The organism is Caldicellulosiruptor naganoensis (genome assembly GCF_026914285.1).
GTDB classification, from domain to species: domain Bacteria; phylum Bacillota; class Thermoanaerobacteria; order Caldicellulosiruptorales; family Caldicellulosiruptoraceae; genus Caldicellulosiruptor; species Caldicellulosiruptor naganoensis.
Genome location: NZ_CP113864.1, coordinates 1,431,030 through 1,488,700, shown reverse-complemented (window position 1 = coordinate 1,488,700; position 57,671 = coordinate 1,431,030). Strand labels below are relative to the sequence as shown.

Sequence of the window (57,671 nt, the reverse complement as noted above, 5' to 3'; positions counted from 1 at the left end):
CACCTGTGATATTGAATACAAGAGAAAAGGGAATTGTTGTACATAACAACCCCAAGTTTCCATCTCGCCCTATCGTGAGAGTTCTCTATGACAGTGAAGGTAGAAAACTTCCATACAAAAAGGATATAGATTTGGCATTGAATTTTCACTATTATATAGTTGATGTTTTAGAAGATATAGAACTTTGAAGACAAGAAAGGTGTAATAAAAGATGAGTTTTGTACATCTTCATGTGCATACAGAATATAGTTTGCTTGACGGAGCTGTTCGGATAGGAAGCTTATTTGAAAGAGTAAAACAGCTTAATATGCAAAGCATTGCGATAACAGACCATGGAGCTATGTATGGGGTTGTTGAATTTTACAAGGCAGCAAAAGAACATGGAATAAAGCCAATTATAGGATGTGAAGTATATATTGCTCCTCGTTCACGGTTTGACAAAGAACCAAATATTGACAATGATATTCATCATTTGGTACTTCTTGCAATGGACAATGACGGGTACAAAAACCTTTCAAAGATTGTCTCACTGGGATTTATTGAGGGATTTTATTATAAGCCAAGAATTGACAGGGAAATCCTTTCTAAGTATTCAAAAGGTTTAATTGCGCTGACAAGCTGTCTTGCTGGAGAGATACCTAAATTAATTCTCAGAGACCAAAAGGAAAAATTAGTTGATGCGATTAGTTTTTACAAAGATACTTTTGGGAGCAACTTTTATTTAGAACTTCAATATCACGGAATTGAAGAGCAAAGATTTGTAAATAGTGAACTCATAAGACTTTCTAAAAAATACCAGATTCCTCTTGTAGCTACAAATGATGTACATTATCTAAGAAAAGAAGATAGAGAAATTCACGAAATATTGCTTTGTATTCAGACAGGTAAAACAATACATGATAGCAATAAAATGGAGTTTCCTACAAATGAGTTTTATCTCAAATCTCCTGAAGAGATGGAAGAAATATTTGGGTATGTTCCTGAGGCGCTTAAGAATACGTTGGAGATTGCTGAAAAATGTAACGTTGAATTTGAATTTGGAAAGATTAACCTTCCAAAATTTCAACTACCAGAAGGAAAATCTGATGCGTTTGAGTATCTCAAAGAGTTAGCACTGTCTGGTTTTGAAAAAAGATATTCAAAAGAAGACAAAGCAGCATATGACAGACTTTTAATGGAATTAAGTGTGATAAGAGACATGGGTTTTACAGAATACTTTTTGATTGTCCACGATTTTATAAACTTTGCAAAACAGAACAATATAATGGTCGGGCCTGGTAGAGGATCTGCGGCAGGAAGCATAGTTGCATATTGTCTTGGAATTACAAACGTCGATCCAATCAAGTATAATCTTCTTTTTGAGAGATTTTTGAACCCTGAAAGGGTTTCTATGCCTGATATTGATATTGATTTTTGCTATCAACGAAGGCAAGAAGTAATTGATTACGTTACTAACAAGTACGGTAAAGATAGAGTAAGCCAAATAATAACATTTGGTACAATGGCAGCAAGAGCCTCAATAAGAGATGTGGGAAGAGCACTTGGTATACCATATGCGCAAGTTGATGAGATTGCAAAGATGATACCTTTTTCACCTGGCATGACAATTGATAAGGCGCTTGAGATAAATTATGACCTTAAAAAATTGTATGATCAAAACGACACTGTCAGAAGAATAATTGACACTGCAAAAAGTCTGGAGGGAATGCCACGCCACACTTCAGTTCACGCAGCAGGAGTTGTTATTTCAAACTGTCCGATTACCGAACTGGTTCCTTTAGCAAAAACAGAGGATGCTATAGTTACTCAATTCCCAATGACCAATTTAGAAGAGCTTGGACTTTTGAAGATGGACTTTTTAGGATTGAGGACTCTCACTGTCATTCAGAATACCTTAGAACTTATAAAAAAACATCGCAACATTGAAATTGACCTTGACAAAATTGACTACAATGACAAGAATGTTTACCAGTTCATTTCCGAAGGAAATACAAATGGAGTGTTCCAGCTTGAAAGCAGTGGTATGAAACAGTTCATGAAAGAATTAAAACCAGAAAATTTAGAGGACGTAATAGCAGGAATATCTCTTTTCAGACCAGGTCCTATGGACCAGATTCCAGTATATATTCAAAACAAAAACAATAAAGGGAAAATTGAGTACTTGCATCCAAAACTTGAGCCAATTTTAAATGTTACGTACGGATGTATAGTTTATCAAGAGCAAGTTATGCAGATTTTTAGAGAACTTGCAGGCTATTCACTTGGGAGAGCGGACCTTGTCAGACGCGCAATGGCAAAGAAAAAAGCAGACATTTTGATGGAAGAGAGAGATAGATTTATTGAAGGAGCTGTTGCCAACGGTGTTGATAGGCAGGTAGCAGAAAAGATATTTGCAATAATTGAGGACTTTGCAAGCTATGCATTTAACAAGTCTCATGCAGCAGCTTATGCTATTTTGGCGTATCAGACAGCTTATTTGAAGAGATACTTTACCATTGAATTTATGACAAGCTTAATTACAAGTGTAATGAACTCAAATGAAAAGGTTGGAATGTATATTGAGGAGTGTAGAAGATTTGGAATTTCGGTCCTGCCACCTGATATAAACAAAAGTAGCTATGACTTTACAATCGAGGGGAATAGTATTAGATTTGGTTTGAGAGCAATAAAGAGCTTAGGCGAAAATGTCATTTCTCATATTTTAAAAGAACGCGAACAGAATGGAGAGTTCAAGGACTTATATGATTTTATAATGAGAGTAGATACTAATACGGTGAACAAGAGAATTATTGAGAACTTAATAAAAAGTGGAGCTTTTGATTTTACGAAGGTAAACAGAAATTCACTCTTAGCTTCTGTGGAAGATATTCTTACAATTAAGCAATTGCAAAAGAAAAGTGCAAATCAAGTGACGTTTTTTGAAATATCTAACAGTGACATAGAGCTTTTTTCATACAAAAACCTTCCTCAACCGAGTCCTGAGGAACTTTTGCAAATGGAAAAAGATGCAATAGGAATCTATATAACTGGTCATCCATTGGAAAAGTACGCAGATTTGATTTCAAAATACAATGTTGTGAATTTAGCTGAACTTTCTAATATGACAGAAGAAGATGAGTACAAATACCAGCAAATACTTGTATGTGGAGTCTTGAAAGAGGTAAAAATAAAACTTACCAAGAACAACCAAACAATGGCATTTGCAAAATTGGAAGATTTGACCGATTCTTTAGAAGTTTTGTTTTTTCCAAGCGTTTACGAAAAGTATTCACATTTAATGAAAGAAGATTCAATTTTATTGATTGAAGCAAAAGCCACATACAGAGAAGATGAAGGTGTGAAAATTATTGCACAAAAAATAGATAGACTTGGTGAGAAAGAAGATAGTTTATCTTCTCCAAAAAAATCTAATAAAGCAGTTGCAATAAAGACAGACGACGACTCTATTTTGAAGTCCAAAAAGTTTACCTCTTTTGTTAAATTTTTTACAGGTAGTTCTAAAATTATTGTGTATTACAAGCAAAAAAGGCTTGTTTCAAAAGCAAATATGTGCATAGATATAAATGACGTTGTGATTGAGCAACTAAAAGAGTGGTTCGGTGAGGAAAATGTGTGGCTTGAAGATTTAGATTCTTGATTTTTAGGCTTTTTTGTTATAATATTTGAAAAGAGGTGAGAAAGGATAATGGAAAATGTATACGAGTACAAAAATGGAGACTATATAGTAGTGAAAGCGTTGGAGAATGGTGTAAATGTAATAGGGCTGACAAGAGGCAAGGACACAAAGCTTCATCACACTGAAAAGCTCGACAGTGGTGAGGTGTTACTTGCCCAGTTTACTGAAGTGACATCTGCAATAAAGGTAAGAGGCAAGGCAGAAATTTATACAAAGTTTGGGGTTGTGATTGCAGAATCCCAAAATAAATAAATTTAGAAGGTGTTTTTATGTGGGAAGTTGTATATATAACATCTAATAGTGAAGTAGCTAATAAAATAAGAGAAGAGTTAGAAAAAGCAGGAATACATGCAAAAATTAAGGCAATTTCTCAAGAGGGGCAGGAAGGCTATTTTGAAATTATTGTGCCAGAAACTGATGTCAATGAAGCACACAATATAATTATTGAAAAAGGATTCTAAAATTTACAGAAAGGGGTACCGTGTATGCCAGAAGTGAAGACAATAGGAGTGCTTACAAGTGGTGGAGACGCACCGGGAATGAATGCAGCTATAAGAGCTGTTGTGAGAACAGGAATTTACTATGGTTTTAGAGTAATGGGAATAAGACGTGGGTACAATGGTCTGATAGAAGGCGATATATTTGAAATGAATTTAAGGTCAGTGTCTGATATAATTCAGCGTGGAGGAACAATTCTGCTGACAGCAAGGTCTCCAGAATTTATGACAGAAAATGGATTAAAAAAGGCAGCATCCATGTGTAAGATATTCAAGATTGATGCTCTTGTTGTAATTGGAGGAGACGGTTCTTTTAGAGGGGCAAGAGATTTGAGTAAATTTGGAATAAATGTAGTTGGTATTCCTGGAACAATTGACAATGACATTGCATGCACAGATTATACAATTGGATTTGACACTGCTTTAAATACTGTCCAAGATGCAATCAATAAGATTAGAGACACAGCAACTTCCCATGAAAGAGTTAGCATTCTGGAAGTGATGGGAAGACATGCAGGTTATATAGCGCTTTACAGCGGTATAGCTGGTGGTGCTGAGTCAATTGTGATACCCGAAAAGGGCTTGGACAAAGACGAGATAATAAGAAGGATTATAGATGGTAAAAACAAAGGGAAGCTCCACAATTTAATCATCTTAGCAGAAGGAATTGGTGGGGCAACAGAACTTGCAAGAGAGATAGAAGAGGCAACAGGTATTGAAACAAGAGCAACCATCCTTGGGTATATCCAAAGAGGAGGCTCACCAACTGCATATGATAGAGTGATGGCAAGTCTTATGGGGGCAAAAGCAGTTGAAGTAATCAGAGAAGGAAAGAGAAATAGGATAATTGCCCTAAAAGATGGTAAGATTGTTGACTATGACATTGATGAGGCTTTATCTATGCAAAAGAGCATTGACGAGTATATGTATAACTTGGCTACGATCTTATCTTTATAAGAAATTTTGGAGGTTTTAAAATTGAGAAAGACAAAGATAGTCTGTACATTGGGGCCAGCAAGTGACTCTGAAGAGATAGTAAGAAAACTTATTGAACATGGAATGGATGTTGCAAGGCTTAATTTTTCTCACGGAACTCACGAAGAACATAAGAGAAAAATTGATTTGATAAAAAAAATTCGTGAAGAGCTTGATAAGCCTATTCCTATTTTGCTTGATACAAAAGGTCCAGAAATTAGGATTGGTTTTTTCAAAGATGGTAAGGTTGAATTGAAAGAAGGACAGAGATTTATACTCACAACAGAGGAGATATTAGGAAATGAAGAAGTTGTAAGTATAACCTACAAAGAACTTGTTGAGGATGTAAAACCAGGTGACAAGATATTGATTGATGATGGATTGATTGAGCTTATTGTTGAAGACAAGACAGACAAGAATATAATTTGTAAAGTAAAAAACGGAGGAGTTTTAACAAATCAAAAAGGAGTAAATGTTCCAGGTATACCCATAAGGCTTCCAGCACTGACTCAAAAGGACAAGGAAGACATTCTTTTTGGTATTGAAAACGATGTTGACTTCATAGCAGCTTCTTTTATAAGAAAGGCAAGTGATGTTCTGGAGATAAGAGAGTTTTTAAATAAACACGGCGGTAGAGACATTTTGATAATAGCTAAAATAGAGACTCAAGAAGGTGTTGCAAACTGTGATGAGATTATAAGAGTTGCTGATGGAATTATGGTTGCCAGAGGAGATTTAGGTGTTGAGCTTCCATTTGAGGAAGTACCACTTGTCCAAAAAATGCTTATTGAAAAATGTTATAAAGCAGGCAAGCCAGTAATTACAGCAACCCAAATGTTAGAATCAATGATAAGAAATCCGCGTCCAACAAGAGCAGAAGTAAGCGACATAGCAAATGCAATCTTTGATGGAACATCTGCTATAATGCTTTCTGGCGAGACGGCTATGGGTAAATACCCTGTTGAAAGTGTTGCTACAATGGCAAAGATTGCTGAAAGAGTAGAAAGCCAGATTGACTATATCAAAAGATTCCAATCTCAGGTGTTTGACATGCCAGTTAATGTTACAAATGCTATATCTCATGCTACGTGTACAACTGCCCATGACCTTGGGGCAAAGGCAATCATTACTGTTACAAAATCAGGCAACACAGCAAGAATGGTTTCAAAATTCAGACCTGCTTGTCCAATTATAGCAACTACTCCATGCGAGAAGGTAAGAAGACAACTCAATCTTTCATGGGGTGTTTATCCTTTTTTAGCTGAGTATAAAGATTCTACCGATGATATCTTCGACCACTCAGTAGAAATTGCTGTTAAATCAAAGATTGTCAAAAATGGCGATTTGGTTGTAATCACGGCAGGTGTGCCAGTTGGTGTAAGTGGAACAACAAATATTCTCAAAGTTCATGTTGTTGGTCATGTACTGGTTGAAGGAAGAGGTTGGGGAAGTGGCAAAGTTACAGCAAGAGTATGTGTTGCAAAAAATCTTAATGAGCTAAAGCAAAACTTTGAAGATGGAGATATAATTGTCACAACGCAGACAAACAATGATTTTATTCCTTATATGAAAAGAGCATCAGGTATTATAACAGAAGAAGGCGGCCAAAACTCACATGCAGTAATTGTCGGTGCTGCGTTGGATATTCCTGTCATAACCGATGCTAAAAATGCTGTAGAGATACTCAAAAATGGAATTGTTGTTACAATGGATGCACAAAAAGGACTTGTCTTTAGTGGAGAACTCAAGAGCTAAAATTACTTATTTGGGGTAATCAGAAATGATAGAGACAGATCTTGTTGTAAGATATGCTGAGACAGATAAAATGGGGATTGTCCATCATTCAAACTATTTTATATGGTTTGAAGTTGGAAGGACAGAGCTTATTAAAAAGGCAGGGATTTCATATTCTGAGATAGAAAATAACTTGGGTGTGTATTTACCATTAATAAGTTGCGGCTGTGATTTCAAAAAGCCTTGTTTTTATGAAGATAGGCTAAAAATTAGAACAAAGATTTATAATTTGACACGTAGTAGAATAAAATTCTATTATGAAGTTTTAAAAGAGGGTATTGTTTGTGCAACTGGATATACCGAACATGCGTTTGTTGACAGAAGTTTCAAGCCGATAAATTTAGAGAAAAAGAACAAAGAACTTTTTGGTTTGTTTCAAAAATTATTTGAAGAAGATATTAGTAAATAATTTGACATCCTTGAGATAAGTGAGTTATAATAGTACCATAAATCCCGTGCTTGTGTTTTTGAGCTTGGTTTGAGAGGAGGGAATTTGATGTCAGAAGTAAGAGTGGGCGAAAATGAATCGCTCGATAGTGCCCTCAGGAGATTTAAGAAGAAATTAGCAGAGGCTGGGATTTTAGCAGAGCTTAGAAAAAGAGAGCACTATGAAAGCCCAAGCGTACGAAGGAAAAAGAAATCAGAAGCGGCACGTAGGAGAAAGCGCAGATAAGTTGTAGGGGGCGTGGATTTTGAGCCTTAAAGAAAAGCTTTTAGGAGATTACAAATCTGCTATGAAAGAAAAGGATGTTGTGAAAAAGAATGTCGTTGGCATGGTAAGAGCTGCAATATTGCAGTTTGAAAAGGACAATAAAGTTGTGCTTGACGACAGTGGGGTTTTGAATGTAATTGCAAAAGAGATCAAAAAGAGGAAAGATAGCCTGCCAGAGTATATAAAAAGTGGAAGACAGGAATTGATTGATGAGCTAAATAGAGAAATTGAGATATTGCAATCATACCTTCCGCCTATGCTGACCGATGAAGAAATAGAAAAAATAGTTCTTGAGGTGATAGAAAAGTTAAAACCTTCAGGAATGAAAGACATGGGCAAGGTTATGCAAGAAGTAATGCAAAAGGTAAGTGGCAGGGCAGAAGGTAAGGTTGTGAGTGAGGTTGTGAAAAAGCATCTCTCAAGATTATAATGAAGAGTATAACAAGTGGTTCTCCCAAAAAGGAGGGCCACTTTTTTGTTATAAAAGTATGAGAGTATAAATAAAATAGAGGTGGAACAGTTTGTTTTAAGGTGTGTGAACTATATCAATGAAAAAACACAAGGTTTTAAAAGAGATGATACAAGTTTCTCAACTTCCCATAGAAGCAATTACAAATGAACCGAGAATTACAGTTGTTGGAGAAGATGAGGTGGTAGTAGAGAATCATAAGGGGCTTATTATGTATGAAGAAAACGTAGTTAAATTAAGTACAATAAAACGTCCACTTTACATTAAAGGTAATAAACTTATAATCAAAAAAGTGAACGAAGAAGTTATAGTGATTGGTTGAAAGATAAAATGTATTGAGTATATAAGCCTAAGTGAGGAGAAAGAAAAATAAGATGCTTACGAATTACGTAGTCTTGAAAGTAGAAGGTGGGAATCTAAATAAGTTTTTGAATATGCTTGTATTTAACAAAGTTTTACTGGCAGTAAAGAAAAGAGAACCAGATTCGTTAATTATTATGATAAGGTTGTCTAATTTTAGGAAAGTAGTAAACATTACTAAAAAGTCAAAATCAAGGTTTCATGTTTTAGAAAAGAGGGGAATTTATTTTTTATTGAGAGAAGTTACAATTTTTAAGCTTATCTCCATTGTGTTTTCCGTCTTTTTACTCTTTCTGTTCAATCTTTTTATATTTGATATAAAAATAAACCCTCAAAATGACGATAGCTTAGTGCGCAAAAAATAGAACAAAAGTTGAGGAACTACAACATAAAACCATTTACATTAAAGTCCTGCATTGATGGAGAAAAACTATCAAAAGTGCTTCTTTCCGAATTAGAAGAGCTGATGTGGGTAAAGGTGAAGAAAGAAGGGGGATTATTAATAGTAGAATACGTAAAAAGAGAAGGAGACAATCCACAAAACAAACATGGGAAAATTTTTGCAAGAAGCAGTGGAGTTGTACAAAAGCTTTTACTAAAATCAGGAAATGCTCTTGTGAAAGAAGGAGATACTGTAATTGCAGGTCAGCTTCTTGTTGATAACAAGGTTGTTACGAAAGATGGAAATGAGTACTATGAAGATGCCATAGCAGATATAATTGCGGCAACATTTTATACAGTCTCTAAAGACTTTTCTTTGCCTACATCTCAGAAGGTTTATACCTTTCAAAAAAAGGTGCCATTTATTGCAATAGGTCAACATGAGGTTATACCAAAAATTGTGGTTACTAATAATGAAAATTGTGATAAAATTAAAATAAGGGAGTATAAAATTTTTATTGTTCCATTTAGAGTAGGTGTATATGAGATAAGAAAATATGAGTTAAGAAAATATATCCTTGATTTAGAGAAGGTAAAAGAAGAGCTAATAAAAAGTTGCGATAAGGATTTTAAAAGAAAAACGACAGATAAAAAAATTCTTGCTATTTCAAAAGTAAGGACATATTTTAAGGTCATAAAAATGAGGAACGAAATAAAGAGGATAGAATGTATTAGATATTATGAATGTTTGGAAGATATAGCATTGAAAAAATAAAACGGACTTTAGGAGGGTAAGCTTTTGTTGGAAGAAAGATTAATATCAACTGTAAGTATTGAAGATACAAGAGATCTGTGGAACATCTTTGGTGAGTTTGATTCTAAGGTAAAAACCTTGGAGGAATTGTTGCATGTTAATATAGTTTTCCGTGATAATGCAATTAAAATTATTGGAAACAGTCCTGAAAACATCAGAAAAGCTGAGAAAACAATAAAGATTTTACATGATATGGAGAAGAAGAAACTGGACATTGATGAGCACACAATAAGATATGTTATCGAAACATTGGAAGACGAAGAGGTAAGGAAATTAGAAGATGAAGTCATATTTATAACCCACAGGGGAAAACAAGTAAAACCAAAGACGCTGGGGCAAAAGAGATATATTGAAGCAATAATGAACAACACAATTGTGTTTGGGATTGGGCCAGCAGGTACAGGAAAGACATATTTAGCAATGGCTATGGCTGTTTATTACCTTAAGAAGAAGGAAATAAGTAAGATTATTCTGACAAGACCAGCTGTTGAAGCGGGGGAAAAATTAGGATTTTTACCAGGTGATCTGCAGACAAAGGTTGATCCGTACTTAAGACCAATCTATGATGCACTGCATGATTTGATTGGCACAGAAACCTATCAAAGATATATGGAAAGAGGGATCATAGAGGTTGCCCCACTTGCATACATGCGTGGTAGAACCTTAGATGATGCTTTTATTATCTTAGATGAGGCTCAAAATACAACATCTGAACAGATGAAAATGTTTTTGACACGACTTGGATTTGGGTCAAAGGTGGTAGTAACGGGGGATATAACCCAGATTGACCTTCCGAGTGGTGTTGAGTCAGGACTTGTTCAAGTGACAAAGATACTCAGAGACATTGAAGGAATTGAGTTTGTGTTTTTGACATATCAAGATGTTGTAAGACATCAGCTTGTCCAGAAAATCATAAATGCATACAATAGGTATGAAGAAAAACGAAGGGAGAAACAAGAAAATTAAGATGTTACAAAACTATCAAAAATGGCATGAAAAGCAAAAAGTGTATTTTTGCCGTGTATTGTCACTCTTTACTTTTTTTATTATATCTATGATTTTAATATTGACATCTAACCAAAAAAATCAGGATTTTTTAATTAGAAGAATTTTGTCGGTATTAAATATCAACCCAAATCATTATGGTAATATACAAACTACCAAAGATTTCATAGGGATATTGTTACTTCTTCTGATCTTGCTTCTATTTATGTGTGTATACTTCTATCTTGTTGAAAGAGAGTTTATAAACAACTGCAAAGATATGACTGCTGTGAGTTCAATTTTGATTTTGAACTTACTTTTAATAAAATTTCTTCTTCCAATTTCTGCATTTGCAATACCTGCTTTTATGGGAATTGTGTTGGTTTCTCTTTTGATTGACGTAAGGATTGCAATTATTTTTAATATTGTTATATCAATCATTACATTGTTGATAGTAGGGGACAAAAACCTTAATTTTGCCTTGTATCTTTTTATAGGTGGAAGTTTAAGTTCAATTGTTTCACACAAGATTCAAAACAGAATGCAGTTTGTAAGTCATGGTTTTTTAGCAAGCATGATTTCATCTCTCTTTGTTTTGACAATGGAACTTGTTTACCAAACTCAAGGCGAAATGGTTTTATATAATGCAGTGAACTCCTTTGTTGGAACAGCGCTGTCATTTGTGCTTGCATATGGTACACTCCCAATATGGGAGTATATCCTTGACTATGCCACGCCAATTAGACTAATGGAGCTTTCAAACCCGAACCACCCACTACTGAAAAGACTTCTGTTAGAAGCACCTGGTACTTACCATCACAGCTTGATAGTAGGTAATTTAGCAGAGGTTGCTTGTGAAGCAGTGGGTGGGAATTACCTATTGGCACGAGTAGGAGCTTATTATCATGATATTGGAAAATTGAAAAGGCCATTCTATTTTAAGGAAAATCAAATTATAGAAGAAGACCCACACAATAAGATAACTCCAACACTTTCTGCGCTAATTATAACATCTCACACCAAGGATGGTGTAGAGATAGGCAAAGAGTATAGGCTTCCTAAACAGGTATTAGATATTATAAAGCAGCATCATGGGACAACAAAGGTGGCTTTTTTCTATGGCAAGGCTTTGGTACAAAATCAGCAGGTAAGCGAACAAAGGTTTAGGTATGAAGGCCCAATTCCTCAAAGCAAAGAAGCAGCAATAGTGATGCTTGCAGACTCTGTCGAGGCTGCGGTAAGAGCACTCTCGTCACCAACTCCACAGCTTATAGAAAGTACTATAAGGAATATAATTCATGAAAAACTTATGGATGGGCAGCTCAATTCCAGCAATTTGACCTTTAAAGAGTTGGAAGCTATTTGTGAGAGTTTTATTAAAGTTTTAACAGGTGTTTTTCATAAAAGAGTGAGCTATAATTTGATTGATGATGGTATAGACAAAGAAGAGGTGGTAGAAAGAAGTGAAAATTTACATTCAAAATCAGCAGGATAAATATCAAATAGATGAAAATATTTATAGGATAATAGAGGATTCGGTGCTAAATACGTTAAAGATTTTTATGGATGATGACAACTATGAGATTAGCGTAATGATTGTGGACAATCAGTTCATAAAAGAGCTAAACAAAAACTACAGGAATATAGACGAAGAAACTGATGTGTTGTCATTTCCTATTTTTGAGTTCAAAAATGGTGTGCTGCAGGAAGATATAACTATTGTGGAAGAGGAAATCCCACTTGGAGATATTGTTATTTCAATTGAAAAGGTATATGAACAAGCAAAGGAATTTGGACACTCGGTGAAAAGAGAGATAGCATATTTGACTGTTCACTCAGTTTTACACTTATTGGGTTTTGATCACATAGAAGAAAATGATAGAAAACTTATGAGAAAGTATGAAGAGATGGTCTTAGAAGGTATGGGATTGACAAGATGAAGAGAAAAAGGACACTTATTGAGAGTTTCGATAATGCAATAAATGGAATAATTGTTGCATTCAAGACACAAAGGAATATGAGGATACACTTTCTGATAGCTTTTTTAGTATTGTTATTTACTATAGTCTTCAAATTAAACAAAATTGAAACAATAATAATTTTAATTTGCATTGGGCTTGTTATTACGGCAGAACTTATAAACACTGCGATAGAAAATACCATTGATCTTATAGCCAAAGACTTTGAGACAAAAGCAAAGATTGCAAAGGATGTAGCAGCAGGTGCTGTTTTAGTAACTGCTCTTTTAGTATTAACAATTGGATACTTTTTGTTTTATGACAAGATGAAGTTGCCTTTAGAAATAACGTTAAAACACATAAGGGGAATTTCTTTTCATGTAGTTTTTTTATCACTTATTATAGTATCAATGGTAATAATTGTTGTAAAGGCTATTAACAATAGAACAAAGTTCATGCAAGGTGGTATGCCAAGCGGACATACAGCTTTAGCTTTTGCAGCAGCGACTGCCATAATTATGCTGACAAACAATTTGATAGTAGTAACCTTAGCTATTTTTATGGCGTTTTTAGTTTTGGAGAGTAGAATTGAAGCAAAGATTCACACCATTTGGGAAACAATTGTAGGGGCGGTTATTGGTATACTGGTGACACTTTTGATATTTAAGATTAAATAAAGAGAGGGACAAGTATGAGATGGATTTGTTCAAGAAATTTTTTATATAAAGCTTTTACAATTGCAATTGTAATAATTTTGCTTGTAGTTTTGTTAATAGGCTGTGGAAAGAAAAAGGCTTCTGTTTCTACAGGTTCCGAAGTCACAAAAGTCACACAGCCCAAAAAACAGGAACAAGTGGTTTCAGACGGTAGCAGAGCTGATACTTACACATGCAAGCTTACAGGTGAGGCAATACATCGAGGGGATGAACATCAGGTAATTGCAGTGATGATAAACAACGAACCAGGTGCAATTCCTCAGTCGTCGTTAAACCAGGCAGAATATTTGTATGAAGCACTAATAGAAGGTGGAGCGACACGTATAATGGCAATCTACCATCATACATATCCTAAAAAAGTGGGACCAATCAGAAGTGCAAGGCCTTACTTTATGCAGATAGCAAAGTCACTAAACGCGTATTATGTTCACTGTGGTGGAAGCCCCCAAGCTTATAGACTCTTTAAACAAAATTATATTCCTCATATTGATGCGATTTACACAGGTGGAGGAATTTTTTATAGAACATCTGATAGAAAAGCTCCCCATAATTTGTACTCGACTATGGAAAACCTGATAAGGTATTTTGATAAGAAAGGCTACAAGAAGCAGCAAAGTTATAAATTTTATCCTTTAACAGATAGGGTAGCAAATAAACATACATTGAGCAACTCAAAAGTAAAAATACGATTTTCAGGTTGGTATTATGTCAAGTATGAATATGACCCTGTCAAAAGAGTTTATATGAGGTTTGTGAAAGAAAAACCACATATTGACAAAGAAACAGGTTCTCAGCTTTTTGCAAAAAATTTGATAATATTAGTTGCTAAATATGACACAATAAAAAATGATGATAAGGGGAGGCAAGAAGTAGATTTTTCTAAAGGAAAAGGATACTTGCTTCAAGAAGGAAGAACTATTCCAGTAACTTATACATTTGATATGAAAAACTCATTTACAATTAAAGATAATGACGGTAAAGAGATTCAGCTTTTAAAAGGCAATACATGGTTTGAGATAGTGCCTCAATATGGAAAAGTTGAGATTAAATGAGAGGAGAGAGAATTTTGAAGGTAACCTTTTTAGGTGCTGCTCAAACTGTAACAGGTTCGTGTTACTATTTTGAATGTGACGGTAAAAAATTTTTGATTGACTGTGGTATGTTTCAAGGTGGACATGCTGAAGATGAACTGAATTTTGAGACATTTCCTTTCAATCCGCCAGATATTGACTTTATAATTTTATCTCATGCTCACATTGACCACAGTGGAAGAATTCCCAAGCTTTACAAAGATGGCTTTAGGGGGACAATCTATGCAACTGATGCAACTGCTGATTTATGTAGCATTATGCTTCCGGACAGTGCTCATATTCAGGAAAGTGAAGTAGAGTGGAAGAATAAAAAAAGAAAAAGAGAGGGAAAAGAAGGGCTAAAACCTCTTTACACTATTGATGATGCCTATTCCTGTTTGGAATTGTTCAAGGGTGTAAAATATGAGCAGGTGATTGAAATAAGCAATAATCTTCGGTTTGTATTAAAAGACGCAGGTCATATGCTTGGCTCAGCAATAGTTGAACTTTACATAACTGAAGGTGGGAAAGAGTATAAATTAGTGTTTTCTGGTGACTTAGGAAACAGAAATGTTCCTATCTTAAAAGACCCATCAACAATAGATGGGTGTGACTACCTTTTTATTGAAAGCACCTACGGCGATAGACTCCATGAAGATGTGGAAAACAAATCTAAAAAACTGATAAAGATAATTTGTGATACTATTTCAAAAGGTGGAAAGGTTATAATTCCCTCATTTGCTGTTGGGAGGACTCAAGAGATTTTGTATGAAATAGCAAAGGAGATAAGTAGTGGTTCTGATGAAGCAAAACTAATTCAGAGTGTTGAGATTTTTGTTGACAGTCCATTGGCTACCTCGGCAAGTAGTGTGTATAAAAAACATATAGATTATTTTGATGAAGAAGCTGCGGAGTTTGTAAAAAAAGGAATTTACCCGCTTGAACCTAAGAATTTAAAGTTTGTCCGCACAGCTGATGAATCAAGGATGCTAAATAACTATGAAAAAAGCTGTATAATAATCTCTTCAAGCGGGATGTGTGAAGCTGGGAGAATAAAACATCATCTCAAACATAATCTTTGGAAGGAAAACAACACAATACTCTTTGTTGGTTATCAAGCACCAAACACCCTGGGAAGAAAACTCTTAGATGGTCAGAAAAAGGTCAAAATCTTTGGTGAAGAAATTGAGGTTAGAGCAAAGATAGAGTATATTGAAGCATATTCTGGCCATGCGGATAAAAATGGACTTATTAACTGGATTGATAAGATGAAAAGTAAGCCAAAACAAATCTTTGTAGTGCATGGGGAGAAGGAGTCACAAATTGAGTTTGCACAGGAACTTGGAAAAATCTTTGGTGTTGATGTTCATATTCCTGCACGAGGCGAATTTTACGTAATAGATCCAGAGCAGGTTGTGACAAAAGATAGGCTATTTTCTCCTTCGCCTTCGTTTATCAATCTTTCAATTTTGGCTCAGATTGAGGATATTGAAGATGAGCTATACAGGTTAAAAGAACATATAAAGAGTGCTTCTATTTCACCAGAGAGATTAGATCTTCTGAACAACAATCTCGAAGAACTGAGATACCTTATTAGCTTAGCACTCAACGATTATTGAGGTTTTCATCTTATGTCCACATTATTTAGTACAAAAAGTTTGTCAGAAAATTTGAAGTAGATATCTATGGATGAGGTTTGGTAAGGTAGAGGCAGAAATTTAGCATAGAATTTTGCTTTGTATGCAAGAGGTTTATCTATTGGAAAGTTTTCAATTTCATAGTACGGAATGGGGTAAAACTTCTTTAATGTTTTTGTATCTTGAATGTAGATATATTCAAATGCTGATTTGTCAATATTTTTTTTATTAAGTCTTCAATAATAAGTGTTAAGCCAAAATAGCTTTGATTTCCTGTAATCTGAGAATAGATTATAAAAAATTTCTCTTTTGTTACCTTCTCAAGGCTTACTTTGAACTGTCCTATGATTGAAAAATACTTAGACTGTCCAAAATTTGTTTTTAACATGGAAGGTTCGTGGTACACATATATATACTGATTTGAACTTTTCATAATGAAGATGGTGAGAATAATGTATATAATTAAGATAACTAAAGCTAAACTTACAAGTTTTGTTTTCATTGTTAAAGTTACTTTGACTTAAAGACCATGCTCACTTAATATTATATTTTCTGCAACTTCCTTCTTTGCAGTGAAATAAAATTATTTTTTTTGCTCGAGGTGAAAAAATGAGATTCTTAGATGCAGGCGAAACCCATGGAAAGTGTTTAATAGGAATTCTTGAAGGATTCCCAGCAAATGTAAAAATCAATATTGAAAATATTAATAGGCTATTAGAACTTAGGCAACGAGGATATGGTAGAGGAAAAAGAATGGAGATTGAAAAAGACAAAGCTATAATTTTGTCAGGTGTGAGAAACTCCTACACAACAGGTGCACCCATTACAATAATGATTGAGAACAAAGACTATGTAAATTGGCAAAAATACATGGATCCAATTTCATGTGACACAGTGACTAAAAAGGTTACTATACCTCGGCCTGGTCATGCTGACTTGCCGGGGTGTCTTAAATATGGGTTTGTTGATGCAAGGCCGGTGTTAGAAAGGGCAAGTGCGCGTGAGACGGCTATGCGTGTTGCGATAGGAGCTTTGTGTGAGGAGCTTTTGAGGGTTTTTGGAATAAAGCTCTACAATCATGTTGTGGAAATAGGCGGGGTTAGAATTAAAAGAAAGTACAGTCTTGATGATGTAAGTTTGTTTGAAGAAGCACAGGATTCCGAACTTTTCTGTATTGACAAAGAGGCTGAGAGTGATATGAAAAAGGTAATAGATACAGCAAAAGAGTCGGGAGATAGTGTCGGTGGGGTTGCTGAAGTGATTTGTAAAAATGTGCCTTTTGGGCTTGGAAGTCATACACACTGGGATAGAAAACTTGACGGCCTTCTTGCTCAAGCCGTTATGAGCATCCAGTCTGTTAAAGGTGTTGAAATTGGACTGGGATTTGAAGCAGCAAGAAGGCTTGGTAGTGAGGTGCATGATGAGATCTTTTACGATGATCAAAAAGGCTTTTATAGAAAGACAAACAATGCAGGTGGCATTGAAGGTGGAATCTCGAATGGTATGGATATTGTAATAAGGGCTGCTTTCAAGCCAATTCCTACATTGTACAAGCCACTTAGAAGTGTAGATTTACAAGATTTAAAGGAAAAAGAAGCGGCAATTGAAAGGTCAGATACTTGTGCTGTACCAGCAGGAAGTGTCGTGATGAGGGCGGCTGTGGCTTATGTATTAGCAAATAGTTTGATTGAGCGCCTGTCAGGTGATTCCTTAGATATCATGATAGATAATTACAAAAGATTATACCAGAAGTAAAAGATGGATACATACCTCCCTACACGAAAAACTCAAAATAAAAGTGTAGGGGGTGTTTTTGTATATGGCCAAGATAATCAAGTTCTTCGTTCTATTGGTTATAGTAAGTTTATGGTCTCTAAATTACTGTAAAGAATGTTATGCAGGTTTAAAGTGTGACACTCAAATCACTGCAAAATCGGCAATAGCGATAGAATGGACCACAGGCAAAATTTTATTTTAGAAGAGTAAAGATTTAAAGCTCCCTATGGCAAGTACTACTAAAATAATGACAGCAATACTGACAATAGAAAATTGTGACCTCAACAAGGAGATTGAAATTCCTGCTCAAGCAGTTGGTGTTCCTGGCTCATCAATTTATTTAGAAAAGGGTGAAAGACTAAAAATAATTGAACTTTTGTATGGACTTATGCTTGCTTCTGGCAACGATGCTGCAGTGGCTTTGGCAATTAGCGTTTGTGGAGATGTTAAGAAATTTGTCCATTTGATGAATAAAAAGGCAAAAGAACTTGGACTTGAGAATACTGTATTTTCATCACCACATGGACTTGAAGAAGGACAGCATTACACCACAGCCCATGATTTAGCACGTCTTACTGCTTATGCTATGAAGAATCAGACATTTAGAGAGATTGTGAGGACGACTCAGAAAGAAATAAGATGGACAACCCGATCATATAACAGAATTTTGAAAAACAAAAATAAAATGCTCAAATCATATAAAGGAGCTGAAGGTGTTAAGACAGGTTTTACTAAAAGAGCTGGTAGGTGCCTTGTTACTTCTGCCTGCCGAGATGATTTTAGGGTTATTTGTTTTGTGCTCAACGCACCTGATATGTGGAATGATACCAAGAAAATTCTTGACTTTGCATATCAAAATTACAAACTTCTAAAAATTGAGAGAGGAGAGATGGGCTATTTGAAAGTCAAAGATTCAAGAGAAAAATGGGTAAAGTTAGGGATAAAACAACAAAAAAGCTTTATTTTTACAAAAGATCAAAGTCCAAAAATCAATGTGATTATTTCAAGCAAAATTTTGGCTCCAGTTAAAAAGTACACCAAGGTGGGAAAGATAGAAATAAAATTTGACCATCAATCCTACTCACTTCCTATTGTAACTCTTCAAGAATGTCAGAGGAAAACATTTTGGGATATCTTAAAAGAGAAGCTTTTCAAACAAAAAAGGTCCTAAAAGTAAATTTAGCGTGGGCTTGAGGCCACGCTAAATTTATTTTTTACTTTTCCATAAACGGTTCAAGCTCTTTTAAAAGGTCTTCGCAGTTGTCTGAATGAATTTCTACCTTAATAGGTTTGCTGAGGTCAAGGCTAAAAATACCCATGATCGACTTTGCATCAACTACATACCTGCCAGATGTCAAGTCAATGTCGAATGGATACTTGCTTACAATGTTGACAAAGTTCTTAACGGCATCGATTGTGTTTAGTCTTACTGTTACTGTTTTCATTTTAAATTCCTCCCTTCAAAACTAAAATAATACTCACACTTATTATCATACATATTTTTATGGCTCAAATCAATTAACCTCTTACACATTTTCTATACCCATTTTTCATTAAAAAATAACAATCTATTTTAATTTTTGTAATAAGGGCTGAAAAGCAATTGAGACTCTTTATTTATTGTAAGCTAAATATTATAATATAACTTAAACATGGAGGTGAATGTTATACATTGAAAGTTGCTTTTTATACACTTGGGTGCAAGGTAAACCAATATGAAACACAAGCAATTGCTGAAGCTTTTGAAAAACTTGGCTATGAGATAGTAGACTTTGATAAGCCAGCAGATATATATGTTATAAACACGTGCACAGTTACAAATATCAGCGACAGAAAATCAAGACAGGCAATAAAACGAGCAAAGAGAATCTCACCAGATAGCATAGTAGTGGTTATGGGTTGCTATCCACAAGTTTACCCGCAAGAGGTTCAAAAGATTGAGGGAGTTGATATAGTTGTTGGTACGAGAAATAGGGAAAAGATTTTAGAATATGTAACTGAATATTTGAAACAAAAAAAGAAGATTATTGATGTAAATAACGAATATAAAAGAGATGTTTTTGAAGAATTAAAAGTATCTAGTTTTAATGAAAGGACAAGAGCATTTATAAAGATAGAAGAGGGTTGCGAACAGTTTTGTTCTTACTGTATAATTCCATATGCAAGAGGTTCTGTTGTGAGCAGAAGTCTAAGTTCCATTTTGGAGGAAGTAGAAAGGCTTGCCTCAAATGGCTACAAGGAATTTGTAATCACAGGTATAAATATCTCTGCATATGGTAAAGATTTGGATTATAAGGTTACACTTCTTGATGTAGTAGAAGAGATTAGCAAACTTGAAAAAGTAAAGAGAATTCGACTTAGTTCGCTTGAACCAATTGTCATGAAAGAAGACTTTATAAAAAGATTAGTAAAGATTGACAAATTATGCCATCATTTACATTTATCACTCCAAAGCGGAAGTGACAAGATTTTAAAACTTATGAACAGGCATTATACAACTGAGGAGTACAGACAAATTGTAAAGATGGTGAGAGGTTATTGGGACGATGTTGCTTTTACAACAGATATTATCGTTGGTTTTCCAGGGGAGAGTGATGAGGATTTTGAGAGTACAGTAAAGTTTGTAGAAGAGATAGGGTTTTCAAGGATTCATGTTTTTAGATTTTCACCTAAAAAAGGTACCAGGGCATATGACATGCCAAATCAAGTGAGCAGTGCAGAGAAAGAAAAGAGAAGTGAGATTTTGAAAGGTGTAGCAAAACAACTTTCATTTAATTTTCACAAAAGGTTTGAGGGCAAGATATTAGAGGTCTTAATAGAAGAAAACTCGAGTTTTAAAGGGTATATTGAAGGATACTCAGGGAACTACATTCGCACACTTGTTCCCAAAATGGAGTCAATTAGGCTAAATGAGATTTACAAGGTCAAAGTAAGACAGGTTTTTGATGAGTATGTCATAGGGGATATAATAATTTGAAAAAGGTGGTGTTTGATTTGAACTTTGACATTTCGAGTTTAAAAGCTCAATGTGTAAGTGAAATAGCAAATGTTAAGAGTTTAAAGGAACTTGAAGAGTTTCAAATAAAGTATTTAGGAAAAAAAGGTATTATTAAAAACATGCTAAAAGAACTTTCCAGTCTTCCTCCAGACAAAAGAGCGCAAACTGGAAAAGAATTAAATGAATTGAAAGATTTTATTGAGGAGCAGATAGAACAGCTGAGAAAAAAATTTGAGGGAGAGGAAAAGCAAAGAAGAATACAAAAGGAGAGAATTGATGTAACAATTCCCGGAAAAAGAGTAGAAATAGGAGCAATCCATATACTATCTCAAGTACAAAAAGAGATTAGCGAGATATTTTTGAACATGGGATATGAGATTGCTGAAGGACCTGAGGTAGAGCTTGACTATTATAACTTTGAAGCTTTAAATATTCCTGCTGACCATCCAGCACGTGACACTCAGGATACTTTTTATATCTCAGATGATGTTTTACTGAGAACACATACCTCACCTGTTCAGATTCGAGTTATGAAAAGTAAAAGACCTCCAATTAAGATAATTTCCCCTGGAAGGGTTTACAGATCTGATGAGGTTGACGCAACGCACTCACCTATATTCCATCAAATAGAAGGACTTTTTGTAGACAAAGGGGTTACAATGGCTGATTTGAAGGGAACGCTTGAGGTTTTTGCAAAGAGATTTTTTGGTGAAGAGACAAGAATAAGATTTAGACCTCATTATTTTCCATTTACAGAACCTTCGGCTGAAGTTGATATCTCTTGTATTTTTTGTAGTGGAAAAGGTTGCAGGACATGCAAAGGAGAAGGATGGATTGAGATCTTAGGAGCAGGGATGGTACACAGAAAGGTTTTAGCAAATTGTGGGATTGACCCGGATGAATACACAGGGTTTGCATTTGGTATGGGGGTTGAAAGAATAGCACTTTTGAAGTACGAGATTGAGGATATTAGACTTTTTTACGAAAACGACCTTAGATTTTTGAGACAATTTAGATAAGAGTATAATAAGTTACCAAAGGAGTGAAGAGTTTTGAAGGTATCTCTTGAGTGGCTAAAAAGCCTTGTGGATATAAACTGTGGAGTAGATAAACTTGTCGAGAAACTTACAATGACTGGTACAAAAGTTGAAGGGTATGAGAGAAGACTTTATTTTGTCAAAAATGTGGTTGTAGGCAAAGTATTAGAAATATCTTTGCACCCTGAGAATCCTAACTTGTCTATTTGCAAGGTTGATGTTAAAGATGAGATTTTGACAATTATCACAGCTGCTAAAAATGTCTACAGAGGTGCTTTTGTTCCTGTTGCAAAAGTTGGTGCAACTCTCGCAAATGGCAAAGTAATTAACAAATTAGAATTTAAGGGTGTTGTTTCAGAAGGCATGCTTTGTTCCCTAGATGAACTTGGGCTAACAAGTGCCGAGTTTCCCTATGCCGATGAAAATGGTATTTTTATTCTTGAAGGCATGGATGATGGAAAACTTGGTACTGATATTAAAGAAGCTTTAGGAATAGACGATATAATCATAGACTTTGAAATAACCTCTAATAGACCTGATTGTTTGAGCGTTGTGGGTTTGGCAAGGGAGATTGCTGCAGTTTTGAAGACAAATTTGAAATTCCCAAACTTGGTCTATAAAGAATCTGAAGACAGGATTGAGAATTATCTTGATAAAATTGAGATTCAAGATAAAAATATTTGCAGAAGGTATATTGGCAAAGTGATAAAAAATGTCAAAATTGAACCATCTCCGCAGTGGCTTAGAAAAAGACTTATAGCCTGTGGTATTCGTCCAATAAACAATATTGTAGACGTTACAAATTATGTTATGCTTGAGATAGGACAGCCTCTTCACGCATTTGACCTTAACAAAATTCATGGAAGGAATGTATTTGTAAGACTTGCAAATGATGGTGAAGAGATTATTACACTTGACGGTGTAAAAAGAACTTTAAGACCTGTAGACATAGTTATTGCGGATGAGGACAGAGCGATTGCGGTAGCTGGGGTGATGGGTGGTTTGGAAACAGAGGTTGACGAAAATACCAAGACAGTGCTTCTTGAGGCTGCTACATTCAATCCTGCAATGGTGCGAAGGACCTCAAGATATTTAGGGCTTAGGACAGAAGCTTCAAATAGGTTTGAAAAGGGTCTGAGTCCTTACTTTGCAGAGATTGCAATGCAGAGGGCGTGTGCACTTATTGAAGAAATAGGTGCAGGTGAGGTTGTAAGAGGAAGCATAGACACTTATTTAGATGTTCAGCAACAAGTCACAGTCAAAGCTGACTTTTCGTATATAGAGAAGTTACTTGGAGTAAGTATCCCGCAGGATGAGATTATTGAAATCTTAGATAGACTTGAGATTTCTTATGACAGGGAAAAAGAAGTTTTTATAATTCCACCATTTAGAGTTGACGTCACTGATATGGCAGACATATCTGAAGAGGTAATAAGAATCTATGGCTATGACAAGATTCCTTCAAGGGTTTATATGGGGAATGCTGTCTCTTCAGGGCTTACTAAAAAACAAAAAATGGTCAATGAGATCAGAAGTTTTCTTGCAAATAGTGGTTATTATGAGATTTACTCATATTCCTTTGAATCACCGAAAGTATATGAGATTTTAAAAGGGTACAGATTGGATGATGCTGTGAAGATTTTGAATCCGCTTGGAGAAGATTTTTCAATTATGAGGATGCAGCTTCTGAGTTCGATCCTCAAAACTCTTTATTTAAATCTTTCACGAAATATCAAAGATATTAAAATATTTGAGCTTGCGACTGTGTTCAAAAAGTCAAATAATAAACTCCCAGATGAAAGACTTGTATTAGCATTGGGAAATGTTGGACAGGACTTCTACTTTGTAAAAGGAATCTTAGAAAACCTTTTTGATATGCTAAGAATTAAAGATATAGATTTTTCCTCTGATCACACAAATTTGAATTTGCATCCAACAAGGTCTGCTAAGATTGTATCAAAAGATACCTTAGTAGGATATATTGGTGAAATTCATCCTGATATTTTGAGCAGCTTTGACATTCAAGCAAGAGCGATATATGCTGAGGTGTACATTGACGCGCTTTTAGAAGTTGAAAAGAAGGAGAAGAAATATGTGCCTCTTCCCAAGTATCCTGCTATTGAAAGAGACTATGCGTTTTTGGTACCTGATGAGATTGAAAGCAGGGTGATTGAAGGAGTATTTAAAAAGTATGCATCAGAGATTTTAGAAGATTTTTATCTGTTTGATGTATATAAAGGTCAACAAATTAAGGAAGGATTCAAGAGCTATGCATACAAAGCAGTGTTCAGGTCAAAAGAAAAGACGTTGTCGGATGACGACATCCTACCACTTCAAGAAAAAATCTTAAATGAGCTAAAAAATTACAATATTGGTCTGAGGGAGTAGTAGATAAAATGGAGTGGTTGAAAGAGTTAAATCAACAGCAATTAGAGGCGGTTCTTTCGACAGAAGGACCGCTTTTAGTATTGGCTGGGGCAGGTTCCGGAAAAACAAGGGTGATCACATACAGAATTGCATATATATTGAATATGGGATTGGCAAAACCAAGCAATATACTGGCTATAACATTTACTAACAAAGCAGCTGATGAGATGAAAGAACGTATAAAGAGACTTGTGAGTGTAGAGTCTTTCTCAGAGATGTGGGTGTCCACCTTTCACTCTGCATGTGCGAGGATACTTAGAATGGAAGCACATAATATAGGATTTTCCAATAACTTTATCATATTCGATATGCAGGATAGACATCAGCTATTAAAAGAGTGTTTTGAGAGGCTAAATATAGACGAAGATAGACTTGAACTTAGGTATGTCTCTAGACAGATTAGTAATTTCAAGAATATGCTAATATCTCCATCAGATATTTACAAAGAAGGAAAGACTGATCCCAGAGTTGCTGAAATTTACAAACTCTATAATAAACTATTGAAGGAGTATAATGCATTTGATTTTGATGACCTTTTGTACTACACAATAATGCTTTTTAGAACAAACCCAGACATCTTGGAAAAGTATCAGCAAAAGTTTAGGTATATCTTAGTTGATGAATATCAAGATACAAACTATGCACAGTTTTATTTAATTTATTTGCTTGCACAAAAACACAGAAATATCTGTGTTGTAGGTGATGATGACCAGAGCATTTACAGTTTCAGAGGGGCAAATGTAAGAAATATTTTAGAGTTTGAGAAGGTATTCAACGATGCAAAAGTGATAAAACTTGAGAAAAATTATCGTTCTACCAAGACAATCTTGTCTGCCGCAAATGAAGTTATAAAAAACAATATTCACCGAAAACCAAAAAGACTCTGGACAGAGAACAGTGAAGGCGAAAAAATTTATCTTTACCCGGCATTTGATGAAGTTGACGAGGCAAATTTTGTCTCAATGTCCATAAAAAATCTTATACAGAGCGGGATAAAACCGTCTGAGATAGGGGTTCTTTATAGAACAAATGCTCAGTCATTAAACTTTGAAAATGCTCTTTCAGCTCATGCTATACCTTACAAGGTTGTTGGAAGTTTGCGGTTTTTCGAAAGGAAAGAGGTAAAGGATATACTGGCATATTTGAGACTTATAGTCAATCCGCATGACAATTTAAGTTTGTTTAGAGTTATAAATGTTCCAAAAAGGGGAATAGGTCCCAGTACAGTTGAGAAGATAAAGGTTTTAAGTGACGAGTATGGAATTTCTGCTTATAGCTTATTAAAAGAAAGAGGAGTTTTGGAATTTGACAGACGAACGTATTTCAAATTAAACGAATTTGTTTCACTTTTAGAGGATATTAGAACTGAGGCTGAGACAAAGTCAGTGGTTGAGGTCATAAAGCTTGTACTTGATAAAACAAAGTATATGGAGACCTTGCTTTCAAGCAAGAATGAAGAAGATTTCCAAAGAGCAAAGAATTTAGAGCAGCTAATCAGTGCAGCTGCTATGTTTGAGGAAGAAAATGAAGATAAGAGCTTGCAGAACTTTTTAAACTCTATTGCTCTGAGCTTTGAAGAAGATGATGCTCAAAAAGAAGATAAAGTCATGTTAATGACAGTCCATGCAGCAAAAGGTCTTGAGTTTGATGTGGTCTTCTTAACTGGTCTTGAAGAAGGATTATTTCCTCTTTTGAGAGCAGAAGATACAATTGAGATGGAAGAAGAACTTGAAGAAGAAAGAAGGCTTTGTTACGTTGCAATAACAAGAGCAAAAAAGTTTTTGGTGTTAACTTATGCAAACAACAGAAGGGTTTTTGGCCGATTTTCGTCAAGGCAAAGGTCATGTTTTGTTGACGAGATTCCAGCCAAGTATATTCAGCAGATTTATACACCGTTAAGAAATGTAAATTCTTTTGATACACAGCTCAATAAAAGTCAACAAAATAGCACAAAAACTACTTTAGCTGTTGGCGACATAATCCAGCATAATAAATTTGGGATTGGGAAGATATTATCTTTGTCAGAAGACTTGAATGAGGTACTAGTAGACTTTGAAAAGTATGGACAGAAAAGATTACTTTTATCGTATGCAAATCTTAAGAAAATTGGTTGAGGGGGAAGATGAAACAGGTTGTATATGAGATAATTACAAACAAGGCTTTGCAGGTAGGTGTGATGAGTTGGTTTGTGGCTCAGTTTTTAAAAATAATAATAACCTTTGTCATGACACAAAAGATTGATTTTAAAAAGTTTATTAGCTCAGGTGGAATGCCAAGCTCACATTCAGCATTTGCATGTGGTCTTTCAACTGCAGTGGGGCTTATTGATGGTTTTAACTCGACAAATTTTGCTATTTCGCTGACATTTACATTGATTGTTATGTATGACGCAGCAGGCGTGAGAAGAGAGGCTGGTAAACAAGCACAGACATTGAACGAACTGATTGAGATGTACTTTTCTCCACATTACAAGCCACAGCATAAATTGAAAGAGTTAATAGGCCACAAACCAACAGAAGTGTTTGTAGGAGCGCTTCTTGGAATTGTACTTGCTACATTGTTGGTTTGAAACCCAAAAGAAGCTGTGGTATAATATTATTCTGAAAATTGAATAAAAAAGGCTATAAGATGGGATAGGGTGATGCAGTATCCTAGTCAGAGTGGCTGCTTTCGAAGGCGGGCCTAAAAATCCGCCAAAGGGCACACCGATGAAGTTCCTGGTTTCGGCTTCTGACGCCCAGTCAGGGGTTGAAGCTGGGAGTAAGGGATAAGGGAGTCCTGCAATGGCATGCAGGATGGAACCCTTTTCCCGCGGAGGCTAACGCACAAAAAGCTCTCTTTTTAGTTCTTTTTGTGCGTTAGTAAAACCTACCGCCAGGTACATCTACGATGAGTAGATGTGCTTGGGGTAGTGTAGCCTGCCTTGAGCGAAATAGACGGATGGCCGAATTTGTGGCTCCTCTAAAAATAGGGCCCGTTTTTAGAGGAGTCTTGAGGCCTGAAATCTATTTCGCAAAAGAGGCTAGAAAGCATGCCCTCTGTCGAGGAAAGCTCCTAGGCTGTGCCGATTTCTCGGCTTTACGAAGGGGATTAAAGTGCGGACTAAGTGGCGATCTGGTTGTGTGTTGGGCAACCGCACACCCAAACTTTTAAAGGGAAACCGCCTCCTGGCGACGGGAGGTAAGTTTGGGGGAAATCCTACCAGACCTTAAGCCGCAAAATTTACCCTTCGTAAAATCACCCTATCCCATAAATTTGTATATTTTAAGGGTAGGTAAAATGGAAGTTATTACAATTAGTGGAGAGGGAAAATGGGGAGTAAAAAATCACAAAACAAAAAGTCAAATTATTTTAGGTGGGTCGCTTTTTTGTTTATATTATCTTATTTGTTATCTGCGTCTTTAAATTACATTTCAAGTATTGTGTCTAAGAAATTGCCAATTACTATATCATTCATACTTTTGTTGTTGATAATCTTAATCGGAATCTTATTTGATATAATAGGAATAGCAACTACAGCTGCTGACGAGGTTCCTTTTCATGCGATGGCTGCTAAAAAGGTGAAAGGTGCAAAAAATAGTATTTGGCTTATTAAAAATGCAAGTAGAGTTTCTTCAATTTGCAATGATGTAATAGGAGATATATGTGGAATATTGAGCGGTTCGCTCTCAGCAAGTATCATTTTCTATATTTCAAAAAATAGTAATGCTGATATTGTGTTTCTATCTTTGCTTTTAACAGCAACTGTTGCTGCTGTGACCATTTCAGGTAAAGCAATAGGCAAGTATTTTGCAATTAAAAAAAGTCATGATATAGTTAAAATAAGCGGGAAGATCCTCAGCATATTTATAAAGACATAGAAGTGGGAAGTGAGAAGGTTTGGGTATATTAGAAAAAGTAAACTACCCTGAAGATATAAAAAAACTCAGTATATCAGAGCTATACTCTTTATCTGAAGAGATTAGAAAGTTTTTATTATATAATATTGCAAATACTGGTGGACACTTGGCAGCAAATTTGGGTGTTGTAGAACTGACGCTGGCACTACTTTATACATTCAATCCCCCCCATGACAAAATTGTGTGGGATGTAGGTCACCAATGCTATGTGTATAAAATTCTGACAGGAAGGAAAGAAAAGTTTGCTACTTTGCGAAAGTTAGGTGGTTTGAGCGGCTTTCCGAAGACAAAAGAAAGTATCTATGACTCATTTGACACAGGACACAGTTCAACATCCATCTCAGTGGCGCTCGGATTTGCTATTGCTCGTGACTTAAATCATAAAGATTATAATGTAATTGCTGTAGTAGGAGACGGTGCTTTGACAGGTGGACTTGCCTATGAAGGCCTTAACAATGCAGGAAGGTATAATGGAAAACTTCTTGTAATATTGAACGACAACGAAATGTCAATCTCGAAAAATGTTGGTGCAATTGCTAAGTATTTGTCACAAGTTAGAACACAACCTAAATATTTTAAATTGAAAAAGGTTACTGATGAGTTCGTTGCAAAAATTCCATTAGTAGGAGAAAAGCTTAATTATTTGATAAAAAAGTTAAAAGGTGGTCTTAAATATATACTTTTTCCTGGCACACTTTTTGAAGCCCTTGGCTTTGAGTACTACGGGCCTATTGATGGACATGACATAAAAAAGATGTGTGAGGTATTTGAAAACGTTAAAAATTTGACAAGGCCTGTATTAGTTCATGTTGTAACTCAAAAAGGTAAGGGTTATGAGCATGCTGAAAAGTTTCCAGAAAAATATCATGGTGTTCCACCATTTGACGTAGAGACAGGAAATCACTTGACAGACACAAATTCTAAAAGTTTTTCTGAGGTATTAGGAGATAAGCTTTGCGAACTTGCAAAAAATGACCAAAGAATTGTAGCGATAACAGCTGCTATGCCTGATGGAACTGGTTTGAGTCGCTTTGGAAAAATATATCCTGAAAGATTTTTCGATGTCGGGATTGCAGAAGAGCATGCTGTAACTTTTGCTGCAGCACTTGCAAAAGAAGGCCTAAAACCGTTTATTGCTATATATTCTACTTTTTTACAGCGTGCGTTTGACCAGATAATTCATGATGTGTGTATACAGAACCTTAATGTGGTATTTTGTATAGATAGGGCGGGGCTTGTTGGTGAAGACGGGGAGACTCATCATGGCAGCTTTGATATATCTTATCTTACATTAATACCTAATTTGACTGTAATGGCTCCAAAAGATACAAAAGAGTTTGAAATGATGTTAGAATTTGCAGCAGTGTATGATAGAGGACCTCTTGCAATAAGATATCCAAGAGGAACAACCAAAACCATTGGCATTTATGAACCAATTTTATTTGGAAAATCTGAGATTTTGGCACAAGGCCGGGATTTGGCTATTTTTGCTGTTGGAAGACATGTCTCAATGTTGTATGATATTATTTGTGAAAATAATTTAAATGCAACATTGATAAATGTAAGATTTTTAAAACCTTTAGATATTGAACTTATAGAGACGATAATAAAGACACATAAAAAGATTTTGGTTGTAGAGGACAATACTATTATTGGTGGTCTTGGGGAAAAGATAAAAGGTATCATTGCTGAAAAGAATAGCTCAAATCTAATAAAACATATTGGTCTTCCCGATAAGTTTATTCAACATGGATCAATTGGGGAGCTTTATTCTTTATTAGGTTTAGATAGAAAAAGTTTGAAAAATGTAATTATGGAGTTGATAAAAAATTGAAAAAGAGGGCAGATATCTTGCTTGTTGAAAAAGGTTTTGCAGAGTCTCGTGAAAAAGCAAAAGCGCTTATCTTAAGTGGAAATGTATACGTAGATAACCAAAAGGTTGAAAAGGCAGGGGAACTGATTGATTGTAATGCTCAAATTGTGGTAAAAGAACCTCTTAAGTATGTGAGCAGAGGCGGGTTTAAACTTGAAAAAGCATTGAATTTTTTTAAGATAGATGTTGCTCATAAGATTGCGTTAGATGTGGGCGTTTCAACTGGGGGGTTTACAGATTGTCTTCTGCAGCATGGTGCAAAGAAGGTCTACTGTGTTGATGTTGGCTATGGCCAGCTTGCATGGAAGCTAAGAGAAGATCCAAGAGTTGTCAATTTTGAGAAGACAAATTTTAGGTATTTTGAGAGAGAAAAGATACCTGATAGAATTGATATAGTTGTATGTGATGTTTCATTCATCTCATTGACGCTTATTTCACATAAAATAAAAGAGTTTATGGAAGAAGGTACTGAAGGTATTTTGCTAATAAAACCCCAATTTGAAGCTGGAAGAGAGGAGGTTGGAAAGAAAGGAGTTGTTAGATCAAGCCAAACCCATGTTAATGTGATTAAAAAGGTTGTTAGTTGTTATTTTTCCTTAGGTCTTAGTATAAAAGGATTGACATACTCTCCTGTAAAAGGTCCAGAAGGTAATATTGAGTATTTACTTTACATTAAACAAGAGGAATTTCCACAAAACATTTTAAATGATAACGAAATCCAAGAAATTGTCAGTGAAGCTTTTGAAGAGTTGGCAAATAAAAATAAATAAATCAAAATGGAGGTTTTTGGCTTATGAAATTATCTAAGATAAAAGAGCTCTTGAGATGCAAGGTTTTTTTTGAACCTCAAGAGCTTTCTGAGGAAGAGTTTTTGAATGCCTGTGGTTCTGATCTGATGAGTGATGTTTTAGCATTTGTAAAAGAAAAGGTTATTCTCCTTACTGGTCTTGTCAATCCTCAAGTTATTCGTACAGCTGAAATGATGGATATAAAGGCTGTTATAATTGTTCGTGGAAAGCAACCCTCAGAAGAGATGGTGAAGTTGGCAAGAGAAAAATGCATAGCTCTTTACTCTACAGACTTTCCAATGTTTCAGGCATGTGGAATACTCTATGAAAATGGGCTTGGCAAAGAAGGGTGCTGAAAAGATGCCGCTTACAATGGAATTTGACATTAAAGCTGGTGATTTTGTATTAGCAGGTGAAGCTTCAAGTAAGATTAAAGATACATTAAAAAAGTTGGGTGTAAAACCTGAAATATTAAAAAAGGTGGCCATTGTGTCGTATGAAGCAGAAATGAATATTGTCATACATTCTGTTGGTGGGGTGTTAAAGGCAATAATTTCAAAAGACAAGATTGAAATAATTGCTGAAGACAGAGGACCAGGAATTGAGAATATTGAACTTGCAATGATGGAAGGATACTCTACTGCACCTGAAGAAATAAGAAACTTGGGATTTGGTGCAGGTATGGGTCTTCCTAATATGAAGAAATATTCTGATTATTTTGAAATTGAGTCACAAAAAGGCAGTGGAACAAGGGTGTATATGGTTGTGCTCAATAAATAATTTAAACTTTATTAAATTCCCTTAAGGAAGTGAATTTTAAAATGCCTTTTAATCTGCATTCAATAATGCTTGACAGAGAAAAGTGTAGAGGATGTACAAATTGTATTAAAAAATGTCCAACAGAAGCGATAAGGGTAAGAAATTCAAAGGCAAGAATTATTGACCAAAGATGTATAGACTGCGGTGAGTGTATACGAACATGCCCATATCATGCAAAATATGCTGTGACAAATAGTTTAGATGATATCCAAAAGTATGAATACAAGGTTGCATTACCTGCTCCTTCATTTTACGCTCAGTTTGAAACAGATGACATTAACAAACTTTTGCAAGCTTTATTAGAGATAGGATTTGATGATATATTTGAGGTTGCAAAGGCAGCGGAGATTGTCACAGAATTTACTAAGCAGTTTATCTTACAACGTAGAGATAAAATACCTATAATCTCTTCTGCTTGCCCAGCAGTGGTAAGGCTTATCCAGACAAAATTTCCTGATTTGATTGACAATATACTTCCCCTCGCTTCTCCAATGGAACTTGCTGCGTATCTTGCAAAAAAGAAAATAAATAAGCAAAAAGGCATTGAGATAAATAAAATAGGTGCATTTTTCATTTCACCTTGTGCAGCAAAGATGACTTATGTGAAACTACCTCTTGGGTTTGAAAGATCATATGTAGATGGAGTGATAGCCATCAAGGATATTTATGGGCTTGTTAGAAGTAAGTTAAGAAGTATAAAAGATGTAAAACCTCTTTCTATATCATCTGGCAAAGGAATTGGATGGGCGGCATCTGGTGGAGAGAGTTTAGCTCTTGGAATTGATGAGTATGTAAATGTGGATGGAATTCATAATGTGATAAAGGTGTTGGAAGAAATTGAGAATGGTAGATTGAATAATATTGTTTATTTCGAAGGGCTTGCATGCAGTGGAGGTTGTGTTGGTGGGCCTTTGACAATAGAAAACCCATATGTCGCAAAAAACAGAATAAAAAAATGGTCTTCTAAACTGGCAACCAGTTCACAAGTCTTAGAAGAGACTACAAATCAAATTATTAATAGCCTTGGAATAAAAATGGAAGACCTTTTGTTCAAAAAAGAGTTGGAGGTAAATCCTGTATTAGAACTTGACTCTGATATTGAAGAGGCTATGAAAAAGTATGAGAGAGTAAACGAGATACTAAAGATTTTGCCTGGTCTTGATTGTGGTGCGTGCGGTTCTCCAACATGCAAAACCCTTGCAGAGGATATAGTCAGAGGTTTGGCAAACGATACAGATTGTATCTTTATCCTGCGTGAAAATATCAAAGAGCTTGCAAAAAAAATGGTTGAACTTTCGAATAAAATTCCACCCTCACTTGAAAGGGATGAAGATTAAATGCCGAGAATTTCGCACCTAAGAAAATATTTTGACCTTGTTAATGATGTTATTAAAGACGACGTATACGAAAATGTATACATTGGAGATGTTTTGAGTTTTGCACTCTCACATATCAAAGACAATAGCATTTGGATTACAATTCAAAATAATGTAAATGTCATTGCAGTTGCAACTTTGAGAGATGTGAAAGCTATTATTTTGACAGAAGGTGTAAAGCCAGATACAAATATGCTTCAAAAATCTAAGCAGGAAAACATTCCTGTTTTCACAACCGAGCTTTCTCATTTTGAGACTGCAAAATTATTGATTCTTCAAGAAAAGGAAGATCAAAATGAAACTCTACTATGACCTGCACATTCACTCTTTGCTTTCGCCTTGTGCTGATAATGACATGACACCGAACAATATAATAAACATGGCGAAGATAAAAGGGCTTGACGTAATTTCCGTAACAGACCACAATTCTACATTAAATTTGAAGGAGTTCTCAGAAGTTGCAAAACGTCTTGATATTTTATTTATCCCAGGTGTTGAAGTAGAAACTTGTGAAGAGATCCATGTTCTTTTATATTTTAGAGACTTCTCTGTAGTTGAAGAGTTTCAAAAGATTATTGAAGAAAACCTGCCAAACATACCCTTGAGAGAGGACATATATGGAAATCAGTTTTTGGTGGACCAGGAAGACAATATTGTTGGAAACTACAAAAAACTCCTGCTCCAACCACTGAGTTTAAGTATATCTCAAGTTTATGATATCTCAAAGTTTTACAATGCAGTTTTTGTTCCAGCTCATATCAATCGACAATCCTATGGAATAATAGGAAGATTAGGAACATTGCCAGATGAGCTAAAAGATGTGTCAATTTTTGAAGTCTCAAAAGTTAGCGAATTTGAATTTTCAAAGTTCTTGCTTCATAATAATAGCAGGTACATTTTTTTGCACTCTTCTGATGCACATCATCTGGGGGATATCAATGAAAGAGAGTTTTTTATTGAAAGTGATATACTGTATACAATATTTTTCGAATAAATTCTCCAAAATTTATACTTCATTTATACCCCATTGTATGTTACAATATTAGCAGTGATTTTAAATGAATATGTTAAATTTCTAACAATAGAAGGGGGATGCTTATTAATGTCTTGTTGCCAAGGCAAAAATCTGACCGAGGAAAACTTCAAAAAACTTGATGAGATTATTGAAAAAAACAAATCAAGAAGAGGTGCTCTAATTCCTGTTTTGCATGAGGCACAAGAACTATTTGGATACTTGCCATACGAGGTACAAAAGAGAATTGCAGAAGGTTTAAACATTCCGATGTCAGAGGTTTATGGTGTTGCGACATTTTATACCAGGTTTACTTTAAAACCAACAGGGGATCATAAGATTAGTGTGTGCATGGGAACTGCTTGCTATGTAAAAGGTGCAGATAAAATTTTGGATAAATTAAAAGAGCTTTTAAAGATTGACGTTGGTGGCACAACTGAAGATGGGAAATTCTCTATTGAAGCAACAAGATGCTTAGGAGCTTGTGGACTTGCACCTGTTGTTGTAATTGATAACACTGTCTATGGAAAATTAGCACCTGAAGATATTGAAAATATCTTGTCAAGATATTAACTTAACAAACTGTCTGTGTGATAAGAATAAAATAGGGTGATTTGGTTGAACGAACTTTCACTTTATATCCTTGACCTTGTGCAAAATTCAATTGAGGCTGGGGCAACGTTTGTCAAGATTGAGATTGTTGAAGATTTAGAAAATGACATATTTTTAATCTCAATTGAGGACAATGGGAGAGGTATACCAAAAGAGTTAATAAATGAGGTGACAAATCCTTTTTATACTACAAGGAAAACAAGAAAGGTAGGACTTGGTTTAGCACTTGCCTCACAGCTTGCAAAAGACTGTAATGGAAAGCTTATTATTGACTCATCTGAAAATGGCACAAAGGTAAAAATTAAGCTGCAGCATTCGCATATTGACAGGCCACCGATTGGGAATATTGTTGATACACTACTCCTTTTAGTATGTGGTACACCGGATGTGGATTTTGTTTATGTGCACAGAGCTGGCAAAAAAGAGTTTGTTTTTGATACAAATAAGCTAAAAAGTGTTCTTGGGGAAGGTGTACCTCTCAATTTGCCAAGTGTACAAGAGTTTATTAAGGAAGAGCTTTCAAAAGGGTTATCAAATTTATTTGGAGGTGCGAATTTCAATGATTAAGTCTATTCAGGAGCTTGAAGAGATAAGAAAAAAGGCATTGGAAGAGCTTGAATTTAGAAAACAGCAAGGAGAGGGAATCAGAATAGTAGTTGGTATGGCAACATGTGGGATAGCAGCAGGTGCAAGACCTGTTATGCTAAAGTTTGTTGAGGAGATTCAAAAAAGAAATCTTAAGAATGTAACAGTTGTTCAGACGGGCTGTATAGGTCTTTGCAAATATGAGCCAATTGTAGAAGTATATGAGCCAAACAAAGAGAAGGTAACATATGTAAAAATGACACCTGAAAAAGTTTCAAAAGTTGTTGCTGAGCATATTGTTAATGGAAAGCCAGTATATGAATACACAATTGGCTATGAAGAAAATAAAGAAGCAAACAAATAAAGGGGAGGTAAGCTGTAATGCCATTATATAGAGCACATGTTCTTGTATGTGGTGGGACAGGTTGTACATCAGGCGGGTCAGACAAGATATATGACGCTTTTTTAAAAGAAATAGAAAACTTCAATTTAAAGGACGAGGTTCAAGTAATTCGTACAGGATGTTTTGGACTTTGTGCAGAAGGTCCAATTGTAATTGTTTATCCTGAAGGTGCATTTTATAGCAAGGTTGCAGACTCTGATGTGAAGGAGATTGTAGAAGAACATCTTTTAAAAGGAAGAATAGTAAAAAGGCTTTTGTATAAAGAGTCACTTGAAGAAGGTCAGATAAAGTCCTTAAATGAAGTCAAGTTCTACAAAAAACAGATGCGAATTGCTCTTAGAAACTGCGGTGTTATAAATCCTGAGAACATTGAGGAGTATATAGCATACGACGGTTACAAAGCTTTAGCAAAGGTTTTGACAGAGATGACTCCAGAGCAGGTAATTGACTGGGTAAAAAGATCAGGTCTCAGAGGAAGAGGCGGTGGCGGATTCCCAACAGGTTTGAAGTGGGAATTTGCAGCAAAAGCACCAGGTGATGTAAAGTATGTTGTTTGCAATGCTGATGAAGGTGACCCAGGTGCATACATGGACAGAAGCATCTTAGAGGGTGACCCGCATTCTGTAATTGAGGCTATGGCAATTGCAGGTTACGCAATCGGCTCGAAACAAGGCTATGTTTACGTCAGGGCTGAGTATCCATTGGCTGTCAAGAGACTTGAGATTGCGATAAACCAAGCAAGAGAATATGGGCTTTTGGGCAAGAATATTTTAGGAACAGGATTTGAATTTGATATTGAGATAAGACTTGGTGCTGGTGCGTTTGTTTGCGGTGAAGAGACAGCTTTAATGACATCAATTGAAGGTCATCGTGGAGAACCAAGACCAAGACCACCATTCCCAGCAGTAAAGGGGCTTTGGGGCAAACCAACACTTTTGAACAATGTTGAGACATATGCAAATATTCCTGTTATAATCCTCAAAGGACCAGAGTGGTTTGCATCAATCGGAACAGAGAAGAGCAAGGGTACTAAAGTATTTGCGCTTGTTGGAAAGGTTAACAACACAGGACTTATTGAAGTTCCGATGGGTACAACTGTGAGGGAGATAGTTGAAGACATTGGTGGTGGAATACCGGGTGGTAAGAAGTTTAAAGCTGTTCAGACAGGTGGACCATCTGGTGGATGCATTCCTGCATCACTTATGGATACACCAATTGACTTTGACTCACTCACAGCTCTTGGTACAATGATGGGGTCTGGTGGCATGATTGTAATGGATGAAGATACCTGTATGGTTGATATAGCAAAGTTTTTCTTAGAGTTTACAGTAGATGAGTCATGTGGAAAGTGTCCGCCATGTAGAATAGGAACAAGAAGAATGCTTGAGATACTGCAAAAGATTACAAGTGGAAACGGGACAGAAGAGGATTTAGAAAAGTTAGAAGAGCTTGCATATTCAATTAAGGACAGCGCTCTTTGTGGACTTGGTCAGACTGCACCAAACCCTGTTCTGAGTACACTAAGATACTTCAGAGATGAATATGAAGCACATGTCAAAGAAAAGAGATGTCCGGCAGGGGCATGTAAGGCACTTTTGAGAATTGTAATTGACAAAGATCTTTGCAAAGGCTGTGGTATCTGTGCCAAGAACTGTCCGGCAAATGCTATAACTGGCCAGATTAAAAAGCCGTTTGAGATTGATCAAGAAAAGTGTATTAAGTGTGGAGTATGTATAGAAAAATGTCCATTCAAAGCAATCTCTAAGAAGGCTTAAAAAGGAGGGTACAGCAGATGGAGATGGTGAATATAACAATTGATGGCAAAAAACTTCAGGTACCAAAAGACTACACTGTTCTGCAGGCAGCACGTGAAGCAGGAGTTGAAATTCCAACACTTTGTTACTTAAAAGGTATAAATGAGATTGGCGCTTGCAGGATGTGTGTGGTTGAAATAAAAGGTGCAAGGAGCTTGCAAGCAGCTTGTGTTTATCCTGTGTCAGAAGGTATGGAGGTTATCACAAACAGTGAAAGAGTGAGAAGAGCAAGAAAGGTTAACCTCGAGCTGATTTTGTCCAACCACGACAGAAGCTGCTTGACATGTGTAAGAAGTGGTAATTGTGAACTTCAAAAACTTGCTGAAGATTTGAATGTCAAGCAGATAAGATATGAAGGTGAAAATATAAGACGGCCTCTTGATGACTTTTCACCTTCAATTGTTAGAGATCCAAACAAGTGTGTGCTTTGTAAAAGATGTATTAATGTATGTAGAAATGTCCAAGAAGTTGGTGTTATAAATGCAAACTATAGAGGTTTTAGAACAGTTGTCTCAACAGCGTTTGACAGAAGTTTGAATGATGTTGCATGTACAATGTGTGGTCAGTGTATTCAAGCTTGCCCAGTTGGGGCACTTCGTGAAAAGGATTCTACTGAGATTGTATGGAAGGCTTTGGCTGATAAGAACAAATATGTTGTTGTTCAAACAGCACCAGCTGTGAGAGTTGCACTTGGTGAAGAATTTGGTCTTCCAATTGGTACTCGTGTGACAGGTAAGATGGTAACAGCTCTTAAGATGCTTGGATTTGACAAGGTATTTGACACAGTTACAGGTGCAGACCTTACAATTATGGAAGAAGGTACAGAGCTTATCAATAGAATCAAAAATGGTGGGAAACTTCCGCTTATTACTTCATGCTCACCTGGATGGATAAAATTCTGTGAACACTACTTTCCAGAATTCTTAGACAATTTATCAACTTGCAAATCTCCACATGAGATGTTTGGAGCAATCTTGAAGACATATTATGCACAGAAGATGGGAATTGACCCTGCTAATATGTTTGTAGTTTCCATAATGCCATGCACAGCTAAAAAGTTTGAAGCGCAGAGAGAAGAACTTGCAGCAAGTGGGTATCCTGATGTAGATGCTGTGCTGACAACAAGAGAGCTTGCAAGGATGATAAAGGAAGCAGGAATAGATTTTGTGAACCTTCCAGACAGTCATTTTGATGATCCATTGGGTGACATAACAGGTGCAGGTGTCATCTTTGGCACAACAGGTGGTGTAATGGAAGCAGCACTCAGAACAGTATACGAGATTTTGACAGGGAAGCCACTTGAAAATGTAGAGATTACACAGGTTCGTGGTTTGGAAGGAATAAGAGAGGCAGAAATTGATGTTGGCACAATGAAGATAAAGGCTGCTGTTGCACATGGACTTGCTAATGCAAAGAAACTGCTTGAGATGGTTAAGAATGGAGAAAAGGAGTATCACTTTATTGAAATCATGGCATGTCCTGGTGGTTGTATAATGGGCGGTGGCCAGCCAATTGTCCCAGCAAAGGTAAGAGAAAAAATAGATGTTGCAAGGCTCAGAGCAAGTGCTATATATGACGAGGATAGATCACTGCCAATAAGAAAGTCTCATGAAAATCCAACTATTAAGAGACTATATGATGAATTCTTAGGACATCCAAATAGTGAAAAAGCCCATCATATACTTCATACTCACTACAAGAGAAGACCATTATATTAAAAAATGAAAAGTGTGAATTTTGTTTACAAGGAGCTGGTAGGCTCATTTACCAGCTTCTTTTTTTATCAAAAATTATTTTTTTTGCAACATTTAAATGATATAATAAAATATCAGAAGTTCTTCATTTTACCCTGTTTTTTAGATCTATAAAATGACATAAAGAAAGGGGTTATTCAATAAAGAAGTGAAAAAAGTAATACTTGCATCTTCTTCTCCACGCCGGATAGAGCTTTTAAAGCAATTTGGAATAAAGTTTGAGATAATTCCTTCAAATGTAGATGAAGTAATTTCTCATGATTTGACACCTGAGGAAAATGTAAAAAATTTGGCTAAGAAAAAAGGTGAAGAGGTCTTAAAGAGGCTTGGTGAAACTGCAAAAGACTCTTTGATAATCTCTGCTGATACAGTTGTTTTCATAGAAGGCACGATTCTTGGCAAGCCTTCAGATGAAAAGCAGGCTTTTTACATGCTAAAAAAGATAAGTGGCAAACGCCATACAGTTTATACAGGTGTTTGTGTAATTGATGCTTCTAAAAACCATATTTTAGCTGACTTTGAAAAAAGTTATGTTTATATAAAACAGATGAGTGATGAAGAAATATTAAGGTATATACAAACAGGTGAGCCTTTTGACAAGGCAGGTGCGTACGCAATCCAAGGTTTTGGAAGTTTAATAGTTGAAAAGATAGAAGGATGCTTTTATAATGTTGTTGGTCTTCCTCTGTACAAGCTAAATACCATGCTACAAAAATTAGGATATGACTTGATGAAAGGAGAGTTATGATGGGGCTATTGAAGTCGTTTTATAGAGACTTAGGAATTGACTTGGGTACAGCAAATACATTAGTTCATTTACGTGGTAAGGGAATTGTTGTAAACGAGCCTTCTGTTGTTGCTGTTCAAAAGGATACAGGAAAGATTTTAGCAGTTGGTAATGAAGCAAAAGAGATGATTGGAAGAACACCAGGAAATATTGTGGCTATAAGGCCACTAAAAGATGGAGTAATTGCAGATTTTTACACAACCCAAATTATGCTAAAATACTTTATGGAGAAAGCATACAAAAAGTCTTTGTTTGGTCTTAAGCCACGAGTGGTTATTTGTGTTCCATCAGGAGTTACTGAGGTTGAGAGAAGAGCAGTAGAGGAATCAGCATATAAAGCAGGTGCAAGAGAGGTTTATATAATGGAAGAACCAATGGCAGCAGCAATTGGTGCGGGACTTCCGATTGACGAGCCAGCGGGGAGTATGGTGGTTGATATTGGCAGTGGGACCTCTGAGGTTGCAGTGATCTCACTTGGCGGTATTGTGACCAGCAAATCTTTGAGAATTGCTGGGGATGAGTTTGATGAAGCTATTTCAAATTATATAAAGAAAGAATACAATCTTATGATTGGTGATAGAACAGCAGAAGAAATAAAAATAAACATTGGTTCAGCATATCCCCTTGAAAAAGAGGAATGGTATGAAATTAAAGGGAGAGACCTAATAACAGGTCTTCCAAAAACAATAAAGGTTTCTTCATCTGAGATAAGAGATGCTTTAAGAGAGCCTGTTATGGCAATTGTTGATGCTATTAAACAAACACTTGAAAAGACTCCTCCTGAACTTGCAGCAGATATTATGGAAAGAGGAATAATGTTAACTGGTGGAGGAGCACTTTTGAAAGGACTTGATAAGTTAATTAAGCAAGAGACAGGTTTGCCTGTTCACATAGCAGAAAGACCTCTTGACTGTGTTGCACTTGGAGCGGGGAAGGCATTGGAAGAGCTGGAAACATTGCGAAATGTCATGATTAATAGGAGCTTAAGATAGTGGAGGATGAAATGTTTTGAAAAAGAATGTTCTTATTACAATAATTGTTATAGTTTCTTTTTTATTTAGTATTGTTGCGACTATAATATCTGTTCAAAATTATGACTCTAATATAATTTCAAGAAAAATAAAAGATGGCTATATTCCTATTAATTCTAGGGTTATAAAAATACTCAGGAGTATAAAAGAATATGTGAATGGAGTAGTGCATTTAAATCAGATTATTGCTGAAAATAAAAGGTTAAAAGCACAGCTTGAAAAGCTAAAGACAGATAGAGTCACAATTGAAGAAATAAAAAGTGAAAACCAAAAACTTAAGGAACTTCTTGGACTTAAAGATCAGATTGGGGAACTTTCTGATTATGAAGTTGCCCGAGTTGTTTTAAGGTCATCTGAGGCGTGGCTTAGTTACTTTATCATAGACAAGGGGTCAAAAGATGGTATTAGGAAAAACATGGTAGTTGTGAACAATCAAGGATTAGTGGGTAGCATTGTTGACTACGGTAGAAATTGGGCAAAAGTAGAAACACTATTGGATGCAGATTTTTCAGCATCTGCAATGGTTGTTCGAACAAGGGATATTGGAGTTGTAAGAGGAAATCTCAACCTTATGGGGAAAGGGCTTTGTGAGCTTAAGTATATCTCAAAAGATTCGAAGGTGAGGGTAAACGATGTTGTTATTACATCTGGGATGGGTGAGATATTCCCTAAGGGCATTGTTATAGGAAAAATTGTTCAGATAAAAAATGACAAGTTTGAACTTACGAAGAACATACTGATAAAGCCTGCAGTAGACATTGAGAATATAGAGTATGTTATGGTATTGAAAAAAGTGAAAGGTATTAATTTTTCGGTAGGTGTTAGGTAAATTGTTTAAAAACAAGTTTATGTTGCATTGTGCGAATATAATTGGTGTAGTTTTTTTACAAATGTTATTACAGGATTTTATATATATAAAGGGAAATTCGATATTGCTGTATATTCCTCTTCTTATTTGTAATATAATTTTTTTTGAATTTGCAGATGCTATGCTTGCAAATATGATTTTAATTTTTGTATTTTGTTCGTTATTTACTAACGGTCTTTTTATGAATATCTTCTTAATAGTTTTGCTTCTCTTTATAAACAAACAATTAAAAGAGAAGATTTATTTGGAGAGAATAGAGATATTTTTAACATATCTTTTTGGCTTTTTAATATCTCTAAACTTTTTACGTTATTTAACAGAGAGCTATGTCCACAAAAGCTTGCCTAATGTGTCTTTGATTCTAAGTACAACAGTAATTCAGTTTGTCTTAGATTCCATATTTGGAGTATTTATTTACTTTATCATTTCAAGAGAAAGCAAATATCTTCGTAAACTTAAAAAGGGGAGAAGTTTGAGAGAAGAATGAAGATATTACTTATCCAGAAGCTGAGAGAAAAAAATGTATTTAATAGATGGACTTTTTTATACATACTTTTTATAACTTTGAGTTTCATCCTTATTATGCGGCTTGCATATCTTCAAATTGTAAAAGGTGACTATTATTACGAGATTTCGGAAAAGAGAATTATGCAAAAAGCAAACTTAGAAGCTCCTCGAGGGATAATCTTCGATAGAAAAGGAAGGCCTCTTGCTGACAACAGACCTGCCTATGTTTTGCAGATATTGAAAACTCAACAACTCCGGACAGAAAAGGATAAGAAGGAGTTTACAAAGAAGATAATTGAAATTGTCAAGATTTTAAACAAGAACAATGATAAGATATTAAATCAGTTCAAGATTGGCATAAACCCTATAAGGTTTGACTTTGGTATAAGAGACAAAAAACTTGCTAAAAAAGTTGAGCAGCAATGGAAAAAGGACAGAAATATCCCGTTAAGTTACTCTGCTGAGCAAGCATTTAATCTACTTAAAAAAAGATTTTACATCCCTAACAATCTTGATTTGAACTTAGCCATTCAAGTTATGGCAGTTGAAGATATGCTATTTTATAATTATTACCAAATGTACCAACCTGTTACAATAGCAGTGGATATTTCAATGAAAACAATTGCTGAAATAGAAGAAAGGAGAAAGGAATTTTCTTTTGTAAACATAGAAGCAAAGGCAGTGAGAACATACAAGGATGCAGTATACAACGCATTTGTTGTAGGAAGAGTTGGTAGAATCACACAGCAACAGTATGAAGAATTGAAAGACAAAGGGTATTCGGCAGATAGTATAATTGGAGTTGAGGGAATAGAAAAAAGATATGAAAAATATCTACGTGGCAAAGATGGAATACAACTTATCGAGGTTGATAAGTTTGGAAGGATAAATAATATCAGAGTTGAAAAAGAGCCTGTAAAAGGAGCAAATGTATATCTTACAATCGATAGTAAATTACAACGGGTTGCTTATAACTCGCTCAAAAAGGTATTAGAAAAAATAAGAAACGGAGAATTTGGTGAAAGGTTTCCAAAGGCAACAGCCGGAGCAGCTGTTGTGATTGATGTAAAAACAGGAAATGTTCTTGCGCTTACAAGCTATCCTTCTTATGACCCAAATATATTTATAAAAGGAATCACAATAAACGAGTGGAATAAACTAATAAATGATCCTAACAGACCAATGTTTAACAGAGCTATTGCAGGTGTTTATCCACCCGGTTCAACCTTTAAGATTTTAACTGCAATAGCAGGCTTGCAGGAAGGTGTTATAAAACCCACCGAAAAGATACTGGATACAGGCCGATACATGTACTATGCAAAATCCGGTTTCATGCCGGCATGTTGGCTATGGAATAGATATCGTAGAACACATGGATGGGTTGATGTTGTTGATGCGTTGAAGGTTTCATGCAATGTGTTTTTTTATGAAACTGGTAGAAGACTTGGAATTGATAGGATTGACAGGTATGCTAATTTGTTTGGACTGGGCGGCAAAACAAATATCCAACTTGATGGGGAGTCTAATGGGATTTTTGCAAATGAGGAAAACAAGAAAAAGATATTCAACCAACCATGGTATCCTGGTGACACAGTTTTGGCTGCAATTGGTCAGTCAATTAATGCATTTACTCCCATTCAGATGGCAAGTTTTATTGCAACTGTTGCAAACGGTGGAACAAGGTATCAGGTAAATCTAATAGATAAAATTGTTGATGCAAAGGGGAAAGTTATTTACAAGTCAAAGCCAAAGGTTTTGAGCAGGGTCAATATGTCGCTTGCTACAAAACGAGCAGTATTTGAAGGGATGAAGAGTGTCACAAGTGAAGAAGGAGGTACGGCAAGACAAGCGTTTAAAGATTTGCCTTTTACTGTTGCAGGAAAGACAGGTACTTCGCAGTATTCTAACTCTTCAGATGCACATGGTTGGTTTGTTGGCTTTGCACCCTACGATGATCCGCAGATTGCCTTTGCTATTGTGTTGGAAAATGGTGGACATGGTTCATACGCTGCATACGTTGCAAGAGATATAATAGACAGTTATTTCAACTTACAAAATCCACAAGACAGTACCTCGCATTAAAAAAAGGGGGAAGTGGCTTTGAGTGACCCGGTTGTGTTAAAAGGTTTTGGAAAAGGAATAGCTGTGATTTTGGATAGTAACTGCGATTTTGACGTTATTTGCGACCATTTTAAGCAGAAGGTTATTAACGGTAAGAACTTCTTTTCAGGATATGAAATTCCCATTCAATTTATAGGAAGAAGGCTAAATAGTTATGAACTGCAAAAATTGATAGATATCATGAAGACATTCGGAGGAGTACATGATATAATATTTCCATGGGACGAGATTAGTTTTCACCACCTTGTACCCACGTCGAATGAAACAGATGAGAAGAAGATATCAATTCTAGAAGGTTCTAAAGATACAAAAATTTTCAAAGGAACTTTGCGTTCGGGGCAGGTTGTAAAATCAGACACGGACGTAATAGTGATTGGGGATGTCAATCCAGGGGCAGAGGTTATATCAGCAAACAACATTATCATATTAGGAGCTTTAAGAGGTGTTGCACATGCTGGAGCATCAGGTAACAAAGGCGCAGTTGTGTTTGCGCTTGAGATGAATCCTGTTCAGATTAGAATTGCAAACATAATAGCCCGGGCACCTGATGAGGAAAATCAAGACCAAGAAAGGGTACCTGAGGTTGCGTACATTGAGGATGATACAATTGTAATAAAGCCTGTAAGTCAATTTTGATAACAATTAACAAAAAGGAGAGTTTTGAAGAATGGGAGAGGTATATGTCATTACGTCTGGTAAAGGTGGAGTTGGTAAAACAACAACCACCGCAAATGTGGGAACATACCTAAGTATCCTGGGGAAAAAGGTTCTGTTGATTGATGCAGACATCGGTCTTAGAAATCTTGATGTTGTGATGGGATTAGAAAATCGAATAGTCTTTGACATAGTTGACGTCGTTGAGGGACGATGCAAACCTAAACAAGCTTTGGTTAAAGACAAAAGGTTTGAAGGGCTTTATCTTTTACCAGCTGCTCAATCAAAGGACAAGACTGCTGTAAAACCCGAGCAGATGAAAAGTCTTTGTGATGAGCTAAAGAAAGATTTTGATTTTATTTTAATCGACTGTCCAGCTGGAATTGAGCAAGGTTTCAAAAATGCAATTGCTGGAGCTGATAAGGCAATTGTTGTGACAACACCTGAGGTTTCAGCTGTCAGAGATGCTGATAGAATAATTGGGCTATTAGAAGCTTATGAGCTACATAATCCAAAGCTTATAATTAACCGCATTAGGTTTGACATGGTGAAACGTGGTGACATGATGGATATAGATGACATATTGGAGATATTGTCAATTGACCTTTTGGGGATTATTCCAGATGATGAGAAGATTATCATCTCTACTAATAAAGGTGAACCGATTGTGACAGATGAAAAATCAAGAGCAGCACAAGAATATAGGAATATAGCTCGTAGGATACTTGGTGAGAACATTCCTATTGTAAGTAGTGAAGAAAATTTAGGGTGGTTTGAGAGATTAAAGAGATTTTTTGGCTTAAATAACTCATAGGAGGAATTATGAATGTTTGAGTTTTTTAATAAATTTTTTAACAAGCAGTCTTCAAAAGATATTGCAAAAGAAAGACTAAAGCTTGTCTTGATTCATGATAGGGCAAATGTCTCACCTGAACTATTGGAGCTTATTAAAAGTGAAATATTAAAGGCTATACAAAAGTATATAGTAATTGACGACAAATTACTTGAAATTCAAATAACAAGAACTCCTTCTGAGCAAAAGGGTGAGTTTGTACCTGCTCTAGTTGCAAATATTCCCATAAAATCTGTGAAGAAATCAGAAATAATAAGTAACGAGGCTGAAGACTAAATGATCGTTCAGAATGAAGAATATCTGAAGAAAAGGTATAATGTTTTTCTCATTGTACTGATGATTGGTCTTTGTGTTATAGGTTTTGTTCTAATTGCAAGTGCAACACATGTACTTGACACAGGTAAATATAAACTGGTGGTATCTCAATTTATTTGGTTTTGCTTAGGGCTTATTCTGTTTTTTATCTTTTCGATAATTGACTATAGAATTTTGACAAACTTTTATGTTATTATTTATTTGATAATGGTAGGACTTCTTCTTTATGTTGATATAAATGGAATAAGTATTTTAGGTGGTCAAAGATGGATTAAGATTGGACCTTTGTCGTTTCAGCCTTCTGAAATTTCTAAACTTCTAATGGTGATATTTTTTGCAAAAGCTGTTTCAATGCAAGAAAATATAAATGTGTTTAAAAATCTTGCGAAAGTGTTGTTTTTTGCTATCATACCAATAGTATTTGTTCTAAAACAACCTGACTTAGGAACAGCTTCGGTCTTTGTTGCAATAATTGTAACAATTCTATTTGTAGCAGGTTTAAGTCTTCGATACTTCTATATTGCAATTGGGATTTTTGCTGCATTTATTCCTATTGCATGGGAGTTTATACTTCTTGATTATCAAAAAGACAGAGTACGAATTTTATTCAATCCAGAGCTTGATCCGTTAGGTAAAGGTTGGCAAGTCATATATTCAAAAATTGCAATAGGATCTGGTAGATTATTTGGAAAAGGACTTTTTATGGGTACGATAAATAGGTTAGACTACCTACCTGTCAAGGAATCAGATTTTATATTTGGCGTAGCAGGCGAAGAATTAGGATTTGTTGGATGTGTGGTGATAATAGTACTTTACACCTTGTTGATTGTAAATTTAATCAAGATAGCCTCTAACTGTAAGGACAAAATGGGTTCATATATTGTGGCAGGAATTGCGGGGATGTTTGGTTTTCAGATGTTTGTAAATATTGCTATTACACTTGCTATTATGCCTGTAACAGGAATTCCATTGCCGTTTATTAGCTATGGGGGAAGTTCAATGATAACCTCCATGGCATCACTTGGGATAGTCCAAAACATCTATAGAGAAAACATAAAAACTATGTTTTGAGGTGAAGAGGATGAATATAGCACTTATTGCGCATGACAAAAAGAAAGAGCTTATGGTTCAGTTTGCCATAGCGTACAAATTCATACTATCAAAACATACACTGTATGCAACAGGTACAACAGGAAGACTAATTCAAGAAGCAACTGGACTTGAAGTTCATAGATTTTTGCCGGGACCACTTGGTGGTGATCAGCAAATAGGTTCTTTGATTGCATACAACCAAATAGATATGGTTATATTTTTAAGAGATCCATTGACAGCACAGCCACATGAACCAGATGTAAATGCTCTTTTGAGGCTTTGTGATGTGCACAATATTCCACTTGCAACAAATATAGCAACAGCAGAACTTTTAATAAAGGCACTGGACAGAGGAGACCTCTCATGGCGTGAGATTGTTAATCCAAAACTTCAGAAAAATAAGAGTGATAAATAATGATAAAAGGGAAGGTTAAGATTGATAGAAAGACCAAAAATTTGGTTAAGCGTCTCAAACCAGATGATATACCGGTGATATTGCATGAGGATATTGATGAGGTCGCTGCTTATTCACTCTTAGAAAAGAAGGTAAAAATAGTAGTAAATTGTGCAAAATCTTTTACAGGAAGATTTCCTGCGCTGGGAGCAAAGATTCTTCTTTCTCATGATGTGACAATTATCGACGACTTAGGCGAAGACATCTTCAACCAAATCAAAGAAGGAGATCTGTTAGAAATCAAAGAAGATGAAATATATATCAACGGTAGGTATTTATGTCAGGCGAAGTACTTAAGAAAAGAGGAGTTTGAACGTTATTACCAAAAAAGTTTTAAAGAAATGGAGAACTTATTAGAAGACTTTATAGAGAACACCTTAGAGTACGCGAAAAAAGAAAAAAGTTTTATATTGGGACAATTTGAAATGCCTGAAATCCAGACTAAAATTGCCGGGAGGCATGTTCTTGTTGTTACAAGAGGTAGCAGTTTTAAGAAAGATATAAAAGCTATAAAAAACTATATCATGGAAGTAAAACCAGTAATAATAGCAGTTGATGGAGCAGCAGATGCACTTCTTGAGGAGAGGATCAAACCTCACATAATAATTGGGGATATGGACAGTGTCTCAGAGGAAAGTCTTCTTAGGTGCGATGAGATTATTGTACACTCATATCCAAACGGGTATGCACCAGGTTTGGAACGCATCAAAACTTTGGGACTTAACGCTAAAGTTATTGCATGTCCTGGAACAAGTGAGGATGTAGCTTTGCTTTTGGCTTATGAAAAAGGTGCTGAGCTGATAGTCTCAGTTGGTTCACATAGCAGTATGCTTGATTTTTTGGAAAAGGGTCGTAAAGGTATGTCAAGCACATTTTTAGTAAGGCTAAAAATTGGGTCAAAACTTGTAGATGCGAGGGGTGTGTCAAAACTCTACACAGAAAAGGTAAGTCTTAAATATATAGGGATTTTGTTACTTTCTGCTTTGATTCCTATATTGGCAATTTTAATGGTCACTCCACCTTTTCAATATTTTTTCTATTTGATTCAGTTAAAACTAAGAGTAATCTTGAGGTAAGATGAGATGAACGGAATAGGAGTAAGATACTTTATAATAACTATTGCTTCTATATTTGTAACTTTAGGTGTGGGAATTATAATAGGCTTTTCGCTAAATAGCGAGAAGTTCGTTCAAAAACAGTTTCAACAGCAGCTAAATATAATCGACAAAAATCTGGTAGCTTTGAAGAGAGAAAATGACAGACTCTTAAAAGAGATTGATGAATACAAAAACCAGATTGTTCAGCAAGGCAAGATAAATAATGCGCTTGTAAATGCCTATCTTAAAATGGGAAAAATTGATTCATCTGTGACTATTGTAATTACTTCTACAGATTATTCGTACAACGATTTAATAGATTTTTTGAGAAAAAGCGGGGTTAAAATAAATAAAATTATAAGAATAAAAAGTTCATTTTTAAACATCGAAAGAGAGAATTCAGTTGATTATAGTGGATATAAATTTCCTGATAAAGCTATAGAAGGCATTGTCATATATTCTGTCTTTGATATAAAAAGCAATTTGGTAACAGATCTTATTGAAAAGAGATTTATAGAAGTGAATATACTTTCGTCAGGAATATCAGATACTATTATCTTAGCTGGTGGTAATACTCGTCAAGCTGACAACTTTGATAAACTTGACAGGAAGATAATTGAATCTTTCAATAACATAAACAATTTAAACGTGATAGGAGTCCAGCAATCGTATAGTGAAGTAAATTATTGTGAATATTACAAAAATATGGGGTTAAGTACAGTTGACAATGTTGACGAAATTAGTGGTAAAATATCTTTAATTGAGTTAATCAGAGGAAATAGCGGAAATTATGGCACTAAAAAAGAAGCAACTTCTATAATTCCTTCAAATTTTCTAAGTATTGAGGATGCTAAAAAAGCTTTAGAAAAAAGAAAGACAAGCTTACTTATTGAGTTTGAAAAATATCAAAATGCCACCTTGATATCACAATGAAGATTTTGATCTAAAAAAAGAGAGGAAGAAAAGTTTTGAAAGTGGCTGTGATAATTCCTGCTTATAATCCTCCTGTATCTTTCTACAACTTGATAGAAATTTTATCCGGTTTTTCTTTTATAGCCAGAATAATTGTAGTTGACGATGGTTCTAAGGAAAAAATAAGGCTTTCAAATGATAAGTGTATGTTATTAAGGCATTGTGAAAACAAAGGAAAAGGTGCGGCTTTGAAAACTGCGTTTGAGAGTTTGAAAAAAGAAAAATACGATACAGTAGTGCTATTAGACAGTGATTTAAGAGTCGATAAAAAGAGTATTGAAAAGTTCTTAAACAATATAACTCTGGACCGTGATGCTATTATTATAGGATATCCTATAAATGTTAAAAAAAGAGGCTTTGGAGTTGTAAAAGCTTTTGCCAAGTATGTTGTAAAATTTTATACTGGTAAAACAATAGAGCATCCTCTGAGTGGGCAAAGAATAATTCCGTTTTCTGCAATTGAAAAGATTGAAAATATTCCTAAGGGCTACGGTGTAGAGGTTTCAATGTTAATTGACTTTCTAAAAAGAGGTTATGAGATTATAGAAGTCCCATTTGACTTTACTCATGACGAGAAGGGGAAAAGTATTCAAGACCTTTTACATAAATTGCATCAGCTGAAGGACATATTTGCAGTTTTTATTTCTAAGAGATGGAGGTTGTAAAAAGATTTATATATTTCAGCTTCTTCTGTCAATGTTAATTGAGATTCTGTTACTGTGTATTTCAACCAAATATTTGAAAAAGAAAAACAAGCTACTCAAACAAAATTATAAAGGTAAAAAGATTCCATGTTGCATAGGCATTGTACTTGGAACTGTATTAGCCTTTTTCACTTTTTTAGAGTACGTCAATGTTAAAAAAACAAATTATTTAGTGGTTTTTCTGAGTTTTTTGTCAATCTCAATAGTAGGTTTTATTGATGATATATTTGGTGATGACAAAAGCAAAGGGTTCAGAGGACATTTCAAAAGGCTTTTGAAAGACAGTGAGGTTTCAACTGGACTTATAAAGATGACATTAATTCCTATTGTACTTTTGATTGGGAGTGTTTATATAACCCAGGATATTTTTAGATCTCTTTTATATACCGTTTTTGGGGCACTCTGTATTAACTTGTTTAATCTCTTTGATTTGCGACCAGGCAGGTGTATAAAAGCTCTATTTATCTTCTTGGCACTCCTTGGAATTTTTATCAGTTGGGTTCCTTTTTACATTTCGCTTTTAATTTTATTAATACCTGTTTTTATTGGTGATATTAAAGAGATATATATGCTGGGCGATGCAGGTTCAAATGTGATAGGCTATATATTTTTCTTAATCGTAAGCGACATTTATAGTGTGAATACTAACAGTGTTTTGGTTTGGGTGACTTTATTTATTGTAACGGCATTAAACTTTGCTTCTGAATATATATCATTTTCCCAAGTCATTGAAAAGAATAAAATGTTAAAATATATCGATGAACTTGGAAGAAAAAATTAATAACTTGAATTCTTGAAAAGGATATTGTAATATATTCACTGTTGTTTAAAGTTTAAAGTGAGGAGGTTAAAAAAATTGGCTGAGATGGAATTGTGGTTTATTGAGCAACAAACTCCAGATTTAGGGTTTACATGCAAAATAACAAAGACTATTTACACAGCCAAAACGAAATATCAAGATCTGGCGATACTTGAAACAAAGCAATTTGGCAAGATGCTTGTCTTGGACGGAGCTGTCCAGACAACAATTGCTGATGAATTTTGTTATCATGAACTGATAGCTCATGTTCCTCTATTTACTCATCCCAATCCCAAAAAGGTTGCGGTTATTGGTGGTGGAGACGGCGGAGTTATAAGAGAAATATTAAAGCATGAAGAGGTAGAAAAAGCATATTTGGTAGAGATTGATGAAGAAGTAATTGAAGCAAGTAAAAAATATCTTCCTGAGATAAGCTGTGCACTTGATGACAAGAGAGCAGAGGTTATAATCACAGATGGAATAAAATTTGTATCAGAAAATAAAAATATGTTTGATGTTATAATAGTTGACTCAACCGACCCTGTTGGTCCAGCTGTGGGATTATTTGAGAGCAACTTTTACCAAGCAGTGTATGAATGCCTCAAAGAGGATGGACTTTTCGTTGCGCAAACAGAGTCTCCTTTTTATGATCAAGATTTAATAAGAAACGTATTTCACTCAATAAAATCAATCTTTCCAATAGCAAGGCTATATCTTGGTTTTATTCCAACATATCCGAGCGGACTTTGGAGTTTTACAATGGGTTCTAAAAAATACGACCCGCTTGAGGTAGATATTTCAAAGATCAAGAAAATCGACACAAAGTATTATAATCCTGAGCTTCACAAAGCACTTTTTGCGCTACCTACGTTTGTTCAAAAAATCATTGAGTAGAGGGGAAATGGATGAACTTTAAGCTGTATAAGAACTCTTTCCTGTGCTCATCTGAAGATTATCTGAACAGTAAAGTTGTACTTGCTGGAATACCTTTGGACTTTACAGTAAGTTTCAAACCTGGTTCACGTTTTGGACCGAGCAAAATAAGAGAAGTATCAAGTGGACTTGAAGAATATTCAGTATATCAGAACAAAAACCTCTTTAATAAAGTTTTTTGCGATATGGGAGATTTAGAACTCCCTTTTGGAAATGTAGATAAGTGCATCGACATAATATTCGAGTTTGGTAAAAAAGTATTTCAAGATGATAAAATTCCTATTTTCTTGGGTGGGGAGCATCTTATAAGTTTTCCTCTCATAAAAGCAGCAAAGGAGATGTATGATGAACTTGTTGTTTTACACTTTGACGCTCATGCTGATATGAGAGACGACTATATGGGCGAGAAACTTTCTCATGCAACAGTTATGAGAAGGGCTGGTGAAGTAATCGAGTTTAAAAATCTATACCAATTTGGTATAAGATCTGGTTCAGAAGATGAAATTTTGTTTGCAAAAGAAAACAGCAATATATTTTTCATTTACGAAATGGAAAAGCTCTTTGAAGTTCTTCCGAAACTACAAAACAAAAAAATATATTTATCAATTGACATTGACGTTGTTGACCCGGCATTTGCACCTGGCACCGGAACCCCTGAACCAGGAGGACTTACCTCTTCTCAGTTTTTGGAAATAATCTTAAAAATGAAGGACCTTGATATTATAGGTGCAGATATTGTAGAAGTTTCTCCTTATTATGATATTTCAGATAGAACATCTCTTCTTGCAGCAAAGATTGTACGAGAACTTATTCTTTTACTTGGCTAAAGATAAAAAGGTTGTATAGAAAAGAAGAAGGGTGTGACTAAGTCCTACTTTCTGGAAACAATGAAGGTCTTAGTCACACCCTTTTTGCGTTTTTACACAGAAAGGCACTTGGTGAAGACATATTTACCACCTAATTTATTACAGAACAGAGAATAGAAAGTACCTACTTTCTTCAGAATGTCCTCAAGAAGTAACGTAGGAAACTGAAAAACGTGGGAGGAGGCCAAAGATTTCGAATTTATGAACTTTTCAAATGGTGTCCTCCCATTCATTCCTTTACAATTATGAGGTCTAAAAAAGTTCCACGTATCCTGCCACCTTTGAGCTCTCTGAACAAATTCTTCTTTGTTTTTACATCTCTCAGCATGAATCTATTGCCAAATATTCGTCATCTGCTCGATGTGAATTTTCAATTACCCCCATAAGATGTTTTGCTCTTGGTGGAATAGGATTTAGTTCTACTCCTAAAATAGAAAACATCTTATTCCACTCCTTTAGCTTTCTTTCACTTCCTCCGCAAAATTCTTCTCCATTGTCCAATCGGGTTTTTATTGGATTTCTTACATTATGTGTTCTTAACCATAAAGCAACCAAAGATACAAACATGAAGCCAAAAGCAGATGAAATTTCATAGGAGTAAGCTGTAAATCTTGCTCTTGTTGCAATATCTATCATGTTCCACTCATAGCAAGGTAAATTGTGTTTTTTCATATGTTCGTATACTTCTTCAGGAAGGCTGTCTTTGTCTAAAAGATGCTTTGTATCAAGTTGAAACTCAGAAAATGGAATGAGAGCTTCATAATCATATAAACTTCTTTCACCCTTTTTTGTCTTTCTTGTTTTTCCCAGGTAACAGCATTTCTTTTAAGAACTGACTTTATTGTGTTTTCGCTTATTTTAATGCCATATTTTCTGAAAAGATAAAGAGACAAACGTCTGTATTCTCACGCCAGTTCTTTCAGATTCCTAAATAATCTTGACTTTGTCAGTTTGAAGCTCAAAAAGCTTGGGAGGACTGGGATTGACAAAATATGGACCTCAATTTTGTCACTACATCATTTGCTAATACCAATAAATTCTAAGCCTTCCTCATATGTCATGAAGTTTTTTGGACCCTTTATCTTTATTACATTCAGTATATCTCCAGCTCCTCCCTCAATTCTTTGCTTTATCAAATATTTCTTCCCTTTTATCTCTATTTCAAAAAAGTTCATTGAATATATTGCTTCCATTATCCTTTCACTACTTATTCCTTTACCTTTTCTCCTCAAAATATATTCCAATGTCCTTTGCAGTAAAAATGCCAAAAAACATATCACAAAATGTCCTTTTATTCTGCTTTCTGTAAAGTGATATATCGGTCGCACTTCTAAACAGCTTTTCATTACTCTGAATGACTGTTCTATCTTCCATAAATCGTGATATGCTCCTAAAACCTCTTCTACATCCATATCCTTTTTGCTCGTTTGAATTGCATAATAACCGTCAAATTTCTCATCTCGTTTTATCGCTTCCTCATCCAATACATATTCTTCTGATTTTGATTTCTTCTTCAAATATTTCCTTGCACCTTTCTTTTCTAAGGCTGTTATGCTTCCTTTGTTCTCTAAAAGCTCTTTGGCTTTTCTTACCAATCTCTCTCTGTCTTCTTTGTCTTTCTTGGCTCTCTTGCTTGAATACGTTATTATCAAATTCTCTTCTATTTTGAACTCTTTACCCTCTTCATCCTTGACAATATTTGTTCTTTCCAATACCTTATATTTGAATTCATCACCATAAATTTCTTCAGCATTCAAACATCTTTTGCCATCAAGTCTTTTATATCCTTCTTCATTAAAAACTTCATCTAAAATTTCTTTACTTGCATTCTTTAATCTGCTTGCTACTATATAGTCGTACCCAGCTTCTTTTATCATCTTTAAATTTATTCTGCTGTTAAGCCCTTTGTCTGCTACTATTATTATCTTATCTATACTAAATTTTTCCTTCAGCTTCCTCAGTATCTTTACCATCGTCTTGCTATCTATCGTATTACCAGGAAAAAGTTCATACCCTATCGGTCTGCCTTCTTTGTCCACCAAAAGCCCTAATACAACTTGCACTTCATTTACCTTGTTGTCTTTGCTAAACCCAAAATTTTTAAGTTCATCCGCTCTACAACTCTCAAAGTATATTGTCGTCACATCATAAAACACTACATCAACTACCATCTTAAATAAGTCTTTATTTCTCTGATACAGGTATGTCTCTAAATCTTCTTTTACACTGTCAAGAAAATCTAAACACCTGTACAATTGATTCAAATCTATATCCTCTTCAAATCCAAAATATTTGCTTCTCTGATGATAAGTTCTTAGTTTGCTCATTGGCTCTATCAATCTCTGTATGGTCATTAAAAAACTTACTTTGTCTACATCAAATTTTATCTTTCTCTCTTTTGCTGCTTTCCCTTTTAAAAACTTATCAATTTCAAGCTCCTGCCATAACTTTCTGTATACAATGTATCCCCAGTTTTTTACAACTGCATCCGAAATATCTTCTTCAGATTCAATAGTAACAGCTTTTGCATTCTCAGTAGTTGTTTCAGCGACAATATCAGATAGTTTTTTTACAATGTTTTTAAAAGCGGGGTCATCTTTGAGAATATCAAGTCTACCAAAGTTAAATAGTACTCTTTGCTTTACTTTACCATTTTCACGGTAATTTTCGACTAACCTAACATACTGATAACCGCCAGCATTAGTAATTTTGACAAACATATGGCAACTCCTTGAAGATAGTTTGTTATATTGTACCACAAAATATTTAAAAAGTCAAGCAAATTCAGTATATATTAAGCTAAAATTTGTCCCTACATTTTTTAAAATTTTTTATTTTTCTCTTCTTGAAACCCGCATAAATTAAGACTTTGTTATTTTTTGTTAGCTCAAAAACACCTCTTAACTGACAAAGTCAAGATAATCATATAAACTTCTTTCACCCTTTTTTGTCTTTCTTGTTTTTCCCAGGTAACAGCATTTCTTTTAAGAACTGACTTTATTGTGTTTTCGCTTATTTTAATGCCATATTTTCTGAAAAGATAAAGAGACAAACGTCTGTATTCTCACGCCAGTTCTTTCAGATTCCTAAATAATGAGATTTTCAAGTTCAGTAGAAAGTTTTCTGGGGCAAGTTTTAGGTTTTCTTGATTTATCCTCAGGAGGACCGTAAATTGCTCTTCTTATAGTAGCTCTTGATACACCTAATATTTTAGCAGTTTTTGATACGTTTTTGTTATTTGCCTCAAACACTTTCCGGACTAATTCTCTTGCTTTTTCGGGAGATATTTTTCTTATTTCGTGATATGGTATAATATTCATAGTAGGCTGCCCTTCCATCCTGGTAGTTTTTGAATGTTTCTTTTGAATGGGAGATTACATTTTTTAATTATATTCATGTCAGGATGGAGGCAGCCTCAATTCTTTTTATAACCTTCTCCTTAGTATTTTTGCACATTCTTTTGCTGTGGTAAATATCTTTACACCTATTCGAGTTTTTACACAGAAATTTCTTGCTAAAACCCTTTTTATGTTATAAAATAGAAATTAGCATAATATATTAATACCAGATATTAATACTACATGATAAACTATTTTTAAGGAGGATTTTTTCATGACCGACAAGCTAAAGGAACTCAAGCAAAGGCGCGAAAGGATATTAAAACTTGGAGGAGAAGATAAGGTAAAAAAACAACATGAAAGCAGAAAACTTACTTGCAGAGAACGAATCGAATATCTGCTTGATGAAGGTAGTTTTAATGAAATTGATATGTTTGTTGAACATAGATGCCAAGATTTTGATATGAAAGACACATATGTACCCTCAGATGGGGTTGTGACAGGATATGGTACAATAAACGGCAGAAAGGTTTTTGTATATGCCCAGGATTTTACGTCCGTAGGTGGTTCGCTTGGAGAAATGCATGCCAAAAAGATATGCAAAGTGCTGGATTTGGCTATGAAGTATGGCTGCCCTGTAATTGGCATTAACGACTCTGGTGGTGCGAGAATTCAGGAAGGAGTAGATGCTCTGGCCGGGTATGGAGAGATATTTTTCAGAAATACTATGGCATCTGGTGTAATCCCACAAATTGCAGCCATAATGGGACCTTGTGCCGGCGGTGCTGTATATTCTCCAGCAATAATGGACTTTATTTTTATGGTTGACAAGACAAGCCAGATGTTTGTCACAGGGCCTCAGGTAATAAAAGCAGTGACAGGTGAGGAGATATCCTTAGAAGAGCTTGGGGGGGCTTTGACTCACAATTCAAAAAGCGGTGTTGCACATTTTATAGCAGAAGATGAACACACCTTGCTTGATATGATTAAGTATCTATTGTCATTCTTGCCCTCAAATAACATGGATGATCCACCATATGTGATGTCTTCGGATTCAGGAAAAA

At 35.3% G+C, this 57,671-nt stretch carries 57 protein-coding genes and 3 pseudogenes (2 of these 60 cut by a window edge); 55 read left to right on the top strand and 5 right to left on the bottom strand.

The features are described 5' to 3' along the window. The 18 genes from OTJ99_RS07355 to OTJ99_RS07270 form a co-directional block, all read left to right on the top strand. Window positions 1-188: the 3' end of an HD-GYP domain-containing protein gene (locus tag OTJ99_RS07355; RefSeq protein WP_045164662.1), read on the top strand. 886 nt of this gene lie to the left of the window's left edge; 188 of the gene's 1,074 nt are visible here — the last part of the coding sequence; the start codon falls outside the window, past its left edge; it ends in the stop codon at window positions 186-188. A 23-nt stretch (window positions 189-211) separates the two neighbouring features. Beyond that, entirely contained in the window at window positions 212-3,637 is a 3,426-nt protein-coding gene (locus tag OTJ99_RS07350; protein WP_045164663.1) for a DNA polymerase III subunit alpha, read from the top strand. A 48-nt stretch (window positions 3,638-3,685) separates the two neighbouring features. After that, on the top strand, window positions 3,686-3,928 hold the full coding sequence (mtrB, locus tag OTJ99_RS07345) for a trp RNA-binding attenuation protein MtrB (RefSeq protein WP_045164664.1): 243 nt from the start codon (window positions 3,686-3,688) through the stop codon (window positions 3,926-3,928). Window positions 3,929-3,945: 17 nt separating this feature from the next. Continuing rightward, the gene (locus OTJ99_RS07340) at window positions 3,946-4,137 is read left to right on the top strand and encodes a DUF2007 domain-containing protein (protein ID WP_045164665.1); all 192 of its coding nucleotides are present in this window, start codon (window positions 3,946-3,948) and stop codon (window positions 4,135-4,137) included. 24 nt (window positions 4,138-4,161) lie between these two features. Next, the gene (pfkA, locus tag OTJ99_RS07335) at window positions 4,162-5,130 is read left to right on the top strand and encodes a 6-phosphofructokinase (RefSeq protein WP_045164666.1); all 969 of its coding nucleotides are present in this window, start codon (window positions 4,162-4,164) and stop codon (window positions 5,128-5,130) included. Between the two features lie 21 nt (window positions 5,131-5,151). After that, window positions 5,152-6,903, top strand: a complete 1,752-nt coding sequence (gene pyk, locus OTJ99_RS07330) for a pyruvate kinase (protein WP_045164667.1) — start codon at window positions 5,152-5,154, stop codon at window positions 6,901-6,903. A gap of 25 nt (window positions 6,904-6,928) precedes the next feature. Further along, window positions 6,929-7,351: an acyl-CoA thioesterase gene (locus tag OTJ99_RS07325; protein WP_045164668.1), complete on the top strand. Its 423-nt coding sequence runs from the start codon at window positions 6,929-6,931 to the stop codon at window positions 7,349-7,351. 87 nt (window positions 7,352-7,438) lie between these two features. Next, on the top strand, window positions 7,439-7,615 hold the full coding sequence (gene rpsU, locus OTJ99_RS07320; RefSeq protein WP_045164669.1) for a 30S ribosomal protein S21: 177 nt from the start codon (window positions 7,439-7,441) through the stop codon (window positions 7,613-7,615). A 19-nt stretch (window positions 7,616-7,634) separates the two neighbouring features. After that, a complete protein-coding gene (locus tag OTJ99_RS07315; protein WP_045164670.1) occupies window positions 7,635-8,084 on the top strand; it encodes a GatB/YqeY domain-containing protein in 450 nt (149 codons plus the stop codon). 118 nt (window positions 8,085-8,202) lie between these two features. After that, window positions 8,203-8,445: a YabP/YqfC family sporulation protein gene (locus OTJ99_RS07310; RefSeq protein WP_045164671.1), complete on the top strand. Its 243-nt coding sequence runs from the start codon at window positions 8,203-8,205 to the stop codon at window positions 8,443-8,445. A gap of 52 nt (window positions 8,446-8,497) precedes the next feature. Then, window positions 8,498-8,848 carry a sporulation protein YqfD gene (locus OTJ99_RS07305; RefSeq protein WP_083943486.1) on the top strand — a complete coding sequence of 117 codons (351 nt, stop codon included), beginning with the start codon at window positions 8,498-8,500 and terminating at the stop codon, window positions 8,846-8,848. An 8-nt stretch (window positions 8,849-8,856) separates the two neighbouring features. Then, entirely contained in the window at window positions 8,857-9,639 is a 783-nt protein-coding gene (locus tag OTJ99_RS07300; RefSeq protein WP_268748476.1) for a sporulation protein YqfD, read from the top strand. A 27-nt stretch (window positions 9,640-9,666) separates the two neighbouring features. After that, entirely contained in the window at window positions 9,667-10,644 is a 978-nt protein-coding gene (locus OTJ99_RS07295) for a PhoH family protein (RefSeq protein WP_083943488.1), read from the top strand. A gap of 1 nt (window position 10,645) precedes the next feature. Next, the gene (locus OTJ99_RS07290; RefSeq protein ID WP_045165511.1) at window positions 10,646-12,157 is read left to right on the top strand and encodes an HD family phosphohydrolase; all 1,512 of its coding nucleotides are present in this window, start codon (window positions 10,646-10,648) and stop codon (window positions 12,155-12,157) included. Continuing rightward, window positions 12,126-12,602: an rRNA maturation RNase YbeY gene (gene ybeY, locus OTJ99_RS07285; RefSeq protein WP_045164673.1), complete on the top strand. Its 477-nt coding sequence runs from the start codon at window positions 12,126-12,128 to the stop codon at window positions 12,600-12,602. The genes OTJ99_RS07290 and ybeY overlap by 32 nt, the downstream gene beginning before the upstream one ends. Beyond that, window positions 12,599-13,297: a diacylglycerol kinase gene (locus OTJ99_RS07280; RefSeq protein ID WP_045164674.1), complete on the top strand. Its 699-nt coding sequence runs from the start codon at window positions 12,599-12,601 to the stop codon at window positions 13,295-13,297. The genes ybeY and OTJ99_RS07280 overlap by 4 nt, the downstream gene beginning before the upstream one ends. A gap of 14 nt (window positions 13,298-13,311) precedes the next feature. Beyond that, on the top strand, window positions 13,312-14,388 hold the full coding sequence (locus OTJ99_RS07275; protein ID WP_045164675.1) for a DUF3048 domain-containing protein: 1,077 nt from the start codon (window positions 13,312-13,314) through the stop codon (window positions 14,386-14,388). Between the two features lie 14 nt (window positions 14,389-14,402). Continuing rightward, window positions 14,403-16,025 carry an MBL fold metallo-hydrolase RNA specificity domain-containing protein gene (locus OTJ99_RS07270; protein WP_045164676.1) on the top strand — a complete coding sequence of 541 codons (1,623 nt, stop codon included), beginning with the start codon at window positions 14,403-14,405 and terminating at the stop codon, window positions 16,023-16,025. A gap of 184 nt (window positions 16,026-16,209) precedes the next feature. Here the strand turns inward: OTJ99_RS07270 and OTJ99_RS07265 are convergent, their stop codons facing one another. Continuing rightward, window positions 16,210-16,545 (bottom strand): hypothetical protein, encoded by a 336-nt coding sequence (locus OTJ99_RS07265; RefSeq protein ID WP_235374563.1) that lies wholly within the window; start codon window positions 16,543-16,545, stop codon window positions 16,210-16,212. A gap of 107 nt (window positions 16,546-16,652) precedes the next feature. Here OTJ99_RS07265 and aroC point away from each other — a divergent pair, with 107 nt between their 5' ends. After that, window positions 16,653-17,798, top strand: coding sequence for a chorismate synthase (gene aroC / locus OTJ99_RS07260; protein WP_045164677.1), 1,146 nt, complete (start codon window positions 16,653-16,655; stop codon window positions 17,796-17,798). Between the two features lie 64 nt (window positions 17,799-17,862). Beyond that, window positions 17,863-18,990 (top strand): annotated as a pseudogene (locus OTJ99_RS13055) (D-alanyl-D-alanine carboxypeptidase family protein). Window positions 18,991-19,033: 43 nt separating this feature from the next. Here the strand turns inward: OTJ99_RS13055 and OTJ99_RS07250 are convergent. Beyond that, window positions 19,034-19,264 carry an HPr family phosphocarrier protein gene (locus OTJ99_RS07250; protein WP_045164678.1) on the bottom strand — a complete coding sequence of 77 codons (231 nt, stop codon included), beginning with the start codon at window positions 19,262-19,264 and terminating at the stop codon, window positions 19,034-19,036. A 227-nt stretch (window positions 19,265-19,491) separates the two neighbouring features. Here OTJ99_RS07250 and mtaB point away from each other — a divergent pair, with 227 nt between their 5' ends. From mtaB to speB, 34 genes are all read left to right on the top strand, one after another. Continuing rightward, the gene (gene mtaB / locus OTJ99_RS07245) at window positions 19,492-20,796 is read left to right on the top strand and encodes a tRNA (N(6)-L-threonylcarbamoyladenosine(37)-C(2))-methylthiotransferase MtaB (RefSeq protein WP_045164679.1); all 1,305 of its coding nucleotides are present in this window, start codon (window positions 19,492-19,494) and stop codon (window positions 20,794-20,796) included. Window positions 20,797-20,813: 17 nt separating this feature from the next. Beyond that, window positions 20,814-21,836 (top strand): phenylalanine--tRNA ligase subunit alpha, encoded by a 1,023-nt coding sequence (pheS, locus tag OTJ99_RS07240; protein ID WP_045165512.1) that lies wholly within the window; start codon window positions 20,814-20,816, stop codon window positions 21,834-21,836. A gap of 33 nt (window positions 21,837-21,869) precedes the next feature. Next, on the top strand, window positions 21,870-24,242 hold the full coding sequence (gene pheT / locus OTJ99_RS07235) for a phenylalanine--tRNA ligase subunit beta (protein WP_045164680.1): 2,373 nt from the start codon (window positions 21,870-21,872) through the stop codon (window positions 24,240-24,242). Window positions 24,243-24,250: 8 nt separating this feature from the next. Further along, entirely contained in the window at window positions 24,251-26,395 is a 2,145-nt protein-coding gene (locus tag OTJ99_RS07230) for an ATP-dependent helicase (RefSeq protein WP_045164681.1), read from the top strand. 8 nt (window positions 26,396-26,403) lie between these two features. Continuing rightward, window positions 26,404-26,850: a divergent PAP2 family protein gene (locus tag OTJ99_RS07225; RefSeq protein WP_045164682.1), complete on the top strand. Its 447-nt coding sequence runs from the start codon at window positions 26,404-26,406 to the stop codon at window positions 26,848-26,850. Window positions 26,851-27,649: 799 nt separating this feature from the next. Next, a complete protein-coding gene (locus tag OTJ99_RS07220; RefSeq protein WP_235374564.1) occupies window positions 27,650-28,141 on the top strand; it encodes a hypothetical protein in 492 nt (163 codons plus the stop codon). Window positions 28,142-28,160: 19 nt separating this feature from the next. Continuing rightward, on the top strand, window positions 28,161-30,014 hold the full coding sequence (gene dxs / locus OTJ99_RS07215) for a 1-deoxy-D-xylulose-5-phosphate synthase (protein WP_045164685.1): 1,854 nt from the start codon (window positions 28,161-28,163) through the stop codon (window positions 30,012-30,014). Continuing rightward, the gene (locus tag OTJ99_RS07210; protein ID WP_045164686.1) at window positions 30,011-30,823 is read left to right on the top strand and encodes a TlyA family RNA methyltransferase; all 813 of its coding nucleotides are present in this window, start codon (window positions 30,011-30,013) and stop codon (window positions 30,821-30,823) included. The genes dxs and OTJ99_RS07210 overlap by 4 nt, the downstream gene beginning before the upstream one ends. A gap of 23 nt (window positions 30,824-30,846) precedes the next feature. Continuing rightward, window positions 30,847-31,197 (top strand): DRTGG domain-containing protein, encoded by a 351-nt coding sequence (locus OTJ99_RS07205; RefSeq protein WP_045164687.1) that lies wholly within the window; start codon window positions 30,847-30,849, stop codon window positions 31,195-31,197. Window positions 31,198-31,201: 4 nt separating this feature from the next. Beyond that, window positions 31,202-31,621: an ATP-binding protein gene (locus OTJ99_RS07200; protein ID WP_045164688.1), complete on the top strand. Its 420-nt coding sequence runs from the start codon at window positions 31,202-31,204 to the stop codon at window positions 31,619-31,621. Between the two features lie 41 nt (window positions 31,622-31,662). After that, the gene (locus tag OTJ99_RS07195) at window positions 31,663-32,997 is read left to right on the top strand and encodes a [Fe-Fe] hydrogenase large subunit C-terminal domain-containing protein (RefSeq protein WP_045164689.1); all 1,335 of its coding nucleotides are present in this window, start codon (window positions 31,663-31,665) and stop codon (window positions 32,995-32,997) included. Next, entirely contained in the window at window positions 32,998-33,348 is a 351-nt protein-coding gene (locus OTJ99_RS07190) for a DRTGG domain-containing protein (RefSeq protein WP_045164690.1), read from the top strand. Further along, complete coding sequence (locus OTJ99_RS07185) at window positions 33,332-34,030, top strand: PHP domain-containing protein (RefSeq protein WP_045164691.1); 699 nt, start codon at window positions 33,332-33,334, stop codon at window positions 34,028-34,030. The genes OTJ99_RS07190 and OTJ99_RS07185 overlap by 17 nt, the downstream gene beginning before the upstream one ends. 108 nt (window positions 34,031-34,138) lie before the next feature. Next, window positions 34,139-34,621: an NADH-quinone oxidoreductase subunit NuoE gene (gene nuoE / locus OTJ99_RS07180; RefSeq protein WP_045164692.1), complete on the top strand. Its 483-nt coding sequence runs from the start codon at window positions 34,139-34,141 to the stop codon at window positions 34,619-34,621. Between the two features lie 45 nt (window positions 34,622-34,666). Further along, window positions 34,667-35,227, top strand: a complete 561-nt coding sequence (locus OTJ99_RS07175; protein ID WP_045164693.1) for an ATP-binding protein — start codon at window positions 34,667-34,669, stop codon at window positions 35,225-35,227. Continuing rightward, window positions 35,220-35,609 (top strand): (2Fe-2S) ferredoxin domain-containing protein, encoded by a 390-nt coding sequence (locus tag OTJ99_RS07170; protein WP_039767706.1) that lies wholly within the window; start codon window positions 35,220-35,222, stop codon window positions 35,607-35,609. Before OTJ99_RS07175 ends, OTJ99_RS07170 begins: the two co-directional genes overlap by 8 nt. A gap of 17 nt (window positions 35,610-35,626) precedes the next feature. Then, window positions 35,627-37,423: an NADH-quinone oxidoreductase subunit NuoF gene (gene nuoF, locus OTJ99_RS07165; RefSeq protein ID WP_045164694.1), complete on the top strand. Its 1,797-nt coding sequence runs from the start codon at window positions 35,627-35,629 to the stop codon at window positions 37,421-37,423. A gap of 17 nt (window positions 37,424-37,440) precedes the next feature. Continuing rightward, the gene (locus tag OTJ99_RS07160) at window positions 37,441-39,180 is read left to right on the top strand and encodes an NADH-dependent [FeFe] hydrogenase, group A6 (RefSeq protein ID WP_045164695.1); all 1,740 of its coding nucleotides are present in this window, start codon (window positions 37,441-37,443) and stop codon (window positions 39,178-39,180) included. Window positions 39,181-39,364: 184 nt separating this feature from the next. Continuing rightward, on the top strand, window positions 39,365-39,964 hold the full coding sequence (locus tag OTJ99_RS07155) for a Maf family protein (protein WP_045164696.1): 600 nt from the start codon (window positions 39,365-39,367) through the stop codon (window positions 39,962-39,964). After that, the gene (locus tag OTJ99_RS07150; protein ID WP_045164697.1) at window positions 39,964-40,995 is read left to right on the top strand and encodes a rod shape-determining protein; all 1,032 of its coding nucleotides are present in this window, start codon (window positions 39,964-39,966) and stop codon (window positions 40,993-40,995) included. The genes OTJ99_RS07155 and OTJ99_RS07150 overlap by 1 nt, the downstream gene beginning before the upstream one ends. Window positions 40,996-41,011: 16 nt before the next feature. Then, complete coding sequence (mreC, locus tag OTJ99_RS07145) at window positions 41,012-41,863, top strand: rod shape-determining protein MreC (RefSeq protein ID WP_045164698.1); 852 nt, start codon at window positions 41,012-41,014, stop codon at window positions 41,861-41,863. Window position 41,864: 1 nt separating this feature from the next. Continuing rightward, on the top strand, window positions 41,865-42,389 hold the full coding sequence (locus tag OTJ99_RS07140; protein ID WP_045164699.1) for a hypothetical protein: 525 nt from the start codon (window positions 41,865-41,867) through the stop codon (window positions 42,387-42,389). Beyond that, window positions 42,386-44,491, top strand: a complete 2,106-nt coding sequence (gene mrdA / locus OTJ99_RS07135) for a penicillin-binding protein 2 (protein WP_045164700.1) — start codon at window positions 42,386-42,388, stop codon at window positions 44,489-44,491. Before OTJ99_RS07140 ends, mrdA begins: the two co-directional genes overlap by 4 nt. An 18-nt stretch (window positions 44,492-44,509) precedes the next feature. Then, complete coding sequence (gene minC, locus OTJ99_RS07130; RefSeq protein WP_045164701.1) at window positions 44,510-45,166, top strand: septum site-determining protein MinC; 657 nt, start codon at window positions 44,510-44,512, stop codon at window positions 45,164-45,166. A gap of 31 nt (window positions 45,167-45,197) precedes the next feature. Beyond that, window positions 45,198-45,998 (top strand): septum site-determining protein MinD, encoded by an 801-nt coding sequence (minD, locus tag OTJ99_RS07125; protein ID WP_045164702.1) that lies wholly within the window; start codon window positions 45,198-45,200, stop codon window positions 45,996-45,998. A 12-nt stretch (window positions 45,999-46,010) separates the two neighbouring features. Beyond that, the gene (minE, locus tag OTJ99_RS07120; protein ID WP_045164703.1) at window positions 46,011-46,313 is read left to right on the top strand and encodes a cell division topological specificity factor MinE; all 303 of its coding nucleotides are present in this window, start codon (window positions 46,011-46,013) and stop codon (window positions 46,311-46,313) included. Continuing rightward, window positions 46,314-47,423 (top strand): rod shape-determining protein RodA, encoded by a 1,110-nt coding sequence (gene rodA / locus OTJ99_RS07115; protein WP_045164704.1) that lies wholly within the window; start codon window positions 46,314-46,316, stop codon window positions 47,421-47,423. 10 nt (window positions 47,424-47,433) lie between these two features. Further along, the gene (gene mgsA, locus OTJ99_RS07110; protein WP_011917393.1) at window positions 47,434-47,859 is read left to right on the top strand and encodes a methylglyoxal synthase; all 426 of its coding nucleotides are present in this window, start codon (window positions 47,434-47,436) and stop codon (window positions 47,857-47,859) included. Continuing rightward, complete coding sequence (steA, locus tag OTJ99_RS07105; RefSeq protein ID WP_083943489.1) at window positions 47,859-48,974, top strand: putative cytokinetic ring protein SteA; 1,116 nt, start codon at window positions 47,859-47,861, stop codon at window positions 48,972-48,974. The genes mgsA and steA overlap by 1 nt, the downstream gene beginning before the upstream one ends. 6 nt (window positions 48,975-48,980) lie before the next feature. Next, window positions 48,981-49,928, top strand: coding sequence for a copper transporter (locus OTJ99_RS07100; protein ID WP_045164706.1), 948 nt, complete (start codon window positions 48,981-48,983; stop codon window positions 49,926-49,928). Between the two features lie 41 nt (window positions 49,929-49,969). Beyond that, window positions 49,970-50,632, top strand: coding sequence for a glycosyltransferase family 2 protein (locus tag OTJ99_RS07095; protein WP_235374689.1), 663 nt, complete (start codon window positions 49,970-49,972; stop codon window positions 50,630-50,632). Further along, window positions 50,598-51,452, top strand: a complete 855-nt coding sequence (locus OTJ99_RS07090) for a hypothetical protein (protein WP_235374567.1) — start codon at window positions 50,598-50,600, stop codon at window positions 51,450-51,452. The genes OTJ99_RS07095 and OTJ99_RS07090 overlap by 35 nt, the downstream gene beginning before the upstream one ends. 84 nt (window positions 51,453-51,536) lie before the next feature. Further along, a complete protein-coding gene (gene speE / locus OTJ99_RS07085; RefSeq protein ID WP_045165514.1) occupies window positions 51,537-52,364 on the top strand; it encodes a polyamine aminopropyltransferase in 828 nt (275 codons plus the stop codon). Between the two features lie 11 nt (window positions 52,365-52,375). Further along, window positions 52,376-53,230: an agmatinase gene (speB, locus tag OTJ99_RS07080; RefSeq protein WP_045164708.1), complete on the top strand. Its 855-nt coding sequence runs from the start codon at window positions 52,376-52,378 to the stop codon at window positions 53,228-53,230. A gap of 92 nt (window positions 53,231-53,322) precedes the next feature. Here the strand turns inward: speB and OTJ99_RS07075 are convergent. From OTJ99_RS07075 to OTJ99_RS07065, 3 genes and pseudogenes are all read right to left on the bottom strand, one after another. Then, window positions 53,323-54,196: pseudogene (locus OTJ99_RS07075) on the bottom strand (IS481 family transposase); the annotation flags it as partial. Between the two features lie 89 nt (window positions 54,197-54,285). Next, window positions 54,286-55,989, bottom strand: a complete 1,704-nt coding sequence (locus tag OTJ99_RS07070) for an IS1634 family transposase (protein WP_045164709.1) — start codon at window positions 55,987-55,989, stop codon at window positions 54,286-54,288. 198 nt (window positions 55,990-56,187) lie between these two features. Then, window positions 56,188-56,589: pseudogene (locus OTJ99_RS07065) on the bottom strand (helix-turn-helix domain-containing protein); the annotation flags it as partial. A gap of 292 nt (window positions 56,590-56,881) precedes the next feature. Between OTJ99_RS07065 and OTJ99_RS07060 the strand changes: the two are divergent. Continuing rightward, window positions 56,882-57,671 carry the 5' portion of an acyl-CoA carboxylase subunit beta gene (locus OTJ99_RS07060; protein WP_045164710.1) on the top strand. It continues 755 nt past the right edge of the window, so 790 of the gene's 1,545 nt are visible here — the first part of the coding sequence; the start codon lies at window positions 56,882-56,884; its stop codon lies off the right edge, out of view.

Coding starts and splice junctions, on each gene's coding strand:
- OTJ99_RS07350 (WP_045164663.1), top strand. CDS start 212: ATGAGTTTTGTACATCTTCATGTGCATACAGAATATAGTTTGCTTGAC.
- mtrB (WP_045164664.1), top strand. CDS start 3,686: ATGGAAAATGTATACGAGTACAAAAATGGAGACTATATAGTAGTGAAA.
- OTJ99_RS07340 (WP_045164665.1), top strand. CDS start 3,946: ATGTGGGAAGTTGTATATATAACATCTAATAGTGAAGTAGCTAATAAA.
- pfkA (WP_045164666.1), top strand. CDS start 4,162: ATGCCAGAAGTGAAGACAATAGGAGTGCTTACAAGTGGTGGAGACGCA.
- OTJ99_RS07325 (WP_045164668.1), top strand. CDS start 6,929: ATGATAGAGACAGATCTTGTTGTAAGATATGCTGAGACAGATAAAATG.
- rpsU (WP_045164669.1), top strand. CDS start 7,439: ATGTCAGAAGTAAGAGTGGGCGAAAATGAATCGCTCGATAGTGCCCTC.
- OTJ99_RS07310 (WP_045164671.1), top strand. CDS start 8,203: ATGAAAAAACACAAGGTTTTAAAAGAGATGATACAAGTTTCTCAACTT.
- OTJ99_RS07305 (WP_083943486.1), top strand. CDS start 8,498: ATGCTTACGAATTACGTAGTCTTGAAAGTAGAAGGTGGGAATCTAAAT.
- OTJ99_RS07290 (WP_045165511.1), top strand. CDS start 10,646: ATGTTACAAAACTATCAAAAATGGCATGAAAAGCAAAAAGTGTATTTT.
- OTJ99_RS07280 (WP_045164674.1), top strand. CDS start 12,599: ATGAAGAGAAAAAGGACACTTATTGAGAGTTTCGATAATGCAATAAAT.
- OTJ99_RS07275 (WP_045164675.1), top strand. CDS start 13,312: ATGAGATGGATTTGTTCAAGAAATTTTTTATATAAAGCTTTTACAATT.
- OTJ99_RS07265 (WP_235374563.1), bottom strand. CDS start 16,545: ATGAAAACAAAACTTGTAAGTTTAGCTTTAGTTATCTTAATTATATAC.
- aroC (WP_045164677.1), top strand. CDS start 16,653: ATGAGATTCTTAGATGCAGGCGAAACCCATGGAAAGTGTTTAATAGGA.
- OTJ99_RS07250 (WP_045164678.1), bottom strand. CDS start 19,264: ATGAAAACAGTAACAGTAAGACTAAACACAATCGATGCCGTTAAGAAC.
- OTJ99_RS07230 (WP_045164681.1), top strand. CDS start 24,251: ATGGAGTGGTTGAAAGAGTTAAATCAACAGCAATTAGAGGCGGTTCTT.
- OTJ99_RS07225 (WP_045164682.1), top strand. CDS start 26,404: ATGAAACAGGTTGTATATGAGATAATTACAAACAAGGCTTTGCAGGTA.
- OTJ99_RS07205 (WP_045164687.1), top strand. CDS start 30,847: ATGAAATTATCTAAGATAAAAGAGCTCTTGAGATGCAAGGTTTTTTTT.
- OTJ99_RS07200 (WP_045164688.1), top strand. CDS start 31,202: ATGCCGCTTACAATGGAATTTGACATTAAAGCTGGTGATTTTGTATTA.
- OTJ99_RS07195 (WP_045164689.1), top strand. CDS start 31,663: ATGCCTTTTAATCTGCATTCAATAATGCTTGACAGAGAAAAGTGTAGA.
- OTJ99_RS07190 (WP_045164690.1), top strand. CDS start 32,998: ATGCCGAGAATTTCGCACCTAAGAAAATATTTTGACCTTGTTAATGAT.
- OTJ99_RS07185 (WP_045164691.1), top strand. CDS start 33,332: ATGAAACTCTACTATGACCTGCACATTCACTCTTTGCTTTCGCCTTGT.
- nuoE (WP_045164692.1), top strand. CDS start 34,139: ATGTCTTGTTGCCAAGGCAAAAATCTGACCGAGGAAAACTTCAAAAAA.
- OTJ99_RS07170 (WP_039767706.1), top strand. CDS start 35,220: ATGATTAAGTCTATTCAGGAGCTTGAAGAGATAAGAAAAAAGGCATTG.
- nuoF (WP_045164694.1), top strand. CDS start 35,627: ATGCCATTATATAGAGCACATGTTCTTGTATGTGGTGGGACAGGTTGT.
- OTJ99_RS07160 (WP_045164695.1), top strand. CDS start 37,441: ATGGAGATGGTGAATATAACAATTGATGGCAAAAAACTTCAGGTACCA.
- OTJ99_RS07150 (WP_045164697.1), top strand. CDS start 39,964: ATGGGGCTATTGAAGTCGTTTTATAGAGACTTAGGAATTGACTTGGGT.
- mrdA (WP_045164700.1), top strand. CDS start 42,386: ATGAAGATATTACTTATCCAGAAGCTGAGAGAAAAAAATGTATTTAAT.
- minD (WP_045164702.1), top strand. CDS start 45,198: ATGGGAGAGGTATATGTCATTACGTCTGGTAAAGGTGGAGTTGGTAAA.
- minE (WP_045164703.1), top strand. CDS start 46,011: ATGTTTGAGTTTTTTAATAAATTTTTTAACAAGCAGTCTTCAAAAGAT.
- rodA (WP_045164704.1), top strand. CDS start 46,314: ATGATCGTTCAGAATGAAGAATATCTGAAGAAAAGGTATAATGTTTTT.
- mgsA (WP_011917393.1), top strand. CDS start 47,434: ATGAATATAGCACTTATTGCGCATGACAAAAAGAAAGAGCTTATGGTT.
- steA (WP_083943489.1), top strand. CDS start 47,859: ATGATAAAAGGGAAGGTTAAGATTGATAGAAAGACCAAAAATTTGGTT.
- OTJ99_RS07100 (WP_045164706.1), top strand. CDS start 48,981: ATGAACGGAATAGGAGTAAGATACTTTATAATAACTATTGCTTCTATA.
- speE (WP_045165514.1), top strand. CDS start 51,537: ATGGAATTGTGGTTTATTGAGCAACAAACTCCAGATTTAGGGTTTACA.
- speB (WP_045164708.1), top strand. CDS start 52,376: ATGAACTTTAAGCTGTATAAGAACTCTTTCCTGTGCTCATCTGAAGAT.
- OTJ99_RS07070 (WP_045164709.1), bottom strand. CDS start 55,989: ATGTTTGTCAAAATTACTAATGCTGGCGGTTATCAGTATGTTAGGTTA.